This window comes from Telluria sp. ZB4P34 (assembly GCF_059686055.1).
Window position 1 is genome coordinate 55,028 of record NZ_JCASIF010000009.1, and the last position, 57,671, is coordinate 112,698.

At 61.2% G+C, this 57,671-nt stretch carries 45 protein-coding genes and 1 pseudogene (2 of these 46 running past the window's edge); 30 read left to right on the top strand and 16 right to left on the bottom strand.

The annotated features are described in order from the left end of the window. From AC56KL_RS15545 to AC56KL_RS15580, 8 genes are all read right to left on the bottom strand, one after another. Nucleotides 1–76, bottom strand: the 5' end (the start) of a protein-coding gene (locus tag AC56KL_RS15545; RefSeq protein ID WP_497181063.1) for an ExbD/TolR family protein. The gene continues 356 nt to the left of window position 1, outside the view; 76 of the gene's 432 nt are visible here — the first part of the coding sequence; its start codon is at nucleotides 74–76; the stop codon falls past the left edge of the window. 81 nt (nucleotides 77–157) lie between these two features. After that, nucleotides 158–589 (bottom strand): ExbD/TolR family protein, encoded by a 432-nt coding sequence (locus AC56KL_RS15550; RefSeq protein WP_497181064.1) that lies wholly within the window; start codon nucleotides 587–589, stop codon nucleotides 158–160. Between the two features lie 2 nt (nucleotides 590–591). Next, on the bottom strand, nucleotides 592–1,530 hold the full coding sequence (locus tag AC56KL_RS15555) for a MotA/TolQ/ExbB proton channel family protein (protein ID WP_497181065.1): 939 nt from the start codon (nucleotides 1,528–1,530) through the stop codon (nucleotides 592–594). Nucleotides 1,531–1,616: 86 nt separating this feature from the next. Beyond that, on the bottom strand, nucleotides 1,617–2,279 hold the full coding sequence (locus AC56KL_RS15560; RefSeq protein ID WP_497181189.1) for an energy transducer TonB: 663 nt from the start codon (nucleotides 2,277–2,279) through the stop codon (nucleotides 1,617–1,619). Nucleotides 2,280–2,454: 175 nt separating this feature from the next. Beyond that, entirely contained in the window at nucleotides 2,455–2,799 is a 345-nt protein-coding gene (locus AC56KL_RS15565; protein WP_497181066.1) for a hypothetical protein, read from the bottom strand. Between the two features lie 399 nt (nucleotides 2,800–3,198). Then, nucleotides 3,199–4,722: a SpoVR family protein gene (locus AC56KL_RS15570; RefSeq protein WP_497181067.1), complete on the bottom strand. Its 1,524-nt coding sequence runs from the start codon at nucleotides 4,720–4,722 to the stop codon at nucleotides 3,199–3,201. Nucleotides 4,723–4,752: 30 nt separating this feature from the next. Beyond that, nucleotides 4,753–6,024: a YeaH/YhbH family protein gene (locus AC56KL_RS15575; RefSeq protein ID WP_497181068.1), complete on the bottom strand. Its 1,272-nt coding sequence runs from the start codon at nucleotides 6,022–6,024 to the stop codon at nucleotides 4,753–4,755. Between the two features lie 318 nt (nucleotides 6,025–6,342). Continuing rightward, nucleotides 6,343–8,265, bottom strand: coding sequence for a PrkA family serine protein kinase (locus AC56KL_RS15580; protein WP_497181069.1), 1,923 nt, complete (start codon nucleotides 8,263–8,265; stop codon nucleotides 6,343–6,345). Nucleotides 8,266–8,886: 621 nt separating this feature from the next. Here AC56KL_RS15580 and AC56KL_RS15585 point away from each other — a divergent pair. The 4 genes from AC56KL_RS15585 to AC56KL_RS15600 all read left to right on the top strand — a co-directional run bounded on the left by AC56KL_RS15585 (nucleotide 8,887) and on the right by AC56KL_RS15600 (nucleotide 14,296). Then, a complete protein-coding gene (locus tag AC56KL_RS15585) occupies nucleotides 8,887–9,924 on the top strand; it encodes an adenosine deaminase (protein WP_497181070.1) in 1,038 nt (345 codons plus the stop codon). A 12-nt stretch (nucleotides 9,925–9,936) separates the two neighbouring features. Continuing rightward, nucleotides 9,937–12,480, top strand: a complete 2,544-nt coding sequence (locus tag AC56KL_RS15590; protein WP_497181071.1) for an ABC transporter permease — start codon at nucleotides 9,937–9,939, stop codon at nucleotides 12,478–12,480. An 88-nt stretch (nucleotides 12,481–12,568) separates the two neighbouring features. Then, nucleotides 12,569–12,973 carry a group II truncated hemoglobin gene (locus AC56KL_RS15595; RefSeq protein WP_497181072.1) on the top strand — a complete coding sequence of 135 codons (405 nt, stop codon included), beginning with the start codon at nucleotides 12,569–12,571 and terminating at the stop codon, nucleotides 12,971–12,973. A gap of 3 nt (nucleotides 12,974–12,976) precedes the next feature. Then, nucleotides 12,977–14,296: a DNA recombination protein RmuC gene (locus AC56KL_RS15600; protein ID WP_497181073.1), complete on the top strand. Its 1,320-nt coding sequence runs from the start codon at nucleotides 12,977–12,979 to the stop codon at nucleotides 14,294–14,296. Nucleotides 14,297–14,399: 103 nt separating this feature from the next. Here the strand turns inward: AC56KL_RS15600 and moeA are convergent, their stop codons facing one another. From moeA to AC56KL_RS15620, 4 genes and pseudogenes are all read right to left on the bottom strand, one after another. Continuing rightward, a complete protein-coding gene (gene moeA, locus AC56KL_RS15605) occupies nucleotides 14,400–16,271 on the bottom strand; it encodes a molybdopterin molybdotransferase MoeA (protein ID WP_497181074.1) in 1,872 nt (623 codons plus the stop codon). Nucleotides 16,272–16,286: 15 nt separating this feature from the next. Next, entirely contained in the window at nucleotides 16,287–17,396 is a 1,110-nt protein-coding gene (moaA, locus tag AC56KL_RS15610; protein ID WP_497181075.1) for a GTP 3',8-cyclase MoaA, read from the bottom strand. Next, nucleotides 17,389–18,706: pseudogene (chrA, locus tag AC56KL_RS15615) on the bottom strand (chromate efflux transporter). Before chrA ends, moaA begins: the two are co-directional and overlap by 8 nt. 307 nt (nucleotides 18,707–19,013) lie before the next feature. Continuing rightward, a complete protein-coding gene (locus AC56KL_RS15620) occupies nucleotides 19,014–22,130 on the bottom strand; it encodes an Rne/Rng family ribonuclease (protein ID WP_497181076.1) in 3,117 nt (1,038 codons plus the stop codon). A 798-nt stretch (nucleotides 22,131–22,928) separates the two neighbouring features. On the opposite strand from AC56KL_RS15620, the gene AC56KL_RS15625 reads away from it, so the two are divergent. The 4 genes from AC56KL_RS15625 (at nucleotide 22,929) to AC56KL_RS15640 (ending at nucleotide 26,131) form a co-directional block, all read left to right on the top strand. Continuing rightward, on the top strand, nucleotides 22,929–23,918 hold the full coding sequence (locus tag AC56KL_RS15625; RefSeq protein WP_497181077.1) for an RluA family pseudouridine synthase: 990 nt from the start codon (nucleotides 22,929–22,931) through the stop codon (nucleotides 23,916–23,918). Between the two features lie 126 nt (nucleotides 23,919–24,044). Further along, nucleotides 24,045–24,704: an HAD-IIIA family hydrolase gene (locus AC56KL_RS15630; protein ID WP_497181078.1), complete on the top strand. Its 660-nt coding sequence runs from the start codon at nucleotides 24,045–24,047 to the stop codon at nucleotides 24,702–24,704. Nucleotides 24,705–24,716: 12 nt separating this feature from the next. Further along, nucleotides 24,717–25,121, top strand: coding sequence for a Rieske (2Fe-2S) protein (locus tag AC56KL_RS15635; RefSeq protein ID WP_497181079.1), 405 nt, complete (start codon nucleotides 24,717–24,719; stop codon nucleotides 25,119–25,121). Continuing rightward, nucleotides 25,118–26,131 carry a S49 family peptidase gene (locus AC56KL_RS15640; protein ID WP_497181080.1) on the top strand — a complete coding sequence of 338 codons (1,014 nt, stop codon included), beginning with the start codon at nucleotides 25,118–25,120 and terminating at the stop codon, nucleotides 26,129–26,131. The genes AC56KL_RS15635 and AC56KL_RS15640 overlap by 4 nt, the downstream gene beginning before the upstream one ends. Before the next feature lie 195 nt (nucleotides 26,132–26,326). On the opposite strand, the gene AC56KL_RS15645 is transcribed toward AC56KL_RS15640, so the two are convergent. Further along, nucleotides 26,327–26,662: a hypothetical protein gene (locus tag AC56KL_RS15645; protein WP_497181081.1), complete on the bottom strand. Its 336-nt coding sequence runs from the start codon at nucleotides 26,660–26,662 to the stop codon at nucleotides 26,327–26,329. A gap of 261 nt (nucleotides 26,663–26,923) precedes the next feature. Between AC56KL_RS15645 and AC56KL_RS15650 the strand changes: the two genes are divergently transcribed. The 3 genes from AC56KL_RS15650 to AC56KL_RS15660 all read left to right on the top strand — a co-directional run bounded on the left by AC56KL_RS15650 (nucleotide 26,924) and on the right by AC56KL_RS15660 (nucleotide 29,930). Next, a complete protein-coding gene (locus AC56KL_RS15650; RefSeq protein ID WP_497181082.1) occupies nucleotides 26,924–27,637 on the top strand; it encodes a pseudouridine synthase in 714 nt (237 codons plus the stop codon). Between the two features lie 142 nt (nucleotides 27,638–27,779). Beyond that, a complete protein-coding gene (locus AC56KL_RS15655) occupies nucleotides 27,780–28,880 on the top strand; it encodes a phospholipase A (protein ID WP_497181083.1) in 1,101 nt (366 codons plus the stop codon). 54 nt (nucleotides 28,881–28,934) lie between these two features. Then, a complete protein-coding gene (locus tag AC56KL_RS15660; RefSeq protein WP_497181084.1) occupies nucleotides 28,935–29,930 on the top strand; it encodes a fumarylacetoacetate hydrolase family protein in 996 nt (331 codons plus the stop codon). Nucleotides 29,931–30,066: 136 nt separating this feature from the next. Here the strand turns inward: AC56KL_RS15660 and AC56KL_RS15665 are convergent, their stop codons facing one another. Further along, nucleotides 30,067–31,188: a cytochrome P450 family protein gene (locus AC56KL_RS15665; RefSeq protein WP_497181085.1), complete on the bottom strand. Its 1,122-nt coding sequence runs from the start codon at nucleotides 31,186–31,188 to the stop codon at nucleotides 30,067–30,069. 305 nt (nucleotides 31,189–31,493) lie between these two features. On the opposite strand from AC56KL_RS15665, the gene AC56KL_RS15670 reads away from it, so the two are divergent. The 17 genes from AC56KL_RS15670 (at nucleotide 31,494) to AC56KL_RS15750 (ending at nucleotide 51,837) form a co-directional block, all read left to right on the top strand. Further along, a complete protein-coding gene (locus tag AC56KL_RS15670; protein WP_497181086.1) occupies nucleotides 31,494–32,645 on the top strand; it encodes an MraY family glycosyltransferase in 1,152 nt (383 codons plus the stop codon). A gap of 77 nt (nucleotides 32,646–32,722) precedes the next feature. Then, the gene (gene rfbB, locus AC56KL_RS15675; protein ID WP_497181087.1) at nucleotides 32,723–33,799 is read left to right on the top strand and encodes a dTDP-glucose 4,6-dehydratase; all 1,077 of its coding nucleotides are present in this window, start codon (nucleotides 32,723–32,725) and stop codon (nucleotides 33,797–33,799) included. Next, on the top strand, nucleotides 33,796–34,713 hold the full coding sequence (gene rfbD, locus AC56KL_RS15680; RefSeq protein WP_497181088.1) for a dTDP-4-dehydrorhamnose reductase: 918 nt from the start codon (nucleotides 33,796–33,798) through the stop codon (nucleotides 34,711–34,713). Before rfbB ends, rfbD begins: the two co-directional genes overlap by 4 nt. A gap of 8 nt (nucleotides 34,714–34,721) precedes the next feature. Continuing rightward, the gene (rfbA, locus tag AC56KL_RS15685) at nucleotides 34,722–35,612 is read left to right on the top strand and encodes a glucose-1-phosphate thymidylyltransferase RfbA (RefSeq protein ID WP_497181089.1); all 891 of its coding nucleotides are present in this window, start codon (nucleotides 34,722–34,724) and stop codon (nucleotides 35,610–35,612) included. Continuing rightward, complete coding sequence (gene rfbC, locus AC56KL_RS15690; protein ID WP_497181090.1) at nucleotides 35,612–36,157, top strand: dTDP-4-dehydrorhamnose 3,5-epimerase; 546 nt, start codon at nucleotides 35,612–35,614, stop codon at nucleotides 36,155–36,157. Before rfbA ends, rfbC begins: the two co-directional genes overlap by 1 nt. Nucleotides 36,158–36,463: 306 nt before the next feature. Beyond that, entirely contained in the window at nucleotides 36,464–38,791 is a 2,328-nt protein-coding gene (locus AC56KL_RS15695; protein ID WP_497181091.1) for a polysaccharide biosynthesis/export family protein, read from the top strand. A gap of 47 nt (nucleotides 38,792–38,838) precedes the next feature. After that, the gene (locus AC56KL_RS15700) at nucleotides 38,839–40,026 is read left to right on the top strand and encodes a GumC family protein (RefSeq protein WP_497181092.1); all 1,188 of its coding nucleotides are present in this window, start codon (nucleotides 38,839–38,841) and stop codon (nucleotides 40,024–40,026) included. A gap of 91 nt (nucleotides 40,027–40,117) precedes the next feature. After that, nucleotides 40,118–41,482, top strand: coding sequence for a lipopolysaccharide biosynthesis protein (locus AC56KL_RS15705; protein WP_497181093.1), 1,365 nt, complete (start codon nucleotides 40,118–40,120; stop codon nucleotides 41,480–41,482). Between the two features lie 4 nt (nucleotides 41,483–41,486). After that, complete coding sequence (locus AC56KL_RS15710) at nucleotides 41,487–42,668, top strand: glycosyltransferase family 4 protein (RefSeq protein ID WP_497181094.1); 1,182 nt, start codon at nucleotides 41,487–41,489, stop codon at nucleotides 42,666–42,668. Beyond that, nucleotides 42,665–43,873 (top strand): hypothetical protein, encoded by a 1,209-nt coding sequence (locus tag AC56KL_RS15715; RefSeq protein ID WP_497181095.1) that lies wholly within the window; start codon nucleotides 42,665–42,667, stop codon nucleotides 43,871–43,873. Before AC56KL_RS15710 ends, AC56KL_RS15715 begins: the two co-directional genes overlap by 4 nt. A 5-nt stretch (nucleotides 43,874–43,878) precedes the next feature. Continuing rightward, nucleotides 43,879–45,096, top strand: a complete 1,218-nt coding sequence (locus tag AC56KL_RS15720; RefSeq protein WP_497181190.1) for a glycosyltransferase family 4 protein — start codon at nucleotides 43,879–43,881, stop codon at nucleotides 45,094–45,096. 1 nt (nucleotide 45,097) lies between these two features. Then, nucleotides 45,098–46,219, top strand: coding sequence for a glycosyltransferase (locus AC56KL_RS15725; protein WP_497181096.1), 1,122 nt, complete (start codon nucleotides 45,098–45,100; stop codon nucleotides 46,217–46,219). A gap of 56 nt (nucleotides 46,220–46,275) precedes the next feature. After that, the gene (locus AC56KL_RS15730) at nucleotides 46,276–47,319 is read left to right on the top strand and encodes a polysaccharide biosynthesis protein (RefSeq protein ID WP_497181097.1); all 1,044 of its coding nucleotides are present in this window, start codon (nucleotides 46,276–46,278) and stop codon (nucleotides 47,317–47,319) included. A gap of 2 nt (nucleotides 47,320–47,321) precedes the next feature. After that, complete coding sequence (gene wbjC / locus AC56KL_RS15735; protein WP_497181098.1) at nucleotides 47,322–48,449, top strand: UDP-2-acetamido-2,6-beta-L-arabino-hexul-4-ose reductase; 1,128 nt, start codon at nucleotides 47,322–47,324, stop codon at nucleotides 48,447–48,449. 62 nt (nucleotides 48,450–48,511) lie between these two features. Beyond that, a complete protein-coding gene (gene wecB / locus AC56KL_RS15740; RefSeq protein WP_497181099.1) occupies nucleotides 48,512–49,642 on the top strand; it encodes a non-hydrolyzing UDP-N-acetylglucosamine 2-epimerase in 1,131 nt (376 codons plus the stop codon). 9 nt (nucleotides 49,643–49,651) lie between these two features. Continuing rightward, complete coding sequence (locus tag AC56KL_RS15745; RefSeq protein WP_497181100.1) at nucleotides 49,652–50,908, top strand: glycosyltransferase family 4 protein; 1,257 nt, start codon at nucleotides 49,652–49,654, stop codon at nucleotides 50,906–50,908. Next, a complete protein-coding gene (locus AC56KL_RS15750) occupies nucleotides 50,905–51,837 on the top strand; it encodes a UDP-glucose 4-epimerase family protein (RefSeq protein WP_497181101.1) in 933 nt (310 codons plus the stop codon). Before AC56KL_RS15745 ends, AC56KL_RS15750 begins: the two co-directional genes overlap by 4 nt. Before the next feature lie 203 nt (nucleotides 51,838–52,040). On the opposite strand, the gene AC56KL_RS15755 is transcribed toward AC56KL_RS15750, so the two are convergent. Further along, nucleotides 52,041–52,601 carry a sugar transferase gene (locus AC56KL_RS15755; protein ID WP_497181102.1) on the bottom strand — a complete coding sequence of 187 codons (561 nt, stop codon included), beginning with the start codon at nucleotides 52,599–52,601 and terminating at the stop codon, nucleotides 52,041–52,043. A 29-nt stretch (nucleotides 52,602–52,630) separates the two neighbouring features. Next, nucleotides 52,631–54,637, bottom strand: a complete 2,007-nt coding sequence (locus tag AC56KL_RS15760; RefSeq protein WP_497181103.1) for a polysaccharide biosynthesis protein — start codon at nucleotides 54,635–54,637, stop codon at nucleotides 52,631–52,633. A 326-nt stretch (nucleotides 54,638–54,963) separates the two neighbouring features. On the opposite strand from AC56KL_RS15760, the gene AC56KL_RS15765 reads away from it, so the two are divergent. Together AC56KL_RS15765 and AC56KL_RS15770 are read left to right on the top strand one after the other, a co-directional pair. Then, nucleotides 54,964–55,146, top strand: a complete 183-nt coding sequence (locus AC56KL_RS15765) for a hypothetical protein (RefSeq protein ID WP_497181104.1) — start codon at nucleotides 54,964–54,966, stop codon at nucleotides 55,144–55,146. A gap of 31 nt (nucleotides 55,147–55,177) precedes the next feature. Further along, nucleotides 55,178–57,671, top strand: partial view of a YjbH domain-containing protein gene (locus tag AC56KL_RS15770; protein ID WP_497181105.1) — the 5' portion only. 353 nt of this gene lie beyond the right edge of the window; only the first 2,494 of its 2,847 coding nucleotides appear in the window; its start codon is at nucleotides 55,178–55,180; its stop codon lies beyond the right edge, outside the window.

A 57,671-nucleotide genomic window follows, 5' to 3' on the forward strand; every position in this document is an offset into this window, starting at 1 on the left:
GCGGCGTCATGTTCATTTCCATCATCGGTTCCGGATCTGCTCCTTTAGCGGAGCCCGAACCTACGTTCATGCCCATGGTGTTTCCTTTTCAAATGTTGGGGTCACGGACGCGATATCAAGGTCTTCCGCAGAAAACCCCGATATCGCGGACAGGGTATCAACCCCCCTTGTCAGGCGGTTCGATGATGAAACCGACCTTCTGAATCCCAGCACGCTGAGCCGTGTAGATCACCCGGCCAACCGCTTCGTAGCGCGACGATTGGTCGCCACGAACCTTCACTGCCGGCTGCGGCTGCTTCACCGACTGCTCCGCGAGGAACTTGAACAGCTCGTCCGTGTTCGCGAGACGCGTCTGGTTGTAGTACATCTCGCCATCTTTGTTGATGGTGATGTTGACGTCTTCCGGCTTGGACTTGGTGACCTGGTTCGTCTCTGTAGGCAGATTCACTTTCTGCAGATTCAGAACCACCGGACTGGTGATCAGGAAGATGATCAGGAGAACCAACATGATGTCCACGAGGGGCGTCGTGTTGATCTCCGACATCACGGTATCTTCATCTCCGGAATCGGAGCCGACACTCATCGACATGATTAGCCAGCCTTCTTAGCACCAGCGGAAGCGCTCGAGGTCGACATGGCACCCGAGATCAGGACCGAGTGCACGTCGGCCGAGAACGAACGGACATCTTCCATGACCGTCTTGTTACGACGAACCAGCCAGTTGTAACCCAGAACCGCCGGGACTGCAACGAACAGACCGAATGCGGTCATGATCAGTGCTTCACCCACCGGGCCTGCCACTTTGTCGATCGACGCGTTACCCGACATACCGATGGCGGTCAGCGCGTTGTAGATGCCCCAGACGGTACCGAACAGACCGATGAACGGCGAGGTCGAACCGACGGTTGCCAGGAACGACAGGCCATCCTGCAGGCGCGACTGGACGCGGTCCACGGCGCGCTGGATCTGCATGGTCACCCAGGTCGACAGGTCGATCTGCTCGAGCAGGGCGCCGTCGTGGTGCTGGGTTGCCTTGGTGCCGGTTTCAGCGATGAAACGGAACGGCGAGCCTTCTTTCAGCTGGGCCGAGCCGGCGGCGATCGACGGCGCTTTCCAGAACTTGGCCTGGGCGTCCTTCGACTGGCGCATGATCTTCTGCTGGTCGATCAGCTTGGTGATGATGATGTACCACGAACCGATCGACATGATGGCCAGGATGATGATGGTCGACTTGTTGACGAAGTCGCCTTCTTCCCACATGGCTTCCGGGCCGTACGGGTTGTGCACTTCTTCGGTCGCCTCGCCGCCAGCGGCCGGAGCGGCTGCGTCGCCAGCCGGGGCGGCTGCAGCGTCGGCAGCCGGTGCAGCAGCAGCGTCAGCTGCCGGTGCTGCAGCCGCGTCAGCCGCCGGAGCGGTAGCGCCTGCGGCAGGTGCGTCAGCGAAGGCCGGTGCGGAGACCAGGGCCGATGCCGCCGTTACCGAGAACAGGACAGCCGCCAGCATAGCGGACAAACGGGTATTCTTAAACATGCTTCCTCCAAAAATATAAAAATAGACAGTTCGCTGAACTATTGACAACGAAAATCATAGAGTTGAGACGGTGGTCTGTCTCGGTTTTATTCCAGCGTCCAGACGTACTGCACCGCTGTCCACGCCTGTTGCGGCTGACCATCAACAGTGGCCGGCTTGAATCGGCATTTGCTCAGGGCCGATTGCGCGGCCCGGTCCAGGTCGCGGAAGCCAGACGACTTCTGCAGTTTGGATTCCATCACTCGACCATCGACACCGATCAGGAACTGCAGGGTCGTGGTACCGGTTTCTTCGTTACGCTGCGACGAACGCGGATATTCCGGACGTGCGCAAGTGTTAAAGTCTGCCACCGCTTCGGTACGGCTCGGGCCGGCTGGGCCACGTGCCGGGGGCGCCGGAGGAGCCGGCGGTGCCGGCGGCGCCAGTTGCGTGGTCGGCGGCGGCGTATTCGTCGCCGCGGCGATCACGTTTTGCGGCGGCGGCGGCTGCTGCACCTGGACTTCGACCGGCGGGATGAACGGCGGCGGCGGTGCCTTCATTTCCGGCGGCGGCGGCGGCGGCGGCGTTTCCGGCGGTGGCGGCGGCTTCACCTCTTCGATCAGTTTTGTTTCCACAGCCTCGGTTACCTTGGTGACGATGCGGGTGCCCAGGCCATTGACGAATGCCCAAGCGACCACCACGTGCAACAGGATAACAATGGCGAGACCGGTGTAATTCTTTCCCGGGTTCTTATCATGCGTAAAATTCATGCCATCTTTCTCCAATACCAACTCTTTTTTGTTGCCACTAAACCCACTAAACACGACAAAAAGCTAGGGCCGCATCCGGGACATCAAAGAATTATACCTACGAATTCTTTTTTGAGGAGACATTTTTACACCCGTGAAAGGGGTCTTATTTGCCTCTAAAAGCCTGCAAACGAGCTCATCTATACAAGCGCGGTGCCCGGGTATTCGTGGTCCAGAAAGCAAGGATGATTTGTAATTTTATGTAGTCGTTCTCCTCCATGTGTGTTTCATCAGGCATGGATGCCGGTTTTGCCAAATTTTCATTGCCAAAAGGGCTCAACAGCAAATTTCGTATGATGCTTTGCTGATCTTTTTGCAAACTATAGCTAGTTTTGTCGAAGCGGCGCGTCCTGTTGAGCAGCCCGAAACGGGGCGGTTTTAGCTTGCTAACCCATAGCTGAAAGTCATGGGTAAGTAGCGTCTTGGCATGCTTCAGTTGTGCTTCTGGCAAGCTAACAGGCCATATCTGCTTCTCATGCATGGCAAAACTACATGGAAATCAGCGATTTGAACAGTGTGTTCGCGCACGGATGCGTAAAAAAATTACGTCGCGCTGGTGATTTGGTGGGGGAAGGGGTGGCAAAACGTGCGTCCAGGCATGGAATCGAAGCATGGGTAAGGTGGGTAAGCCGCGCTGCAGGGCCCACGCCACGGCGGAACGCGCAAGCAGGCGGGTTCGGCATGCCGGAAGGCGGGCAGCCGGCAGCCGGGAAAGGGCGGCGTCTCAAGCCGACAGAAACGAGGTCGGCGCGGGACGCGGTTTGGTACGGCAGATAGCCGTTGCCCAGGGGGGCAAGGCCGGCCGGTGACCGGCCTGACCAGCGCACCGTCGTCCCGGCGCCGCACTATCCGGAACCGCGTCAACGGCGCCAGCGTCCGGTCAGCGGCCGCGCTTCTCGCGGCGGCACTCGAGGAAGCTGACGACGTGTCCGCTCGGGTCCACCGTCTCGAGACGCACATCGAAGCCCCACAGGCGTGCGACGTGCTTGAGCACCTCCTGCGCCTGCTGGTTCAGCGGGCGGCGGTTGAACTGGGTATGGCGCAGGGTCAGGGCCCGGTCGTCGCGGGTATTCACCTGCCATACCTGGATGTTCGGCTCGCGGCTGCCGATGTTGTACTGCTCGGCCAGCTTGTGGCGAACGTAGCGGTAGCCCTGCTCGTCGTGGATCGCCGAGATGGTCAGCTTGTCGCTGCGATCGTCGTCGAGCACGGCGAAGAAATGGAAATCGCGGATCAGCTTGGGCGAGAGATATTGCGCGATGAAGCTTTCGTCCTTGAAATTGCGCATCGCGAAATCGAGGGTCTTGAGCCAGTCGCTGCCTGCGATGTCCGGGAACCAGGCCCGGTCTTCGTCGGTTGGATCCTCGCAAATGCGTCGGATGTCGGTCATCATCGCGAAACCGAGCGCATACGGGTTGATTCCGCTGTAATAAGGACTGGTGGCCGGCGGCTGGTACACGACGTTCGTATGGCTCTGCAGGAACTCGAGCATGAAGCCGTCGCCCACGATGCCTTCCTTGTACAGGTCTTGCAGGATCGTGTAGTGCCAGAACGTGGCCCAGCCCTCGTTCATCACCTGGGTCTGGCGCTGCGGATAGAAATACTGCGAGATCTTGCGCGTGATGCGCACCAGCTCGCGCTGCCAGGGTTCGAGCAGCGGCGCATACTTCTCGATGAAGTAGAGCAGGTTCTCCTCGGGCTCGGGCGGGAAACGCATCGGCGTGGCGGCCGTCACCTGCTCTTCGCGTAGCGGCAGGGTGCGCCAGATCTCGTTGACCTGGGACTGGGCGTATTCCTCACGCTCCTTCTGCCGCGCCGTTTCCTGCGCCACCGAGAGCTTGGCCGGCCGCTTGTAGCGGTCCACCCCGTAGTTCTGCAGGGCGTGGCAGGAGTCGAGCAGTTCCTCCACCGCATCAATACCGTAACGCTGTTCGCACTCGGCAATATAGTTCTTCGCAAAGACCATGTAGTCGACGATCGCGTCGGCATCGGTCCAGGTACGGAACAGATAGTTGCCTTTGAAGAAAGAATTGTGCCCATAGGCGGCGTGCGCGATCACCAGGGCCTGCATCGTCAGGCTGTTCTCCTCCATCAGGTAGGCGATGCAGGGATTCGAGTTGATGACGATCTCGTAGGCCAGGCCCATCTGGCCGCGCTTGTAGCTCTTTTCCGTCGACAGGAAATGCTTGCCGAACGACCAATGGTTGTACGACACCGGCATGCCGACGGAGGTGTAGGCGTCCATCATCTGCTCGGCAGTGATGATTTCGAGCTGGTTGGGATAGGTGTCCAGGCCGTAGCGCTTGGCCACCCGCTTGATCTCCTCGTGCGCCTGCTCGATCAGGTCGAAGGTCCACTCCGACTGTTCAGGCAGGGCGCGTGGGTTGTTGGGGTCTCTTGGCATGCTGGCCTCTGTCTTGTCTGAAACGCTCGACTACCTCGGCTGTTTCTTGAACAGCTCGCGGAAGACCGGATAGATGTCGGCGGGAGTGACGATCTTCTGCATGGCGAAATTCTTGTGATGATCGGCCACCTCGCAGTACTGTTCCCACAGGTTCTGCGGCGGGCCGTCAGTGATCTCGACATAGGTGTAGTACTGCACCCGCGGCATGATCGCCTGGGTCAGGATCTGCTTGCAGAGCACCGAGTCGTTGTCCCAGTTGTCGCCGTCCGAAGCCTGGGCCACGTAGGCGTTCCAGTCGGCGCTGCCGTAGCGCTCGGCCAGCACCTTCTGCAGCAGGTGCAGTGCCGAGGACACCACCGTGCCGCCCGACTCGCGCGAATGGAAGAACTCGTTCTCGTCGACTTCGGCCGCGGCCGTGTGGTGGCGGATGAAGACGACCTCGATCTTTTCGTATACGCGCTTGAGGAACAGGTAGAGCAGGATGAAGAAGCGCTTGGCCGTGTCCTTGCGGGTTTCGTCCATCGAGCCGGACACGTCCATGATGCAGAACATCACGGCCGAGGTGCTCGGTTTGGGCACCTTGATCCGGTTCGAATAGCGCAGGTCGAAAGGATCGATGAAGGGAATGGCGTTGAGGCGGATGTGCAGGTGGTGGATCCTGTCCTTCAGCGCCACCACTTCCTCGTCGTCGGACGGCGCGCCGCGGTCGAGCAGGGCCTGCAGCGCTTCCTCGGCTTCCCTGAGCTGGCGCTTGGCCGGTCCGCCGACGGCGATGCGCCGTCCCAGTGCGCCGCGCAGGGAGCGCAGCACATGGATATTGGACGGCGTGCCAGACACGTTGTAGCCGGCGCGCTGGTTCTTGAATTCGATGGTCTGGGAGAGCTGCGTCTTGATCATGTTCGGCAGCTCAAGATCCTCGAAGAAGTAATTCATGAATTCTTCGCGCGACAGCTCGAAGATGAAATCGTCTTCGACGGTCTGGTCGCTGTTGCCGGCGCGGCCGCGCCCGGCGCCGCCGCCACCGCTGCGCGGGCGGTTGAACTGGTCGCCTTTCTGGTATTCGGTATTGCCCGGGTTGACGGTTTCCCAGACGCCCCCGTGGGAGTGGCCGAAATGGGGTTCGTTCACGTCCTTGACGGGAATCGTGACTTTCTCGCCATTCTCGATGTCGGTGATCGAGCGGCCCTTGATCGCGCGGCCGACCGCATCCTTGATCTGCGACTTGTAGCGGCGCAGGAAGCGTTCGCGGTTGACCGCTGACTTGTTCTTGCCTTGCAAGCGACGGTCAATAAGGTAAGTCAAAACATACCTCCTGTGGTGGCGGCTTGAAGAACCTGCTGCGCGTTGCATTTGCGGTGGGGCGCCGAGCCTTGCCATGCTCACCGTACATTAGTACGGTTGCGCTTCTCAACCGCAACTGCTGCCGCTCGCGACGGTTCTTCGAGCACGCCGATACGTTGCGCGCGGCACGAAAAACCTGTTGCACCTTGCTTTGCGGTTCTTCGTGACGCCGATGCGATGCAGGCAGATTAGCGGCATCTCGTTAGGTCTATCTTAATACGCGCGGCAATCGCGCGTACGGCGCACGCCCATATTTCGCAGCGCGCGCCGGCGCCCTTGTCAGGAGGATTTCCTCACGCGGAGGTACCACTCGCACAGCAGGCGCACCTGCTTTGGCGTATAGCCTTTTTCGACCATGCGGGCGACGAAGTCGGCATGCTTGTTGGCATCCTCGGTGTTCGCTTTTGCATTGAACGAAATGACAGGCAGGAGTTCCTCGGTGTTCGAGAACATCTTTTTCTCGATCACGCTACGGAATTTCTCGTAGCTGGTCCAGGCCGGGTTCTTGCCGGCATTGGTGGCCCGCGCACGCAGGCTGAAGTTGACGATCTCGTTGCGGAAATCCTTCGGATTCGAGATGCCGGCCGGCTTCTCGATCTTCTCGAGCTCGGCGTTGAGCGATTCGCGGTCGAAGCTCTCGCCGGTGTCCGGATCGCGGAATTCCTGGTCCTGGATCCAGAAGTCGGCGAAGGTCACGTAGCGGTCGAAGATGTTCTGGCCGTATTCCGAGTAGCTTTCCAGGTAGGCGGTCTGGATTTCCTTGCCGATGAAATCGACGTAGCGCTGCGCCAGGTGCTCCTTGATGTAGGACATGTAGCGCTGTTCGGTCTCCGGCGGGAACTGCTCGCGTTCGATCTGTTGCTCGAGCACGTAGAGCAGGTGCACCGGGTTGGCCGCCACTTCGGTGTTATCGAAGTTGAAGACTTTGGACAGGATCTTGAAGGCGAAGCGGGTCGAGAGACCGTTCATGCCTTCGTCCACGCCGGCATAGTCGACGTACTCGTGCAGCGACTTGGCCTTCGGGTCGGTGTCCTTCAGGTTCTCGCCGTCGTACACCAGCATCTTGGAATAGACGCTCGAGTTTTCCGGGTCCTTCAGGCGCGACAGGATCGCGAACTGCGCCATCATGCGCAGCGTGCCGGGCGCGCAGGGCGCCTTGTCGAGCGAGGAGTTGTACAGGAGCTTGTCGTAGATCTTGATCTCGTCCGACACGCGCAGGCAGTAAGGTACCTTGACGATGTAGATACGGTCGAGGAATGCCTCGTTGTTGCGGTTGTTGCGGAAGGTCTTCCACTCGGATTCGTTCGAGTGCGCCAGCACGATGCCCTCGAAGGGAATCGCGCCGAAGCCCTCGGTGCCCTTGTAGTTGCCTTCCTGGGTGGCCGTCAGCAGCGGGTGCAGCACCTTGATCGGCGCCTTGAACATCTCGACGAATTCCATCAGGCCCTGGTTGGCCAGGCACAGGCCGCCGGAATAGCTGTAGGCGTCCGGATCGTCCTGTGGATAGTCTTCCAGCTTGCGGATATCGACCTTGCCGACCAGCGAGGAAATGTCCTGGTTATTCTCGTCGCCCGGTTCGGTCTTGGAGACGGCGATCTGCTTCAGGATCGAGGGATAGCGCTTGACCACGCGGAACTTGTTGATGTCGCCGCCGAACTCGTGCAGGCGCTTGACAGCCCACGGACTCGGGATGGTGCGCAGATAGCGGCGCGGGATGCCGTAGTCTTCTTCGAGGATGGTGCCGTCCTCGGCTTCGTTGAACAGGCCGAGCGGCGATTCGTTCACCGGCGAACCCTTGATCGCATAGAAGGGCACCTGCTCCATCAGGCTCTTGAGTTTCTCGGCGATCGAGGATTTGCCGCCGCCCACCGGGCCCAGCAGGTAGAGGATCTGCTTGCGTTCTTCCAGGCCCTGGGCCGCGTGGCGGAAGTAGGAGACGACCTGCTCGATCACTTCTTCCATGCCATAGAACTCGCGGAAGGCAGGGTAGACCTTGATCACCTTGTTCGCGAAAATGCGCGACAGGCGCGGGTCAAGGCGGGTATCGATCAGGGTAGGGTCGCCGATGGCCGCCAGCATGCGCTCGGGGGCGCTGGCATAGGTCAGTGGATCTTTCTTGCACAATTGAAGGAACTCCGACATGGAGTATTCCTCTTCCCGGGTACGCTCGTAGCGGGCTGTGTAGTTGTCAAAGATGCTCATTTCGAATGTCCTTTAGTGTGCGAACAACGATCACTGTCATGGCAGCCTGTGCTACGCAGCTGCCGTGGGGCCCCCGGGTCTTTTCTGGCGTACTCCTGATCTCGCGCCGCGCACGCGGAGCCGGGTTGGCCGGCGCCGGAAGTGCTGGCGATTTTCTTGTTGTCGTACCGGACGGTGTGCCGGTCTCCCGCAGGTCGGAGAGCGTCTTTTTTTGCGTTTGTGAAATTTATTATGTGCCTAATGGTTCCCGAAGTCAAAGCAGTGTCGTGCATGCTGGTGCCGGTGGTGCAAGTACCTGAATCGAATAAGAAATCGAACAAAAAAGCGCGTTTTTCAAGGCATCCTGGCGAGCGCCGGAACATGCCGTTTCGGCGCCTTCCGGCAGCCCCCGCAGCCGCCATTTTCTAGCGCCAGAGGCTGTTTAAAATTCAACAGTTGTGAACCGATATTGCACGATATGCTCAAGCTGTGGCGCACGCATACGGTCAATACAAGCCCCCCTGCGCCGGCCCGCGCGGGGCCGATTTCGCCTATGACGCAAGGGTCGGGTGCGCATGCGTTACACTTGTCGGTCACGCCCTGTCGAACCGATACTGAACTATTGAAGCGCCGGAGACCACCATGCTGAATGAACAGCTGCGCAGCATCCTGCTGAACATGCCCAAGGCAGAATTACACATCCATATCGAAGGTTCGCTGGAACCGGAGCTGATTTTTGCGCTGGCGCAAAGAAACGGGGTGTCCCTGCCGTATTCCTCGGTCGAGACCTTGCGCGAGGCCTATGCTTTCTCCGACCTGCAGTCTTTCCTCGATATCTATTACGCCGGCGCGAGCGTGCTGCTGACCGAGCAGGACTTCTACGACATGACGGCCGCCTATCTGGCGCGCGCCCATGCCGACCAGGTCCGGCATGCCGAGATCTTCTTCGACCCGCAGACCCATACGGCGCGCGGCGTGCCTTTCGGCACCGTCATCAACGGGATCTGGCGCGCCTGCCAGGAAGGCCCGATCAGCGCCGGCCTGATCATGTGCTTCCTGCGCCACCTGTCCGAGGAAGAAGCGCTCGCCACGCTGGACGAAGCGCTGCCCTACCGCGACAAGTTCATCGGCGTCGGCCTCGATTCGTCGGAACGGGGCCACCCGCCGGAAAAATTCGCGCGCGTGTTCGAGCGCGCCCGCCAGCTCGGCCTGCGCCTGGTGGCGCACGCGGGCGAGGAGGGCCCCCCGGCCTACATCGAAAGCGCGCTCGACGTGCTCAAGGTCGAGCGCATCGACCACGGCGTGCGCAGCATGGAAAGCCCGGAACTGGTGCAGCGCCTGGCGCGCGAGGGCATGGCGCTCACCGTCTGCCCGCTGTCGAACATCAAGCTGTGCGTCTTCGACGCGATGGGCAGCCATAACCTGCGCGAACTGCTCGACGCGGGCCTGGCGGCCACCGTCAATTCGGACGATCCCGCCTATTTCGGCGGCTACATGAACGACAATTTCATCGCGGCTTTCGAGGCGCTGCCGCTCGACGCCGGCCATGCGCGCCAGCTCGCGCGCAACAGCTTCGCCGCCTCCTTCCTCGACCCGGAACGCAAGCGCCTGTTTCTTTCCGAGGTGGATGCGTTCTTCGCCGCCCACGCCCCCAATTCCGTCACCCCCGCCACCGCCTGAGGAACTACCCAGATGCTCATCCAGTCCTTCCGCATGACCGCGCGCGATTGGCGCGCGGGCGAGTTACGCTTCCTGCTGGTGGCCCTGATCGTGGCCGTGTCGGCGCTGTCCTCGGTCGGCTTCTTCATCGACCGCATGCGCTCCGGCCTGAACCGCGACGCGCACCAGCTGCTGGGCGCCGACCTGCTGGTGAATGCCGACGACCCGATCCAGCAGTCCTGGCGCGACGAAGCCGCGCGCCGCGGCCTGTTGCTGGCCGAGACCGTCGCCTTCCAGAGCATGGCGCAGGCGGGCGAGGGCGAGGCCTCGACCGCCCAGCTGTCTGCGGTGAAGGCGGTCTCTCCCGGCTACCCGCTGCGCGGCCAGCTCAGCATCAGCACGAATCCGGACGACGCCAGCCGCGCGATGGGGCAGAAGACCAATGCCATCCCGGCGCCGGGCACGGTCTGGGTGGATGCCAACCTGCTGCCGGCCCTGCGCACCCAGGTGGGCGGCACCATCCAGCTGGGCGACAAGCAGTTCCGCATCGCGCAGCTGATCGCCACCGAACCGGACAAGGGCGCCTCGTTCTCCAACTTCGCGCCGCGCGTGATGCTGTCGCTGCAGGACCTGCCGGCCACGCGCCTGGTGGATGCGTTCTCGCGCGTCACCTACCGGCTGCAGGTGGCATCGACACAGCGCAACGAGCTGGCCGGCGTGGCCGCCTTCGAAAAGTGGCTGCGCGCCGACATCGCCGCGCGCAACGTACGCGGAGTGCGCATCGAGACGCTGGAAAACGGCCGCCCCGAGATGCGCGCCACGCTGGACCGCGCCGACAGCTTCCTGTCGCTGGTCGGCCTGCTGTCGGCGATGCTGGCCGCGGTGGCGGTCGCCATGGCCGCGCGCCGCTTCATGCAGCGCCACCTCGACGCCTGCGCCATGCTGCGCTGCCTGGGCATGACGCAGAACCAGGTCGGCGCCATGTACCTGATCGAATTCGCCATCGTGGGTCTGGCCGGGAGCGTGCTGGGCGTGGCGGTGGGCTTCGGCGCCCACTACCTCCTGATCCAGATGATCGGCAACCTGCTGCCGCCGGACCTGCCGCCGGTGTCCGTGCTGCCCGCGCTGCAGGGCATCGCCACCGGCATGCTGCTGCTGGTCGGCTTCGCCCTGCCGCCGGTCTTGCAATTGCGCAACGTGCCGCACAACCGGGTGATCCGGCGCGAAGCAGCAAGCCCGCAGCCGCTGGCGCTGGCAACCTACGGGCTGGGCATCGGCGTGTTCTTCGCGCTGCTGCTGTGGCAGGCCGGCGATACCAAGCTGGCCATGATGACGGCCGGCGGCTTCCTCGGCGGCCTGGCCCTGTTTGCGCTGATCGCCTGGCTCGGCCTGCGCCTGCTGCGCCGCCTGCGCGGCGCGTCCGCCAACCAGAGCTGGCGCTTCGCCATCACCTCGCTGCAGCGCCGTCCCGGCGCCACCGTGGTGCAGGTGGTGTCGCTGTCGCTGGGCCTGATGGCGCTGCTGCTGCTCACCGTCGTGCGCGGCGACCTGATGGCGGCCTGGCGCACGGCTACGCCGCCGGATGCGCCGAACCGTTTCATCATCAACATCCAGCAGGACCAGGCCAAAGGTGTCGAGCAACAGCTGGTCGGCGCGGGCGTGCAGAACGTGTTCCTGTATCCGATGATCCGCGGCCGCCTGACCCACGTCAACGGCAAGCAGCTCACCCGCAACACCTACCAGAATGGCGACGCGCGCCGCATGGCCGAGCGCGAGTTCAACCTGTCCACCGTGGCCGACCTGCCCGCGACCAATGAAGTCGTCGCCGGCAAGTGGTACACGGATGCCCCGGGCGTGGCCGAGGCCTCGGTGGAGCAGGGCATCGCCAAGACGCTGGGACTGAAGCTCGGCGACGTGATGCGTTTCGACATGGCCGGCCTGCCGGTGGAGGCCAGGGTGACCAGCCTGCGCAAGCTCGAATGGGGGTCGATGCGCGCCAACTTCTTCGTCATCATCAACCCGCAAGCGATGGCCAATGCGCCGAAGAGCTACATGACGGCCTTCCACCTGCCCGGGGACAAGGGCAGCGCAGCCGGCAATCTCACCAATAGCCTGACGCGGGCCTATCCCAACCTGAGCGTGATCGACGTCTCCGGCATCATCCGCCAGCTGCAGGAAGTGCTCGACCAGGTGGTGGTGGCGGTCGAGTTCCTGTTCATGTTCACGCTCGCCTCGGGCGTGCTGGTGCTGTACGCGGCCCTGATGGGATCGCAGTCGGAACGCACCCGCGAAGCGGGCCTGCTGCGCGCACTCGGCGCCACCCGCGGCCAGCTGGCGACGGCGCAGCGGATCGAGTTCATGCTGGTGGGCGGCCTGTCGGGCCTGCTGGCGGCGACCGGCGCCGCGGCCATGGGCTGGGTGCTGGCCGAGAACGTGTTCAAGTTCCCGTGGAAGTTCGAGCCGCAGGTGTGGCTTGCCGGGGTCGTGGTCGGCGCCGTCTGCGCGCTGATCGGCGGCTGGCTGGGCCTGCGCAGCGTGCTGCGCCAGCCGCCGCTGCAGACGCTGCGCGAAGCCTGATCCGAACTGTTGCGTTTGCGACTGCCGCATTTGCAACAAGGCATTGCCGGGGTGGCCAGTGGCTGTCCCGGCACGCTATCATGGCGCCATGTCCCAACCGAACAACCCCGAAGCACAAACCCTCTATGAGGTGATGGGCGGCGCCGATCGACTGCGCGAACTGGTCGACCGCTTCTACGACCTGATGCAACTGGAGCCGGAATTCGCCGGCATCCACGCGATGCACCCCAAGCCCAACGACAGCTCGCGCGAGAAGCTGTTCATGTTCCTGTCCGGCTGGACGGGTGGGCCCGACCTTTTCGTCGAACGCTACGGCCATCCGCGCCTGCGCGCGCGCCATCTCCCATTCGCCATCGGCACGAAGGAACGCGACCAGTGGCTGCGCGCGATGGCCTGGGCGATGGAAGACCTGGGCTACGACGAGGCCTTGCGCATGCGCCTGATGCAGTCCTTCTACCAGACCGCCGACTGGATGCGCAACAAGGCCGACTGAGACATGGACATCGTCGAACTCCTGATACTGCTTGCCGTGCTGGCCGTGCTTGGCCTCCAGCTGCTGTTGCTGATGAAGGCCCGCTCCAGCGGCGACGGCCGCCACATCGAACGCCTGGAGCGCGAGCTGCGGCTCGAGATGCAGTCCACCGCCCAGGCCACGCGCCAGGAAGTGGCGGGGCACATGGGCCAGTACCATGCCGCGACCGTGCAGCAGCTCGACGGCATGCGCCAGCAGATGCAGCTGCATTCCGCCAGCGGCCGCGAAGAACAGGCGCGCGCACTGAAGCGCTTCGCCGACACCTTGCAACTGACCCTGTCGAACCTGACCGAATCGAACGCCCAGCGCATGCTGGAAGTGCGCGGCACCCTGGAGACGAAAATCCGCGACCTGCAGACGGACAACGCGCGGCGCCTGGAAGAGATGCGCCAGACCGTCGACGAGAAGCTGCATGCGACATTGGAGACGCGCTTGACCGAGAGCTTCAGGCAGGTCAGCGAACGGCTGGAAAAGGTGCACCAGGGCCTGGGCGAGATGCAGGCCCTGGCCATCGGCGTGGGCGACCTCAAGCGCGTGCTCACCAACGTCAAGACGCGCGGCACCTGGGGCGAGGTGCAGCTCGAGATGCTGCTCGAGCAGGTGCTCACGGTCGAGCAGTACGCCAAGAACGTCGAGACCATCGCCGGCAGCGGCGCGCGGGTGGAGTTCGCGATCAAGCTGCCGGGCGTGGTCGATGGCGGGCCGCCCCTGTGGCTGCCGGTCGACGCCAAGTTCCCGAAGGAGCAGTACGAACGCCTGCTGGAGGCGGCGGAAATGGCCGATGCCGATGGCGTGGCGCGCGCCGGCGCCGAGCTGGAACGCGCGGTGCGGCTGGAGGCCAAGACGATTTGCGAGAAGTACGTGTCGCCGCCGCAGACCACGGATTTCGCGATTCTGTTCCTGCCGACCGAGGGCCTGTATGCGGAAGTGATGCGCCGTCCCGGCCTGGCCGACGACCTGCAGCGCTCGCTGCGGGTGAGCATTGCCGGACCGTCGACCCTGAGCGCGCTGCTCAACAGCCTGCAGATGGGCTTCCGCACGCTGGCGCTGGAAAAGCGCTCGTCCGAGGTGTGGCAGGTGCTGGGCGCGGTGAAGACCGAATTCACCAAGTTCGGCGACGTGCTGGCCACCACCAAGGCTACGCTGGAGAAGGCGGCCAAGAACATCGAAAGCGCCGAAGTGCGCAGCCGCCAGATGGCGCGCAAGCTGAAGTCGGTGGAAGCGCTGCCGAGCGAGGCGGCGCAGCTGATGCTCGGGCCCGATAGACTGGACTCCGATGAATAAGTAGGGTGGTCGGCTTCGCCGACCGCGCGTTCAACCGGCTTGCGATCAGCCGCTACATCTGCTCACAGGTGATTTGGACGCGCGGTCGGCAGAGCCGACCACCCTACATCAACCCCTCGAAGACCAATACATCGACCATGTCCCCGGCCGCGACATTGCCCTGTTCGTCGTGCAGCACCACCATGCAGTTCGCCTCCGACATCGAGCGCAGGATGCCGGAACCCTGCGAACCGGTGATGCGCACTTCCGGCTCGCCATCCTCGCCGCGCGCCAGGATGCCGCGCTGGTATTCGGTGCGGCCCGGCTTCTTGCGGATCGCGCCGGCCGAGCGTGCGCGCATCAGCGGCAGGGGAGCCTCGGCCCCCATCATGCGCAGCAGCGCTTCGCGTGCGAAGAAGTAGAACGAGACCATCACCGCCACCGGGTTGCCCGGCAGCCCGAACAGGAAGGCGCCGCGGCCGTTCGACCGGATGCGGCCGAAGGCCAGCGGGCGCCCCGGGCGCATGCCGATCTTCCAGAACGTCACGTCGCCGAGCTTCGCCATGATCCCCTTGGTATAGTCGGCCGCGCCCACCGACACGCCGCCCGAGGTGATGATGGCGTCGGCGTTCTCGCAGGCGCTGCGCAGCGCTTCTTCCAGCGCCTGTGGGTCGTCGCGCACGACGCCCATGTCGATGACATCGACGCCGAGCCGCTGCAGCATGCCGTAGATGGTGTAGCGGTTGCTGTCGTAGACGCAGCCTTCGTCAAGGGTTTCGCCGACCGAGCGCAGCTCGTCGCCGGTGGAGAAGAAGGCCACGCGCAGGCGCCGCTGCACCGCCACTTCGGCGATCCCGAGCGAGGCGATGAGGCCGAGGTCGGCCGGACGCAGCACGCGCCCCGCCTTCAAGGCCGGACTGCCGGCCTTCAGGTCTTCGCCGGCAAAGCGGCGGTTGTCGCCCGGACGGATCACGCCCGCGGGAAGGAGGATGGTGTCGCCTTCCTGCGTGACGAATTCCTGCGGGACCACGCTGTCGCAGCCTGCGGGCATGACGCCGCCCGTCATGATCCGCACGCATTCCCCGGCAGCCGGAACCAGTCCCGACGGCGCGCCGGCCAGCGCCGTGCCGATCACGCGCAGGGACACCGGGCCGTCGCCGCGCAGGTCCGCGCCGCGCAATGCATAGCCGTCCATCGCCGAGTTGTCGTGCGCCGGTACGTCGATCGGCGAGATCACGTCACGCGCCAGCACGCGCCCAAGCGCGGAGCGCAGCGCCACCTGCTCGACGGCGCGCACCGGCTGCACGAACTCGCGGATGATGCGCTGGGCGTCGCGCACGCCCAAGGCGTCGGGATCGTAGCCGGACAGGCAGCTGGTCACTTGCTCCAGGCTGCGCGGCGCGCTGTCGTCAAATCCCTGCAGCTCTTCCAGCGTGTTGATGTTGCGGAAGGCGTCGGCATCGTCGAACGGCACCTCGACCGCTTTCAGCTCCTTGTACCAGCCGTCCATGCGGCGGCCGCCTTCGAGCAGGTACTGCGACAGCACCGGCAGCCGGCTCGCCTTCACCAGGCAGAACACCGGATGCGCCTGCGGACGCATACCCGGCTCGCGGGTCACGGCAAAGGCCAGGTCGGCCTCGTGCTCCTCGACCGCGGCGGCGAGGCGCGCCGCCAGGTCGGGCGGGAGGAAGGGCGAATCGCAGGGCACCGCCAGCAGCCAGGGCGTGGCGCAGTGGCGCAGGCCGGCTTCCAGTCCGGCCAGCGGTCCCGCAAAACCCGGCGTCTCGTCCGGCCACACCGGGGCGGCCAGCGCCAGCCAGCGCTCGATGTTGCGGTTGGCGTTGACCATGACCGAGCCGACCTGGGGCAGCAGGCGCTCGATCGCGTGCTGCGCCATCGGTTTGCCGCGGAACGGCTGCAGGCCCTTGTCGACATTGCCCATGCGCGAGCCACGGCCGCCCGCCAGGATGAGTCCCGTGATGAGTTTCTTGTCCATGTTCAGTCAATAGCACTAGCCGCCGATGTACGACATTTCGACCTTCTTGCCGCCGCGCGCCAGCCTGGATGCGTCGATCGTGCGCGTTTCCGAATAGCGGTCGGCGCGGCCGCGCCACAGCTGGGCCACCGCGCCCGAGATCTCGGCGTCCGCCCGTCCGCCCCTGAGCAGGGCCCGCAGGTCATGGCCCTGGGTGGCGAACAGGCAGGTATACAGCTTGCCTTCGGTGGACAGGCGCAGGCGCGAGCAGTCGTGGCAGAAGGCTTGCGTGACGCTGGAAATGAAGCCGACTTCGCCGCTGCCGTCGAGGTAGCGCCAGCGGGCGGCGGTCTCGCCGCTGTAGTTGGCGGCGACGGGGGCCAGCGGCATCTCAAGGCCGATGCGCCTCGCCAGCTCGGCGGAAGGAATCACGTCCAGCATGTTCCAGCCGTTCGAGGCGCCCACGTCCATGTATTCGATGAAGCGCAGGATGAAGGGCGAGCCCTTGAAGTGGCGCGCCATCGGCAGTACCTGGTCCTCGTTGGTGCCGCGCTTGACCACCATGTTGACCTTGACCGGTCCCAGCCCGGCCGCGTGGGCGGCGTCCAGCCCGTGCAGCACGTCGGCAACCGCGAAGTCGACGTCGTTCATGCGCCGGAACACGGCGTCGTCGAGCGCGTCGAGCGAGACCGTCACGCGGTCCAGGCCGGCGTCCTTCAGGGCCGCGGCCTTGCGCGCCAGCAGCGAACCGTTGGTGGTCAGGGTCAGGTCGAGCGGCCGGCCGCTCGGGGTGTCCAGGGCGCGCAGCATGCCGACCAGGCGCTCGAGGTTCTTGCGCAGCAGCGGTTCGCCGCCGGTCAGGCGGATCTTCTCGACGCCGTGGGCGATGAACAGGCGCGCCACGCGCGTGATCTCTTCGAAGGAGAGCAGGTCGCCGTGCGGCAGGTAGGCATAGTCCTTGTCGAACACCTCTTTCGGCATGCAGTAGACGCAGCGGAAATTGCAGCGGTCGGTGACCGAGATGCGCAGGTCGTGCAGCGGCCTGCCCAGTGCATCGGACAGCAGGCCGGTAGGCGCCTCCGGCACGCTGGGGACCGGCATGGCGGGCGAGCGCAGGTCGTTCAGCAGGATGATTTTTTCAGGCATGCCAATACGATAGCACGAGCCCCGCCAGCGCACAGGCGGCGATCAGCTTGATCGGCCCGACCCGGTAGCGCAGCAGGGCCAGGCTGGCGGCCGCGCCGATCGCAATCGCGGCCGGCTGCAGCTGGCCTCCCGCAAAAAACACGTGCTGCCCGAAGAACACGGCCAGGCTGGCGACCACGCCGACGACGGCCGCCGAGATCGCCGTCAGGGGAGCGGTGAGCCGGACGTTGCCCCGCCCCGACTCGACCAGCGGCCCGCCCGCCAGGATGAATACGAACGAGGGCAGGAAGGTGAACAGGGCCGCCACCAGGGCGCCGGCAATACCGGCGAGCGGCAGCGTGCCCGGTCCGAACAGCGCCCCAGTCCAGCCCCCCACGAAACCCACGAAGGCCACGATCATGATCAATGGGCCGGGGGTCGTCTCGCCCAGCGCCAGCCCGTCGATCATCTGGGTGGCGCTGAGCCAGCCGTATTGTTCGACCGCGCCCTGCACCACGTAGGGCAGCACGGCGTAGGCGCCGCCGAAGCTCATCAGGGCCGCCTTGGTGAAGAACCAGCCCATCCGGGACAGCGTGCCGTCCACGCCGTAGGCGGCGGCAAGCAGGAGCCAGGCGCCCAGGGCCAGGCCGACGCCGGCCAGGGACGCCTTGGCCAGGCCGCGCAGCGTGAAGCGCGCATGCGCCGGGGTGGGCGTCGTCGTCGATCAGGGCGGGGCCGTCGTGCTTGCGGTCGGCCGGGTGACCGCCGCCGGGCTGGAAGCGCTGCGGCCAGGCTCGCCCGCCGACCGCGCCCGCGAGCGCCGCCCCCAGGACGATCAGCGGGAAGGGAATGTCAAACACGGCAATGGCGACGAAGGCCAGCAGGGCGACTGCCGCCAGCGCGCCGTTGCGCAGCGTGCGCGTGCCGATGCGCCAGGCCGCGGCGATGACGATCGCCACCACGGCCGGCTTGATGCCGGCCAGGAGGCCGGCGATGGCGGGCAGGTGTCCCCAGGCCAGGTAGATCCAGGACAGGCCGATGAGCAGCGCCAGCGAAGGCAGGATGAACAGCAGCCCGGCCAGGATCCCGCCCCAGGTGCGGTGCAGCAGCCAGCCGATGTAGACGGCCAGCTGGGTCGCTTCGGGGCCGGGCAGCAGCATGCAGTAGTTCAGGGCGTGCAGGAAGCGCTGCTCGGAAATCCAGCGGTGGCGCTCGACCAGTTCGGCGTGCATCAGGGCGATCTGGCCGGCAGGGCCGCCGAAGCTGATGAAGCCGAGTTTGAGCCAGAAGAGCAGGGCTGTGCGGAAGGGGATCGGGGGCGGGGATTGCATGTTGTTATGGTAACCCGGCAATATGACGGCGATGTTGGTCGGCGAGTACCAAGGTAGGGTGGGCGGCTGTACTCGAAGAGACGCTCTGCCGATACCTGGGATGCCGCCCACGCGGTGATCGTTGAGGGCTCCGTTCCCGTGCCGGATGATCTCGCTGCAAGCGATCACCGCGTGGGCGGCGCCGGTGCCGGGGCGAATCTAGCATTCCGGGAGGAGCCGCCCACCCTAGGTTCCGAGCAGCCATCACCGGCAAAAAAAAGGGAAGCCTGACGAGGCTTCCCTTTTCGCTACACCAGCGTGCTAGCGCTTACTGGCGCGTGTCCACCTGGATCAACGGCTCGTCCACCGGCGCCTGCACCGGCTTGCGGGCGCGGCCTACGCGCGGTGCGGAAGCGGCCTGGGCCGCGGCTTCCTGGGCGGCGCGCAGCTTTTCCGGATCGGTCGCGGCGAGCTGCAGGCCGGCCTTGGACAGCAGGTCGTTCATGTCGACCGGTGCGCTGTCCGTTACCGGAGCAGGAGCAGGAGCAACTGCGGGAGCGGCAGCCACCGGCGCAGGCGCTGCCTCGACAGGTGCAGGAGCAGCAGGAGCAGCAGGAGCAGCAGGAGCAGCAGGAGCAGCAGGAGCAGCAGGAGCAGCAGGAGCAGCAGGAGCAGCAGGAGCAGCAGGAGCAGCAGGCGCTGCCGGTGCTTCCGCCACCGGAGCAGGCGCTGCCGCCGCTTCGGCAGCCTGCGTCGCTTCAGCCTTGAGGGCAGCCATCGACGCCGCGGTCGGGAAGACCCACGGGCCGCGTTCGACTGCTGCAGCCGCGGCTGGAGCAGCCTCGGCAACCGCCGCAGGAGCGGCCGGAGCCGGCGCCGGAGCGGGAGCAGCTGCCGCCGCCGCGGCCTGCGCCTTGGCGGCCATCAGTGCCGCGGTAGGGAAGGGCCATGGACCCGGCTCGGCCGAAGCGGCGGCACGGCCCTTCGGCGCGCTCCTGGCTTCGGCCGCGACCTTGGCGGCTTCCTCGTCGGCGACCGGGTTGAAGGCCGGTGCACCCTCAAGACCTTCGGCCGACTCGATGCCGTCGACCTGGTCGCGGTCGCGGCGGTTGCGGTTGCGGCCACCGCGGCGGCGGCGGCGGCGCGGCTCGTCGCCATCCGCGTCCGCTTCCTCGCCGTTGGCGCCGAGCGTCGCCACCTTCACCGTGTTTTCCAGCACGTCGCCGTGCGGGGTGGTGGTCGACAGTTCGCTTTCGTCGGCCGGGGCCGGGATGGCCTGGATCTTCAGCTCTTCGGCCTTGGCCTCCACCTGCTGGGCGCTGCGTTCGCTGCGCTCGCGTGGCTGGCGTGGTGCGCGCTCCTTGCGCTCGCCGGGTTCGCGTTCCGCACGTGCGGCTGGCGCGGCCTGGGCGGCGTCGAGCTGCTCACGCGGCTCGCGCGGTGTACGCGGCTCGCGCTGTTCACGCGGCTGGCGCGGCGCACGCGCCGGCTTGCCCTCGGCTTCCACCGGCTTGGCGTTGTCCTCGGTCTTGGCGGTCAGGTCGCGCTCGTCACGGTCGCGGCCGCCCTTGGCGCCGCGGCCGTTGCGGGTGCGCTGGCCGTTACGGCCATTGCGCTCACCACGCTCGGCGGCGGCCAGGGTTGCCGGCTTCTCGGCTGTGACGGGAGCTGGCGCAGGGGCCGGGGCGACCGGGGCGCCCATGAAGAAGCCCTTGATGCGGGCGAAGAAGCCCAGTTCGCTCGGGACCGGCGCGGCTGCGACCGGGGCCGGAGCCGGAGCGACCGGGGCTGCGGACCTGGCCGGCTTGGCCGCTTCGCTGCGGTCCACCATCGGCGCCGGCTGGGCCGGGGTGATGGTCTTGACCACGGCTTCCTGGCGCGGCTTGGCTTCTTCCTTCTGGCGCTTGGCGAAGCCCATGTCGGTCTCGGCCGATTCCGCCATGGTGTAGCTGGCGGCGGCGTCTTCGAGGCGCGGGTCGTCGTGCTTGATGCGCTCGAGCTTGTAGTGCGGGGTATCCAGATGCTTGTTCGGGATCAGGATCACGGTGATGCGGTGGCGGTTCTCGATCTTGAGCACTTCGCCGCGCTTCTCGTTCAGCAGGAAGGCGGCGACGTCGACCGGCACCTGCACGTGGATCGCGGCCGAGTTCTCCTTCATCGCCTCTTCCTGGATGATGCGCAGGACTTGCAGGGCAGAGGATTCGGTATCGCGGATGTGGCCGGTGCCCGAGCAGCGCGGGCAGGTCACGTGCGAGCCTTCCGACAGCGACGGACGCAGGCGCTGGCGCGACAGTTCCATCAGGCCGAAGCGGGAAATCTTGCCCATCTGGACGCGTGCACGGTCATGGTGCAGGGCTTCCTTCAGGCGGCTTTCCACCTCGCGCTGGTTCTTGGCCACTTCCATGTCGATGAAGTCGATCACGATCAGGCCGCCCAGGTCGCGCAGGCGCAGCTGGCGGGCCACTTCGTCGGCCGCTTCGCAGTTGGTGTTGAAGGCGGTGGTCTCGATGTCCGAGCCGCGCGTGGCGCGCGCCGAGTTGACGTCGATGGAGACCAGGGCTTCGGTGTGGTCGATGACGATCGCGCCGCCCGAGGGCAGCGGTACGGTGCGCGCGTAGGCGGTCTCGATCTGGTGTTCGATCTGGAAGCGCGAGAACAGCGGCACGTCATCGCTGTAGCGCTTCACGCGGTGCGCCATGTCGGGCATCACGTGCGACATGAATTGCTGCGCCTGGTCGAAAATCTCGTCGGTGTCGATCAGGACTTCGCCGATGTCCGGCTGGAAGTAGTCGCGGATCGCGCGGATCACGAGCGAGCTTTCCTGGTAGATCAGGAAGGGGCCGGAGGCCGACTTGCCGGCGCCTTCGATCGCGCGCCACAGCTGCATCAGGTAGTTCAGGTCCCACTGCAGTTCTTCGACGTTGCGGCCGATGCCGGCGGTGCGGGCGATGACCGACATGCCTTGCGGCAGGTCGAGCTTGTCCATGGTCTCGCGCAGTTCCTGGCGCTCTTCACCTTCCACACGGCGCGACACGCCGCCGCCGCGCGGGTTGTTCGGCATCAGGACCAGGTAACGGCCGGCCAGCGAGATGAAGGAGGTGAGTGCGGCGCCTTTGTTGCCGCGCTCCTCTTTCTCGACCTGGACCATGATTTCCTGGCCTTCCTTGAGGGCCTCCTTGATGGTGCAGTTACGCACGTCGACGCCATCGCGGAAATAGGTACGGGCAACTTCTTTGAAGGGGAGGAAACCGTGGCGGTCTTCGCCGTAGCTGACGAAGCAGGCTTCGAGGGAGGGTTCGATGCGGGTGATGACACCCTTGTAGATATTGGACTTGCGTTGCTCGCGACCAGCGGTCTCGATATCGATGTCGATCAGTTTTTGACCGTCGACAATCGCTACGCGCAGCTCTTCTTGCTGCGTAGCGTTAAACAACATACGTTTCATTTTTCTTAACTCCGCGACCCGAAGGCCGTGTCATGCCGCGCTTGCCAGGCGCGGCGAAAGTACAAGGGATGTACGCGGAGAAGAATTGCTGGAGGGGGGAATACCCGGGACGGGGCAGGGCGATGCATGACATCGCTGCCGCACGGGGCGCGGTGGAGTCGAACGTCATTGTCTACGCACGCCGCATCCAGCGACTGGCCCGACTGCCACCACGTTGGGGTGGGCACGGCGGGTCCAGCGGGGCGGTGTGCAACAACGAGCCAAACCGTAGCCAGCGAACAACCAAGACTTCGATACCGAGGCGATCAATCAGCCTTCGGTAACGCTCAAGCCTTCAGGTGAGGCTACCATCGGGTCGGGCGAAAACGACAAGCGTTATCGACACCATCAACCGGCGAGCCGCCTACGGGCGGCTTTCCGGTACTTATCCATACAAATCCAGACAATCCAATCCGGCACTCAGCCACGCAACCCGATTGCAACTGCAGGTGCAACCCTGATCAGCGCACGGACACCTCCAAAAACCTGCTGCGCGTTGCATTTTCGGCCTGCGATGCTCGCTGTACTCAAGTACAGCTGCGCTTCTCAACCAAAACTGCTGCCGCTCGCGACGGTTTTTCGAGATGTCCTCCTGAATGTGCGTACACGTTTTTTCCACCGAATTTGCTCATGGCGGGGCCGGTGGAGCGCGCCCCTGTGTAAAATATCGTTTTAATTCTTACACCAGCAGAGGTTTGACCGCCGCCTGTCGATTATATATTCAAAATGAAGGACTTAGAGAGAATTTCTGGGAAGACAATGAGAACAGTGGACCAGAACAAGGTTGTTCCCCCTTCATCGCAGCCCACGATCCAGGCGCAGTTCGTCACAATCACCGAGGAAGAAGCCGGCCAGCGCATCGATAACTACCTGTTGCGCGTCTGCAAAGGCGTCCCCAAGAGTCATATTTACCGCATCTTGCGCTCCGGGGAGGTGCGGGTCAACAAGGGTCGTATCGACCAGCTCTACCGACTTGCGGTAGGCGACCTGGTGCGCATCCCCCCGATCCGCATTGCCGAGAAGGCCAGCCAGGAAGTGGCGCCGGGCCTCGAATTCCCGGTCGTGTTCGAAGACACGCACCTGCTCGTCATCGACAAGCCGGCCGGGGTGGCCGTCCACGGCGGCTCGGGCGTGTCGTATGGCGTGATCGAACAGTTGCGCGCGGCCCGGCCGCAGGCCAAGTTCCTGGAACTGGTGCACCGCCTCGACCGCGAAACCTCTGGCCTGCTGCTCATCGCCAAGAAGCGTTCGGCGCTGACGAACCTGCACGACCAGATGCGCGACGGCGTGACCGACAAGCGCTACCTCACCGCGGTGGTCGGAGACTGGACCAACAAGCGCCAACATGTAAAGCTCCGTTTACATAAATTTACGACGCCGGACGGCGAGCGCCGCGTGGTGGTGCAGGCCGGCGGCCAGGAAGCGCACACGGTGTTCAACCTGAAGCGCAAGTGGAAGGACTTCGCCCTGCTCGAGGCTGAGCTCAAGACGGGACGCACGCACCAGATCCGCGTGCACCTGGCATCAAGCGGCTTCCCGATCCTCGGTGACGAGAAATACGGCGATTTTGCATTGAACAAGCAGCTTCAGAAGGCAAATGACGAGCGCGGCGCGCTCAAGCGCATGTTCCTGCATGCTTACCAGATTACCTTCACGCATCCCGACACTGGCCAGCCGCTGACCTTGCGCGCGTCCCTGCCGGCCGAGTGCGACCGATTCTTGGTAAGCTTGGGGCAACCACTCACTTAATAGGTAGGGTGGTCGGCTTGCCGACCGCGCGTTCAAAACTGGCATGAATACCTGCACCGCCATTCATGCACGAGTTGGACGCGCGGTCGGCACAGCCGACCACCCTACGAAGAACAAGAATAGACAATGCCAAGAAAGCAATTTGACCTGATCGTCTTCGACTGGGACGGGACCCTGATGGACAGCACGGCGGCAATCGTCCGCTGCATCCAGTCGGCGGCGCGCGACCTCGGCCTGCCGGTGCCGAGCGATGCCTCGGCTTCGCACGTCATCGGCCTCGGCCTGTCCGAGGCCATGCAGGCCGTGCTGCCGGACATCGACCCGGTGCTGTATCCGCGCATGGTCGAGCGCTACCGCTACCACTTCCTGACGAAGGACCACGAACTCGTGCTGTTCAAGGGAGTTCGCGAGATGTTGACCGATCTTGCACAGCAAGGTTACTTCCTGGCGGTGGCTACGGGCAAGAGCCGGGTTGGCCTGAACCGCGCCATGAACGCGGCCGGGCTGCTGGCCACCTTCGACGCTACCCGTTGCGCCGACGAAACCTTCTCCAAGCCGCACCCGGCCATGCTGCAGGAACTGACGCGCGAACTGGGCCAGGACCTGCGCCGCACCGTCATGATCGGCGACACCACCCACGACCTGATGATGGCGAACAATGCCGGCGCGGCCGGCATTGCGGTCGAGTTCGGCGCCCACCCGGTGCACCAGCTGCAAGCCTGCAGGCCAATCTTCTCGGCCCGCACGATTCCCGAGCTGCATGCCTGGCTGATGGAGAACGCGTAGAGATGGCCAGGCATGGCTGACGATACCAGCCTGTTCGTCTGCGAAGCGGCCCAGCTGCTCGATGGCGGCAAGGGCCTGCGCTTCCCTGTCATTGCTTTCGGGCACCCTGCTACTGGCTTTGTGGTACGGTATGACGGTAAACCATTTGCTTACCTGAACCGTTGTGCGCACGTGCCGATCGAACTCGACTGGTCGCAGGGCGACTTTTTCGAATCGAGCGGCCTGTACCTGATGTGCGCCACGCACGGCGCCGTGTACGAGCCGGACACCGGCAAATGCGCCGGCGGACCGTGCCGCGGCGGCCGGCTGCGGCCGATCGTCGTGCTTGAACGCGACGGAGGCATCTGGTGGCAGCCCGACGACATGGTGCGAGCGCCAGCCGGCGTCGGGGATCCCGTTAAGAATCTGGAATTATGAGCGAGCAAACGAGTCACGATCATCGAGGCGAATATCCGGCCGAACAACGGCTCGCCGCCAACCCGACCGCGGGCAACTGGGAGCGCGAAACGCTCGAGAAACTGGTATTCGCCACCGTGCGCGAGCGCCGTGCGGCGCGCCGCTGGGGCATCTTCTTCAAGCTGAGCTTCCTGACGGTGGCCATCCTGGCCCTGTTGACCTATTACGATTCCAGCATCGGTTTCGGCGGCGACGAGAACCTGGGCCGCCACACGGCCCTCATCGAAATCAACGGTGAAATCGAAGCGGAAGGCAGTGGCGCGGCCGATACCGTGATCCCCTCGCTGAACAAGGCCTTTGCCGATGCCGGTTCGGCCGCGGTGGTGCTGCGCATCGACAGCCCCGGCGGCAGCCCGGTGCAGGCCGGCATCATCGTCGACGAGATCCAGCGCCTCAAGCGCGGCTACCCGGACAAGCCGCTCTACGTGGTGGTGGACGAAATCTGCGCCTCGGGCGGCTACTACATCGCCTCGGCGGCAGACCGCATCTATGTCAACAAGGCCTCGATCGTCGGCTCGGTCGGCGTGCTGATGGACAGCTTCGGCTTCACCGGCGCCATGGAAAAGCTGGGCGTCGAGCGGCGCCTCCTGACGGCCGGCGAGAACAAGGGCTTCCTCGATCCGTTCAGCCCGCAGTCCGACAAGCACAAGGCCCGTGCCCAGGCCATGCTCAACGAAATCCACCAGCAGTTCATCTCGGTGGTGCGCGCCGGCCGCGGCAAGCGCCTGAAGGAAACCGAGGAAACCTTCTCCGGCCTGTACTGGACCGGCGCGAAAGCGGTGGAGATGGGCCTGGCCGACGGTTTCGGCACGGTCGACACGGTGGCCCGCGACATCGTCAAGGCCGAGGACATCGTCGACTACACGGCCCACGAAGGCTTGCCGGAACGCGTCCTGAAGAAGTTCGGCGCGGCAGTCGGCAATGGGGCCGTGAGTGCGGTCTACAAAGGAGCTGTGCCGCAGCTTCGATGACATTTTGCTTGCATCCTGCGGAACATGTTCTATATTGGGTGTAGCATCACCCTCAGCCGCAAGATGCTCCCCCACTGCACCAGCGGTGCAGCTTCGAGAGAATTCAATTCCTCACAGTAGTGTTCCTTCCCAGGAAGTGGAAACGGCGGCTCCGGCCGTCGTTTTCATTTCCCGCCAATGGTTGCGCGGCTGCTTCTAGGTGCAGCTGTCGATTTGCCGGGCATCGCCGTCGCACGTCGGCTGGTAGCCGAGGGCAGGGGACGAGCGCAGTGCTGGCGGAGCATCGTCATGCTGGCTGAAACCACCACGGTCGAGCCATGCCTGGAAATCGCGCCGGGCCGTGGCGTACCAGGCGGCGCGCACGGCGGGAGCGCCCAGGTGCAGGTGGGGAATGTGTCCCCCGTGCTGCCAGCGCGCCAGCGCGAGCCGCGTGGGAAACAGGGCAGCATGATGTCGGGCGATCTGGCGACGTTCGTCGGCATCGGCTGCAAGCGGAAGCGGTCCATCGGTCGGTTGCGCGTTGGTGTGCACGGTGTTGTCCTTGTTTTTAGCGAGGGGTACTCTGCTTAAAGATGTCCTCATGGCGTTAGGCGGATTCCTAACGCGTTGAAGTCTATCAATCAGAATCTTCCTAAGCTTGACGCTCATCAAATGAACGGATGCATCTGAACCCTGTCGGAAAACATTACCCCTGGGATGGGGGCGCTCCTTACCCGTGCGGGTAGCGGAGGGCGCGAAAGCAAGGTTTGCGGTGCTTTGTCGGGGCTGTCGCTTCTGTTAAAGTGGCGCCCCATGAGCAAACTTTCCCTGGACCGCATCCTGCAATCGCAGGGATTCGGCACCCGCAAATACTGCCGCGCGCTGATCGAGGACGGCGACGTGTTGGTCAACGGCGCAGTCGAAGACAATTACAAGGCCACTTTCGACACGACCAACCTCGTCCTGAGCGTTTTCGACGAGGAATGGCGCTACCGCGAGCGCGTCTATATTGCGCTGTACAAGCCGGCCAACTACGAGTGCTCGCGCAAGCCGAGCCACCATCCGGGCGTGCTGACCCTGCTGCCCGAGCAGTTCGAATGGCGCGACGTCCAGCCGGTCGGCCGTCTCGACCACGACACCACCGGGCTGCTCCTGATGTCGGACGACGGTCCCTTCATCCACGCCCAGTCCTCGCCCAAGCGCCACGTGCCCAAGGTCTACCAGGCCACGACCGCAGAGCCCGTCACTGAAGCGCTGGTCGGGCAGATGCTGTCCGGCGTGCAGCTGCACGACGAACCGGCGCCCCTCAAGGCGCTCTCTTGCGTGCAGCGCGGCGAGCACCTGCTCGAGATCGTGCTGGAGCAGGGCAAGTACCACCAGGTCAAGCGCATGCTGGCTGCCGCAGGCAACCATTGCAGCGCGCTGCACCGCTCGCAGATCGGCGGCCTGACGCTGGAGTCGCTCGGGCTGAAGGAAGGGGAGTGGTGCTACCTGGAGAAGGAACAGTTGGATCTGCTGGTTCCGTAAAGCGTCATCGGTATTGCCGCACCGCGGCAAACGGTGCGACATCGTTCAGGCTTTTCCGCGACACTGTTGTTGACAATCCGCCATGTCATGCGAGCTCTTGCTTGTGACATGGTGGCCGCACAGCCGTTTCTGAAAAAAGCCCATGCATTTGAAGAAGATTTCCGCAGCCATCCTGCCCGCGCTGCTTGCCATTCCCGCCATTGCCCAACAATCGCCCCCCTCCCTCACGCAGCAGTTGGGAGATTGCACCAGGCTAAGCGACACTGCCGAACGCCTCGCTTGCTTCGACCGACTGGCCGCCGCCCATGGCGCCACGGCTGCCGCACCGGCAGTGGCGCCGGCCGCCGCGCCTGCCGTGGCAAGCATGACGCCCGGCCAGGCGCCGACCGCTTTCCCCGCCAAGCCGCAGCCGGACCCGTCCGCCTCGGTCGATCCGGTGGTCGAGGCCGCCGCCGAGTACACCATGGCCAGCCATTGGGAACTCGACGAGAAGCATCGCCGCGGCATCTTCGTGTTCCGCCCGCACAATCCGAACTACCTGATCGCGGCGCGCACCTACCGCCCGAACGAGGCGCCCTATTTGCCCTTCCGCGCGGCGGATTTCACCGGCAAGCTGTCCCACGCCGAACTGCAGTACCAGCTCGGCTTCAAGATGAAGGCGGTCGAGACCGCCTTCGAGCTGCCCGTGGATGTCTGGTTCGGCTACACCCAGAACAGCTTCTGGCAGGCGGGCAACCGCGAAGCGTCCAGCCCTTTCCGCGAAACGAATTACCAGCCTGAAGTCATGCTGGTGACGCCGCTGAACTTCAGCGTCTTCGGCACCAACTTGAAATTCCTGAACCTCGGCCTGAACCACCAGTCGAACGGCCAGTCCTCGACCCTGTCGCGCAGCTGGAACCGGATCTATGCCCAGGTGGGCCTGGAGCGCGGGCGCCTGGCCATGACGGCGCGCGTGTGGAAACGCCTGAACGAATCGATCGAGGACGACAACAACCCGGACATTGTCGACTACATGGGGCGCGCCGAGCTGGCCGGCACCTACCGCAAGGACGGCCACGAATTCTCGGCCCTGCTGCGCCATAACTTCCACACGAACAAAGGGGCGACCCAGCTCGGCTGGGCCTTCCCGCTGGCCGGACCGCTCAAGGGTTACCTGCACTGGTTTTCGGGCTATGGCCAGAGCCTGATCGACTACAACTACTTCCAGCGCACGATCGGGGCCGGGGTGGTGGTCCAGTACTGACGGGAAGCCCCGTGCGATCTACAATGGCGGGTTGCCAACATCGACCCACCAACCATGAAACTTGCCACGCTCAAGGACGGTAGCCGCGACGGGATGCTGGTCGTCGTTTCGCGCGACCTGAAAACGGCCCACGTGGCCGACGGCATCGCGCCCACGCTGCAGGCCGCGCTCGACGACTGGAGCTTCATCGCGCCGCAGCTGGCCGAGCTCTCGCTGCTGCTGAATGAAGGACGCGCGGAGGGCCGCGCCCGCCGTCCCTTCGACTTCGACCCGTCCGCCTGCATGGCGCCCCTGCCGCGCGCCTACCAGTGGGCCGACGGCTCGGCCTACGTCAACCACGTCGAGCTGGTGCGCAAGGCGCGCGGCGCCGAGATGCCGGCCTCGTTCTGGGAAGACCCATTGATGTACCAGGGCGGGAGCGACGATCTGCTGGGGCCGATGGACGACATCGTGCTCGCGCACGAGGAGTGGGGCATCGATTTCGAGGCCGAGGTGGCGGTGATCACCGACGACGTGCCGATGGGCGCGACGCCCGACGACGCCGGTTCCCGGATCCGGCTCTTGATGCTGGCCAACGACGTGTCGCTGCGCAACCTGATCCCTGACGAGCTGGCCAAGGGCTTCGGCTTCCTGCAATCGAAGCCGGCGACCAGTTTTTCTCCGGTGGCGGTCACCCCAGACGAACTGGGCGAGGCTTGGCGCGGCGGCAAGGTCCACCTGCCCCTGCGCTCGACCTGGAACGGCCACCTGGTGGGCCAGCCGCAGGCCGGCGTCGACATGGTGTTCAACTTCCCCCAGCTGATCGCGCACCTAGCCAAGAGCCGCAAGGTGCGGGCCGGCAGCATCGTCGGCTCGGGCACGGTCTCGAACAAGGACGCTGGCCGGGGCTACTCGTGCATCGCCGAGCAGCGCTGCCTGGAGATGATCGCCGACGGCGCCGCCAGCACGCCCTTCATGCGCTTCGGCGACACCATCCGCATCGAGATGCTGGACGAGAAGGGCAAGTCGATCTTCGGGGCGATCGACCAGACCGTGAAACGATGGGAGTAGGGTGGGCAAGTTCCTTGCCCACGCGGTGATTGTTATCGGCTCCGCTCTCGTGCCGGATAATCTTGCCGCTAACTATCACCGCGTGGGCGGCGCGCAAGCTGGGGAATAATCGAGCTGCGAGGTCAAGCCGCCCACCCTACGGCCCCGACCAGAACGCATCCGGTGCGCCTTCACCGCGCAGGTCGACCTCGACCGGCCGGCTGATCCGGCGCAGGGTCTCGGCCCGCAGCAGCCGGCCGTCCGGCTCGTGCAGGCGAAACCACAGAAAGGCCACCCCCGACAGGCGCAGGTGCTGCCCGCTGAACAGGTTTTCCTTCACGATGCTCATGCCTTCCAACCGCAGGTCGACGTCCAGCACCAGGCTGCCCGCCGTGCGTTCGGCGTAGCCGAGATAGCGCGCGGCGTTATACAGGGGACTTTTTTCGTTGGCTTCGCCGGCCTGGAGCGATTCGATGAAGCTGTCCACCAGCTTCAGCTGGGCCAGCGCGGCCTGGGCCACGGCGGCGAGTTCCTTCTTCTGTTCGCCCCTGGCATTCTCCACCAGTCCTTGCAGTTCGGCGATGCGCTGGGCGTAGCCGGCCCGGTGGACGGCGAGGGCTTTCACGCGCCCCAACAACTTCTCGTAGCGCGCCCAGTCGAGTTCTCCCAGGTAGCCGACGCCCAGTCCGCTGATGCGCTCGGGGCAGGACTGGGCGAGGGCGCTGGCGAACAGGCTGCGCGCGCCTTCGCCATAGCCGATGCCGGTAGCGCTCACGTCGCTACGCAGCAGGGCGGCGACGTCGGCGCCGGCGCGCACCGTGGCCGGCACTACGGTCAGGATGGCCAAGGGCAGCGCGGCCGCGCCCGAGCCGGGCGGGCGATGGGTGTCGAGGAAGCGCTGCAGGGCCTTGTTGCGCTCGGCCATGTCGCCCGACAGGCCGGCAAGGGCGCTGTCCACCGTGCGCGCCGCAACCATACCCTGGCTTGCTGCCGCATCGTAGAGGGCGGCGCTGCGGTCCGGCGGCAGGCGCGTGCATAGGTAGACCGCGAGTTCGCGCGCCAGGTCGAAGGCGCGCACCAGGCCGGCGGCGCCGAACTGGCGGGTATCGACCGTGCCGGCCAGCGGCTTGGACTGGGCCGGCGGCAGGCGCGCCAGCAGCTCGGCGCGTTCGGCCTCGGCCACGGCCTGGCGGGCTTCGGCTTCCAGCCGGCGGGCGCGCAGCTCGGCCAGCTCGACGGAGTCCTGGCCGTAGGCCGTGGCGGCCATCGCGAACAGCAAGACAAAACCTGGAAACAAAAAGAAGAAGCGGAGCAGGGAAGGTGCAGTGCGACACGATGTTGACAGCATGTGGCCTCCCGACTGCCAATAAGAAAAAATTCCTGAAATAAAGATGTAACGAATTGTCAGGAATATTAGGAGATGTTTCAGGAGGGTTGATTGCTAGATCTCAAAATCTCTAGAATCGCGCAATTGTTCTAGAACAATCAATCACTTGCATCTCCCAGCGCGTAGGCACTCCGAATACGATTGGACCTTGGTCAAACAGAAATGCGATAGAATTAACGAGTTAACAAAGTGGTTCTATGAGTATTACTTATCTTCCATTTGCCGGTCTCGAGCTTGGATTCGCCATCTCGCTCGTCTGTTCGCTGCTGCTCGTCCTGACGACGCGCTGGCACGGACGGTATTCGCTCGACGCAACGCGCGGTGTGCAGAAATTCCACATTGTTCCGACACCGCGCATCGGCGGTGCCGCCATCATGCTCGGCCTCTGGCTCTCCCTCGGCGTTCTGCCCCGCGACCAGCAGGAATTGCTGCTGCCGGTGCTGGTGTCGGCCATGCCGGCCTTCATGTTCGGTCTCGCCGAAGACCTTACTCGCTCCATTTCAGTGCGTGCGCGTTTGCTCGCCACGATTGCCAGCGGCGTCTGCTGCTGGGGTCTGACCGGCGTCAGCCTGTTGCACATCGGCGTCGCGCCCATCGACGTGCTGCTGGGCTGGCTGCCGGCCTCCGTCTTGTTCACCGCGTTTGCCGTGGGCGGCGTGGCCAATGCAGTCAACATTATCGACGGCTTCAATGGCCTGGCCAGCGGCACCGTACTGATCGGCATGTTGGCGCTCGGCTTCATTGCCCAGGACGCCGGTGATGGCACCCTGGCCCAGCTGTGCTTTATCGTGTGCGCCGTGACGGCCGGCTTCTTCGTTGTGAATTTCCCCTTCGGCAAGCTGTTTCTCGGCGATGGCGGTGCCTACCTGCTCGGATTCCTGCTCGCCTGGCTGTCGGTGATGCTGGTCCATCGCAACCCATTGGTATCGCCGTGGGCCCCGCTGCTGGCCTGCGCCTATCCGGTATTCGAGACCGTGTTCACCATCGTGCGGCGCTTGTGGTGCCGGCGCCATCCGGGCCACCCGGACAGCTGGCATCTGCACAGCCTGGTCAAGACGGCCATCGTGGCTCACTATTTCCGCGCGCTACCGGCGCGTCTGCGCAATGCCTGCGTATCGCCATTCTCCTGGGCGGTAGCATTGGTCCCGGCGATGATGGCAGTGCGCTTCGCCGCCGTACCGGAAGCCCTGCTGCAGGGCGTGCTCGCGAGCTTCCTGCTGTACCTGTCCGTGTATTCGTTCGTGGTCTCTGCCTGGTGGGCGCGCCGCCGCCGCATCAAGCAGGCCGCTCCACAAGCGTTCCGTATGATGACGGAGTCCGAGTCTTCCTTGATCCGGCGGGGACTATGAGCTCCCCGCTGCACTGCTAAACACGCCATAATTCAGGTCAGCGGGCGCGTGCCCAGATCAACCAACCCGGATAATGTATGAGCATCCTTGTGACCGGTGGCGCCGGCTTCATTGGTTCCAACTTCGTGCTCGACTGGATGGCGCAGTGCGACGAGCCCGTCATCAACCTCGACAAGCTGACCTATGCCGGCAACCTGAGCAATCTTGCAAGCCTCCACGGCGATCCGCGCCACCATTTCGTGGCGGGCGATATCGGCGACAGCGTGTTGGTGACGCGCCTGCTACGAGAACACCGGGTGCGGGCGGTGCTGAACTTCGCGGCGGAGAGCCACGTCGACCGCTCGATCGCCGGCCCGGCCGCCTTCATCGAGACCAATGTGGCCGGCACCTTCCGCCTGCTGGAAACGGTGCGCGCCTACTGGGGCGAGCTTGACGAACGCGGGCGCACGGACTTCCGCTTCCTGCATGTCTCGACAGACGAAGTGTATGGTTCGCTTCCTTCTGACGCGCCGGCGTTCGACGAGCAGCACCGCTACGAGCCGAACAGTCCTTATTCGGCCAGCAAGGCAGCCTCGGACCACCTGGTGCGGGCCTGGCACCACACCTATGGCTTACCGGTGCTGACCACCAACTGCTCCAACAACTACGGCCCCTTCCATTTCCCCGAAAAGCTGATTCCGCTGGTGATCCACAACGCACTCGCGGGCAAGCCGCTGCCTGTTTACGGCAATGGCCGCCAGGTGCGCGACTGGCTCTACGTGCTCGACCATTGCAGCGCGATCCGCCGCGTGCTGGACGCCGGGACGCCGGGCGAGACCTACAACGTCGGCGGCTGGAACGAGATGGCGAACATTGACGTCGTGCATACGTTGTGCGCCATCCTGGACGAGCTGCGCCCGCGCCCCGACGGCCTGCCGTATGCGGCGCAGATCAGCTTCGTAAAGGACCGCCCGGGCCATGACCGCCGCTACGCGGTCGACGCCGGCAAGCTCGAGCGCGAACTCGGCTGGCGCCCGGTGGAGACCTTCGAAACCGGCATCCGCAAGACCGTTGCATGGTACCTGGCGCACCAGGACTGGGTGCGCGACGTGACCAGCGGCGCCTACCGCGACTGGGTCGCGCAGCAGTACACCGGCGGACGTCTCGGTCCATGAAGATTTTGCTTTTCGGTAAGGATGGGCAGCTTGGCTGGGAGCTGAGGCGTGCACTCGCGCCCCTGGGAGAACTGCATGCGCTCGGCCGCACCGAGGCCGATTTCGCCGACCCCGGCGTCCTGCGCGCCTGCGTGCGGAAGCATCGGCCCGATGTCATCGTCAATGCGGCTGCCTATACCGCGGTCGACCGCGCCGAGGGTGACGAGGCTGCTGCGCAGCGCATCAACGCGCGCGCGCCGGGCGTGCTTGCCGACGAAGCCCGGGCCTGCGGCGCCTGGCTCGTGCACTATTCGACCGATTACGTGTTCGGCCGCGGCAAGGGCAGCGGAACGGACGGCGCCTGGGTCGAGAGCGATCCGGCCGAACCCTTGTCGGCCTATGGCCGCACCAAGTTCGACGGCGAAGAACGCATCCGCGCAAGCGGGGCGCGCCATCTGATCCTGCGCACGGGCTGGGTGTTCGGACGGCACGGCGCGAACTTCGCAAAGACCATCCTGCGCCTGGCGCAGGAGCTTCCGCGGCTCGAGGTCGTCGCCGACCAGCACGGCGCACCCACCGGCGCCGAGCTGCTGGCCGACCTGACCGCACTGGCCCTGTACCGCATCGCCCTGGAACGCGGCGCGGCGGAAACATTGTCGGGTACCTACCATGTGGCGGCATCCGGCCGCACCACCTGGCATGCGTATGCGCGCCACCTGGTCGGACAGGCGCTGGCGCGCGGCGCCCGGCTGGCGCTGACGCCCGACCGGATCTTGCCGGTCGCGGCCGCCGAGTGGGGCGCGCAAGCGGCACGCCCGGACAATTCGCTGCTCGATACCACCCGGTTCCGCACCGTATTCGGTCTGGCGCTGCCGGACTGGCATGACCACGTCGACCGCCTAGTCGCAGAACTCGCGGCAGGCGCCAATCCATGAGGAAAACGATGAACGAATCTCCAAGGCGCAAGGGCATCATCCTGGCGGGCGGCAGCGGTACACGCCTGTACCCGGCGACGCTGGCGGTGTCGAAGCAGCTGATGCCGGTATTCGACAAGCCGATGATTTACTACGCACTCAGCACGCTGATGTTGGCCGGGATTCAGGACATCCTCGTCATTTCCACGCCCCAGGATACCCCGCGCTTCGAGCAACTGCTCGGTGACGGCGGCCGCTTCGGCCTTAATGTCTCGTATGCGGTTCAGCCGACTCCCGGCGGTATCGCCCAGGCCTATTTGGTGGGCGCCGACTTCCTGGCGGGCAGTCCGTCGGCACTCGTTTTGGGCGACAATATCTTCTACGGCCACGACCTGCCGCTCATGTTGCGCCAGGCCTCTGCACGCAGTGACGCCAGCGTCTTTGCCTATCACGTGCAGGATCCAGAGCGCTATGGGGTCGTCGAGTTCGACGCTGCATGGCGCGCCATCGGCCTCGAAGAAAAGCCGCGCGTGCCGCGCTCGAACTACGCGGTAACCGGCCTGTATTTCTACGATGGCGACGCGGTTGGGATAGCGCGTTCCTTGAGGCCGTCGGCGCGCGGCGAGCTCGAAATCACGGACATGAACCGCATTTACATGGAACTCGGACGTCTGCAGGTAGAGATCCTGCGGCGCGGCTATGCATGGCTCGATACCGGCACCCACGAGTCCCTGCTCGACGCCAGCCAGTTCATCGCCACCATCGAGCGCCGGCAGGGCCTGAAAGTGGCCTGTCCGGAGGAAATTGCCTTCCGCATGGGCTGGATCAGCGCGGGGCAACTCGCCGAACTGGCCGCGCCGATGCAGAACAATGGCTATGGGCAGTACCTGCTGCGGGTTCTAAACGAAAAGGTTATCTGATGCGGATCACCCGCCTGTCCATTCCAGATGTCGTGCGAATCGAGCCGCGCGTGTTCGCCGATGAGCGCGGTTCGGTGTACGAGAGCTTCCACCTGCACCGCTTCGAGCAAGCCATCGGCCGCAAGGTGGACTTCGTGCAGGACAACCATGCGAGCTCGGTCCGGAACGTGTTGCGCGGCCTGCATTACCAAGTGCGCCAGACGCAGGGCAAGCTGGTACGGGTCGTAGCGGGGAGCGTGTTCGACGTGGCCGTGGACCTGCGGCGTTCGTCGCCGACCTTTGGGCAGTGGACTAGCGATGTCCTCAGTGCCGACAACAAGGCCCAGCTATGGGTGCCGGAAGGCTTCGCCCATGGTTTCCTGGTGCTGTCGGAGTCGGCCGAGGTGGTTTACAAGCTGACCGATTATTACGCTCCCGAACATGAGCGCTGTATTGCCTGGAACGACCCGATCCTGGCTATTGCATGGCCCGTGCATGGTTCGCCGCAGACCTCTCCCAAGGACGAGGAAGGTTTGCCTTTTCAAAAGGCCGAACACTTCGCATAGATGTATTCCCCCATGCATGGGGCTTTAATTGCTTTAACGAATGGTATATAGCTTAAGGTTATAGGGGAATCTGGGTTTGTCAGATTTTCACGCAATGTAACAAGGTAGTAAATTGCACAATGTCAATAATCCTAACGTTCTTGTTTGATCTATATCTTAGAACGTTAATCTATCCCCTCATTGGATAGGGAAGTGTTGTGCGGTGGAGATTTTCTGTGCTGACAGCAAATTCCTGCTGTGCATGATGCTGCTGGGGCGGATATAATTCTAGGTTATCCGACTGTTACCATCTCTCCCGAGTATCATATGTCCAAGTTTTTGCTTCGCGCCGTGGCGCTGGTCATCGGCGCCGCATCGACCATTGCTTCTGCTCAAGAATCGCCTGCACGCGCTGACGAGATGTTCGGTCAGGAATTGCCTGAAGCGGTAGCGCCTACGGCTACGCCAGCCGCGCCGCGCAGGATGGCGATTACCAATACCACTTCCAAGACCGCGTCCCAGGTCCGCCAGACAACCGATGCGGGTCTTCCCTCTGCGTTGCCCGTCGCGTCCAATGGCACGGGCCAGCCAAAGCTGCAGACCGAGTTCCAGAAGTTCATCCATGACAGCGTTGGACAGGACCTCCCCATTTTCGGCGCGAACTTCTTCGCGAATGCCCCATCGACCTTTGCCCCGGTCTCGAATACGCCTGTTCCTTCGGAATATGTGCTGGGTCCGGGCGACGAATTGCTGATCCGCGGATGGGGGACCATCGACATCGATTTTCGCGCCACGATCGACCGCAACGGCACCATCTCGATTCCGACGATCGGCTCGGTCGTGCTGGCCGGCGTGAAGGCCGGCGATGCCGATGACATCATCCGTAGCGCGGTCGCAAAGCTGTACAAGGGCGTGACCATCAGCGTGAACTTTGGCCAGCTGCGCGCGATCACCGTGTACGTGGTCGGCCAAGCAAACCGTCCGGGCACCTATACGGTATCGAGCCTGTCGACCCTGGTGACCGCGCTGTTCGCCAGCGGCGGTCCGAATGCCAACGGCAGCATGCGCCGCGTCCAGGTGAAGCGCGCCGGCCGCGTCGTCACCGAGCTCGACCTGTATGCCTTCATCGCGAAAGGCGACAAGTCTGCCGACGTCAAGCTGCAAGACGGCGACTCGATCTATATCCCTTCGGCCGCCGGCTATGTGGCGCTGGTGGGCAAGGTGAACAGCCCTGCGGTATATGAACTCAAGACCGGTAGCGACACCATCGAGTCGATGCTCGACTTTGCGGGCGGCATGCCGGTAGTTGCCGATCCGCGCCGGGCCTTCCTCGAGCGTATCGACCCCAGCAAGAGCCGCCCGCGCAGCGTCGAGCAGTTTGCCCTTGACGCCGCGAGCTTGAAACGCCCGCTGAAGGACGGCGACGTGCTGAACATTACGTCGATCACGCCGGAGTTCTCAAACGCAGTCATCCTGCGCGGCAACGTGGACCAGCCTGTGCGTGCACCGTTCAAGGCCGGCATGCGCGTTAGCGACCTGATCCCGAGCCGCGATTACCTGATCACTCGGGCATCGGTCAAGCGCCAGAACAATGTTGTTGCCACGGGCCAGGCCGAGCAGGTCACGAATGAAGAAGCGGATACGATAGCGGCACGCATCGGCGGGCTGGTGGACGAAGTGAACTGGGATTACGCAGTGGTGGAGCGTATCAACCGAAAAGATCTTTCAGTCAGCCTGATCCCTTTTAACTTGGGCAATATCTTCGCCAACCCTGCCAGCCCCGACAATATCGAGCTCCAACCGGGCGACACGGTCACGATCTTCTCGCAGGAGGACGTCGCTGTGCCGATGGACAAACGCCGGATCTTCGTGCGCGTCGAAGGCGAAGTCCGGGTCCCGGGCGTGTACCAGATGACTGCCGGCGAGACCGTGCAGTCGCTGCTGGCAAAGGCCGGAGGTCCGACTGCGAACGCCTATCTGTTCGGCACCGGCTTCTACCGCGAGGTAGTGCGCAAGGAGCAGGAAGTGAACCTAGAGAAGGCCGCTCAGCGCCTCGAGTCGCAATTGCAGAACGCGCAGTCGCGTGGCCTTGCTAACGTGCGCGCTGCCACACCTACCGAGGCACAGGCGGAGCTTGCTCAACGCGACACTGAAATGCGTGCGGCTAGGGAAGCGATTTCCCGTTTCCGCCGCCTGAAGCCGACGGGCCGCATCGCCTTCGGCTTGGCGCCAAACGAGCGCTCGTTTGCCCGACTGCCGCAGGTCAGGCTCGAAAACGGCGACCGTCTGGTCATCCCGGCGCGTCCGGCCTTCGTCAATGTTTTTGGCGCCGTGAACGTCGAAGCATCGTCGCTGTGGAAACCCAACAGCCGAGTCAAAGATTACTTGCAGTTGGCTGGCTTGACGGCTGACGCGGACGTGGACAACGCCTTCGTGATGCGTATGGATGGCACCGTGGTGGGCGCGAACTCGGGGACTTGGTTCTCGACTGGCATCGGTGGCCTGGAAATTATGCCTGGCGACAGCATCGTTATTCCTGAAAAGTTTGACAAGGAAACGCGCTGGACCAAGTTCATGAACGGCACTCGGGAATGGGCGCAGATCTTCGCTAACTTCGGTTTGGGCGCGGCGGCGATCAAGACGTTACGAGATTAAGTGACAGCCGCGTTTTAGGGCCGCACGGAAAAATAAATTTACTATCTATGACGAGAATCGAACAATCAAACAGAGAAGCCGTCGCCCTAGACAAAGGCGGCAGTTTCTTTAACGTTTTTGAAATCTTGTTGCTTCTTTCGAAACGTAAAAAACAGATTATCCTGTTACCACTTGCCGCAGCAGTCATCGCAGCAATAATTAGTCTGTTGGTTCCGAACATTTATCGGGCATCTACAAAATTGATGCCACCCCAACAGGCCCAATCCGGGGCGGCTGCATTGATGTCGCAATTTAGCGGCATTGCTGGAATCGCGTCCGGGGCTTCCGCATTGAAAAATCCGAATGACCTGTACTTGGGAATGCTGCGCAGTCGAACTATCGCTGAACGTGTAATTGATCAGTTCAACTTAATGCGAGTGTACGATATGACATCACGCGAGAAAGCTCGCGAGCAACTTGCAAAGAGCACGACCATCAGTACTGGCAAAGAAGGCTTGATCACGATCGAAGTTGAAGACGCTGACAAAAGCCGGGCTGCCAAAATGGCCGCTGCATATGTGGACGAGTTGACCAATTTGAGCAAGACACTCGCTGTTACGGATGCAGCTAAAAAGCGGGTGTTTTTCGAGCGCCAACTCGAAGCCGCAAAGGACAAGCTTGCTGCCTCAGAAATTTCACTGAAAAGAGCGATCCAGACGACGGGTGTAGTAAGCGTCGATATGGAAAGCCGGGCAAATATCGAAATATCAGGCCGTTTGCAAGCCCAAATTTCGGCTAAAGAAATCGAAATAGGCGCTATGGAAGCTTTCGTAACGCGCGATAATCCACGATATAAACAAGCTCAAGAAGAGCTTGCCAGTCTGCGTAATGAGCTGTCAAAAATCCAGAATGGCCGCGGCACTTCCATTTCTCGGGCGAGCGAAACGAGTGAATCCGGCCTTGCGAATGTGAAGATCCTTCGTGACGTGAAGTACTACCAGATGCTGTACGAACTGCTTGCAAAGCATTACGAAGTCGCACGCTTGGAGGAAGCAAAAGATCCATCGATTATCCAGGTGCTTGATCCCGCAATCGAACCGGAGCGAAAGTACAAACCAAAACGCGCCATTATCGTCCTGGTCACCGGCTTTGTTACCCTGTTATTAGTGATCTTCTGGATAGTAGGCAAGGAGGTGCTGCGCAGGATCATGAGCATGCCTCAATATGCCGAGAAAATTAAACAGCTTTCGGTTTGACCTAGCCCCGCTGGAGCTAGACTTCGACGTTATAGCAAACTGGCGAATATATCGTAGCGAATACAGAAATATCGATGTTCGGAAGCGAAAGATGAGTTCACAACAGCTTGCAAGTGTCAAGGAGCTAACCGGAAACCAGTCGCAACGCGATGCGCAGCTAAGACAGCAGGTAATTTATTCTTTCCTGGTCAAAATCATTAGCGTTGCAACAACCCTGTTGTTGATACCGCTGATGATGGGCTCCCTAGCTCCGGAAAAATATGCGGTCTGGTTGACTTTGTCATCATTGTTCGCATGGCTGAGCTTGTTCGATTTTGGTTTGGGTAACGGGCTGCGGAATAAACTTGCAAAAGCGCTCGCCAGAAATGACACGAGCCTGGGGCGCGAATATGTAAGCACTACTTATGCATGTGTAGCTGCTCTGGTCGCCATCTTGCTCCTGTTTTTCTTGTTACTGGTCCCGCACCTGAGCTGGCAAACGATATTGAATGCTCCCTCGGTGCCGGAAGATGAGTTGCGGACTGTCGCAATCCTCGTCGTCACTCTGTTTCTAGTTCGTTTTGTTTTTCAGCTGGTCGGGATTCTGTACACCGTCATCCATAGACCGGCTGTCAGCAATATTCTCGCTGCGATAGGAAATCTGTTAAGTTTTCTCGCTATCCTGGCGGCGCATCTCCTCTCAATCGGGAGCTTGGCTTTGTATGCCGGAATATTAGTAGGGGCGCCGCTGCTTGTTCTGATACTTGCGACGATCGTTGCGTTCACCACGACGCATCGCTCCTTAATTCCTTCTCTACATTGTTTTAGGAAGGAACAGGTACAAGAACTGGCCAGCTTGGGAGGAACGTTCCTGTTAATCCAAATAGGGGCGCTCGTCTTGTTTTCAAGCGCCCCGATGATCATCGCGCACACGCTAAACCCGCAGGAAGTGATTGCTTACAATGTGGCCCTAACCTACTTTCAACTACCAGTGATCGGCTACGCAATCGTCATGTCGCCTATATGGAGTGCGGTCACTGATTCGTATACGCGCAACGAGATCGATTGGCTTGAAACTACACTTAAAAGATTGAATCGTCTGTCAATTTTATTTTGCGTTGGAATTGTTGGAATGCTCCTAGCAAGTCCGCTGGTATACCAAATTTGGCTCGGAGAACAGGTAGAAATACCTTTTATCCTCTCATTCTCTATGGCTGTCTTTGCGGTGATCAATGTAGTTCTGTCGCCGTACACAAGTTTTATAAATGGGATTGGAAAGATATCGCTAACCGCAGTCATCGTAGCGATCACGATTTGCGTGTATTTCCCTCTTGCATTCTCTTTGACAAACGCTCTCGAGTCGAGCGCTGGCGTCATGTTTGCCACTTGTCTTGTGAATGCAGTCGGACTCTACTACCAGCCTCGTCAGGTAAAGCTCCTTTTGAAACACAAAGCCGCGGGCATATGGGCGAGGTAGTTCGATGAAAAACGTATTGATAATACATCACGGCCAAGGGCTGGGCGGCGGTCTGGTTGCCCTCGTCGGACTCATCGAGGAGCTGAGGCGCGATCACGATATTACCGTTTTTTGCATCTATCGTAGCGATGCAGTCGAATACCTGGAACAGCAAGGTATTCCTGTCTTTGTTTGCAGTAGCTCGTTCTACCAGAAGCATTATGATTTGTTCGTTCACTCGGCAGCGTCGTTTCCAACGCTCCTGAACTTGATTAGAAGCCTGCGCTCGATAGTTTTGTATTTCTTGAGTGCGTACATATTTGCGCCGCGAGCGATAAAGGAAAACGGTACGAATTTTGATCTGGTTTACCTCAACTCGCTGTTTATTTCCGATTGGGCTATCGCCGCTAAAAGTCTTGGGAAGAAGGTAATTCTTCACGTGAGGGAGCCACTCTCGCCCGGTCTGCTTGGATGGCGTGCCGGTTTGATACGAAAGTTTGTCAATAGAAACGCGGATTTGGTCGTTGCCGTGTCAGAAGATAACAGGACGCGTTTGGCGCCCACGTGTCTTTCGCACACCGTATATGATCCGATCGTAACCAATACACGCATGGAACAGGATCTCGAAGTAGACGAGAATTTGAAATATTTCGTTTATGTTGGGGGAAGTCAGCGAATAAAGGGTTTTGAGCAGCTGGTCAACGCGCTTGAGCATCTTAACGACAATGTCCGTATATTCTTCCTCGGTCATACGCACGAGATCGCCGCAACAGGTCGTCCAGCATTTCGCATCCGTAAGCTTCTGTCGACATACTCGCGCAAGTTGCCTCGGCTGGCAGCTAAATTGGCCAGTTCGAAACATGTCCTGATGGTAGGGTCTACGAACGACGTGTTCTCGTATTATCAGAGATCAATCGCATTGATTTCGCCATTTGCTGTTCCGCATGCTTCTCTGCCGATCCTGGAAGCGATGAGTATTGGCAAGCCGATTATCGCGTCGGACGTCGAGGGCACGCTGGAGCTGGCGGGAAGAGGAACTGGCCTGATTTTCGAAAACGGGAATGCAGCCGATCTGGCCCGCGCGATAAACCAGATGGCAGAGATGCCACAATCAACGCTGGAAACGTTCGGGCAACAAGGGGTGCGACAGTTCCAGAGTCTGTATTCAAAAAATGTTAGCATCTCGGACGCGATAACTGTCTTATGAATGTTCGTAACTATTTGCCGCTGCTGTTGGTGGTGCTTTACATTTCAGACGATACGGTAATCTTCGGAACGAATGCGAACCAGTTTTTCGTTATCGCCAAGTACGTGATTTATGTGTCGCTGATTGTGTGGCTGCTGATGGCGAATAATATCGATTCGGAACGCTTCAATAATAAAAACTTTCTGGCCTTATTTGCGTTGTTGGCGTCATTTTTAGCTACTATGGTGTTCAATGCCGACTTTCGAAACGGCTACGTCCTGGAGTTGATCGTCATCGTGTTGTCCGTGATGATTGCAAAACGAATTGTCCTTGCCGAATTCCTGCATGCATATTCGCGCGTCTTGTTTTGGATTACTTCGTTTTCCCTCTTTGCTTTCGTCGCTTCGATCGTTGCGCGGCCCCTTGTTGACATATTCCCAGTAATCACGAATTACGGCGGGGTGGAGTTTACCAATCTGGTTTTTGCGGTAGTTTTTCGCGATACCGAAGTGGTTCGTAATACAGGGGTCTTCCGAGAACCCGGGGTATTTGCCCTGTATTTGCTTGTAGGTATTCTTGTCGAGCTGTTCTATAATCCAGTCGTGAACAGATGGCGACTTTCGATTTTTCTCGCGGGATTGCTTACAACGGTCTCGACTACGGGGATCCTGATTTTAGGAGTGCTTGTCACCGCATTCTTCGTCCGTGCTCGAAGCACCAAGGCGCTGGCGGTTTTTTTCATCGCTATTGCTACGGCAATGGTGGCATTTATCTACGTGCCGGGCGTTACCGAGAAATTCTTGTCAAAATTTAATGCGGAATCGAGCGATTTCGTAAGCGCATTAGCGCGAATGTCATCGTTCACCGTCCCGTTTATGATTTTTATTAATAATCCCGTCGCAGGTGTCGGCCTGAGCCGGTTTGTTGATCTTTATTTAATTTATTCCGAGCAGCTTTTCGGTTTTCCCATCAATCCGGACTCGTTCTCGACAAATACGATCATCAATACCTTCGCTATTTTTGGCGTCGTCTTTGGGATGATGATGATGGCGGGTTTGTACAGGCTAGCGAACATGCTAGGCGGGGCGGGAATCGCAAGACTGATGATTTTTATTGGTCTGTTCATGATGTATAGCAGCCAGGAACTGCGTTTCTCGTTATTTTTCAATGTGCTGATTATGTGCGGTTTGTTTGGTTTGAACCAGAAACTTGGGAAGAGGGTGTGAACGAGATGGACTGCCTGTTCCTGACAAGTCTTTTTCCTGAAGAGCTGACCACGACCATTGCTGAGGAAAGCAAAGGGCCTGTCGCTAACGCCAATAATGCGTTTCAGTGGGCGCTCGTCGCTGGCCTGGTGCGGAATTTTGAAAACGTACGCATAGTGAACCTGCCAAATGTCGGCTCGTTTCCGAATCGGTACAAAAAATTGTTCTTTCCTGCCAGTCCAATTTCGCAGCGCAACGGTGCTTCGGGCGAGTCAGCTGGATTTTTGAACCTTGTCGGCTTGAAACATTTGAGCCGATACTTCGCCACGCGCAAGGCGCTGACGAGAGCTTTTCAGGCGTCAAGCAGGGCTCGAACCCTCCTGATCTACGACCTGCATGTCCCATTCCTCGCTGCAGCAGTGAAACTGAAAAAGGCAATTCGAGGTGTAAAGATAGTTGTAATCGTGCCTGACTTGCCTGGATTTACTGGTACAGAGAAAACGTTCCTCCATCGAATCTACGAGCGCGTAGAAGCTGGATTTCTTGCAGACTTGTACCGCGAAATTGATGGCTACATTCTGCTCAGTGAACACATGACAGAGCGCCTTCCCCTAGAATCGAGGCCGTATCGGGTTCTTGAAGGAATCTTTGACGAAGCTTCTTGCAAAACGGATGCTGGTGCCGAAGAGCCCTCGCTTGAAAAGACAGTGTTCTATTCTGGCTCCCTGGATGAAAGAAATGGAATTTTGACACTGGTCGAAGCCTTCAGGAAAATCGAACGGCCGAACTATCGCTTGGTCATTTGCGGTGCGGGGAACACCGTTGAGAAAATCAAATCGGCCTGTATTGATGACCCGCGGATAAGATATTACGGTCAAGTTTCCCGTCCTACGGCTCTCGGACTTCAGCGCAAGGCGAACCTACTTGTCAATCCGAGGCCGCCAGAAGGAATCTTTACCCGGTATTCGTTCCCGTCGAAGACGATGGAATATTTGGCATCGGGTGTGCCTGTTTTGATGTACAAGCTGGAGGGGATTCCGGACGAATATTATGAGCACTGTTTCGTTGTTAGTGAGACCGGCGCTTACGGGCTGAGCCGCGCAATCGAGGCGGCGTGTGAATCCGATCCTGGTTTCCTGGCTAAGAGAACATCGCGGGCGCGCAATTTTATATTGAAAGAGAAGAACGCGCAGAAGCAATGCGGGAAGATTCGCGCAATTGCTGATGAGGTTGTTAGGGATTGACGTGAACATTATTCTAAACGCTAGTACGTTAACGGTCGGCGGCGGGGTTCAAGTGGCCGCATCTGTCATCAGCGAGCTCCGAAGCAGACTGGATTGCCGGTTTCTCGTTTTCCTGTCACATCCGGTAGCCATGGCGATTGCTGGAATTGATTTCCCGGATAATTTCTCCTTCCACGTTCTGGATTCCCCGGCGCCACTACGGACTCGGCGCGCGATAGTCGAGCAAATGAGGCGATTGGAAGCCAGTTTTGCTCCGGACTTTGTGCTGACAATTTTTGGACCTTCGTATTGGCGACCGAGGGCATATCATATCTGTGGTTATGCACTTCCCTGGTTTATCATGCCGGAGAGTCCTGCGCATGCGCAACTCGATATTCGCCAGAAACTGAAGAACTGGCTATTGAAGAAATATAAATGGCATCATTTTTCTTCTGAATGTGATGCGCTGTGGTGTGAAACCGCCGATGTTCGAAAACGAATTAATTCGACTTTCAATTTCCCATTGGAAAATATATCCGTTGTCGGTAATACCTACAACGAACATTTCGCGAGATATCGTGACGAAGGTGTCCCGGATCGACAGGGGAAGGATGAAGTGTTCAGGTTGGTCACCGTGTCGGCATACTATCCTCACAAGAACCTCGAAATTATAAAACGTGTTATTCCATATTTGATCGGAAAGATCAGGTTTCAGTTTGTTCTGTCCATTCGTGTCGAGGATTTCGATAGAATTTTTTCCGACTCGGAGAAAGAGTATGTTGTAACGTTAGGACCCGTGGCGCCCAGAGACTGTCCCCGGCTCTATATCGATTCCGATGTCATGTTCTTGCCGACTTTGATGGAATGTTTTTCGGCGAGCTATCCGGAGGCATTCGTCATGCGGCGGCCGGTACTGACTTCCGATTTGTCTTTTGCAACATCGTTATTGGGCGACGCGGCTGTTTATTTCGATCCTGAAAATCCCGAGGACATCGCCGCCAAGATTTTGGCCGTGCAGGGGGACCGCGAACTTTACAACCGCCAAGTCGAGAAGGGGATGAGAAAACTGTCTGATTTTACCTCTGCGGCGAGCCGTGCCAGAGAATTGTTGTCGTTGGGCGTCAATGCTGTACGTCCCCATTAATCATAGCTGTTGAAAAATTCCTGCTCTGTCGAGCATAAACATACTAGGTGGATCTCGTGTTTGATAATAAAGTACTTTTAATTACCGGTGGGACTGGCTCTTTCGGTAACGCAGTTTTGAAACGTTTCCTCGACACGGGAATTGCAGAAATCCGCATTTTTAGCCGGGATGAGAAGAAGCAAGATGACATGCGCAAGAGGTATAACAACCCGAAGCTGAAGTTCTACATCGGCGACGTGCGCGATGCACGAAGTGTTGCCGGTGCGATGCGCGGTGTCGACTTTGTGTTCCATGCCGCGGCGCTGAAACAAGTCCCATCATGCGAATTTCACCCGATGCAGGCGGTCCGCACGAACGTGATGGGCACGGAGAACGTGCTGGACGCAGCCATCGCAGCTGGTGTCAAGCGTGTCATTTGCCTCAGCACTGACAAGGCCGTCTATCCGATCAACGCCATGGGCATCAGCAAGGCAATGATGGAAAAGGTAATGGTCGCCGCCAGCCGCAACCTCGAAGGAACCGGTACCGTGATCTGTGGCACGCGCTACGGTAATGTTATGGCATCGCGTGGTTCCGTCATTCCACTGTTTGTCGATCAGGTTTTCTCCGGCAAGCCGATCACGATTACCGACCCCACCATGACGCGCTTTATGATGACGCTTGCCGACGCAGTTGACCTCGTCCTCTATGCGTTCGAACACGGTAATAATGGCGACATTTTCGTGCAAAAGGCACCGGCCGCCACGGTCGAGGTATTGACGCGTGCGATCCTCGAAATCATGGGGAAGCCGGACCATCGTGTCGAGATCATGGGTACGCGCCATGGCGAAAAGCTCTATGAAGCCCTGATGGGTCGTGAGGAAATGGCTTGCGCCCAGGATATGGGTGATTATTTCCGCATTCCTCCAGATGGTCGCGATCTCAACTACTCTAAATTCGTGGACCAGGGTGAAGCGAGGCTGACGGAAACCACGCACGGGGAGGACTACAATTCTCACAACACAACCCGGTTGGAAGTCGAGGGGATGAAGCAGCTGTTGTTAAAGCTTGACTTCATGCGCCGGATTGCCGCCGGCGAACGCGCTGTCGCTGAGGAATAATTATGCGCATCCTGATTACCGGCGCTGGCGGGTTCATCGGCAAAAACCTGCAGCTGCACCTGGCTGAACGAAAAGATGTCGAAGTCGTGTGCTTCACTCGTGCCGACAACATGGAAACCCTAGCTTCACTGGTGCAGGATAGCGACTTCATCTTCCACCTTGCGGGCGTAAATCGTCCGCAGGACCCGGCAGAGTTTGTTACAGGTAACGCTGACCTGACCCAGGCAGTGTGCGCTGCAGTGCGGGCAACTGTACAAGCCACTGGTAAAACAATTCCAGTGGTTTATACCTCATCGACTCAGGCCGAACGCGACAACGACTATGGCTCGAGTAAGCGAGCCGCAGAGCAGACTCTGCTCGAATTGTCGCGGCAGCATGGGGTCCCGGTGCACGTTTTCCGTCTTCCAAATGTGTTCGGAAAGTGGTGCCGACCGAATTACAACTCGGCCGTTGCAACGTTCTGCCACAACATCGCCCGCGGGCTGCCGATTCAGGTGAACGATGCTGCAGCATCGGTGACCCTGGTATACGTTGACGACGTCATTGCGCGTTTCTTACAGCTGATGGATGGGGCCGATGCCACGTTCGACGCTAATGGCTTTGCGACCGTGTCGCCGCAGTACTCGACGACGGTCGGGGAGCTGGCCGAACAGATCGCAGGGTTCAAAGCGAGTCGAGAGACCTTGATGACCGCACGGGTCGGTACCGGGCTGCTGCGCGCCCTGTATTCGACCTACCTGAGTTATCTGCCGACAGAGTTGTTTGCTTACTCGATTAAGCAACACGGTGACCCGCGCGGGGTATTCGTCGAGATGTTAAAAACGCCAGACTGCGGCCAGTTTTCATATTTCACGGCGCATCCCGGCGTTACCCGCGGCGGACATTACCACCATACCAAGACCGAAAAATTCCTCGTCATCAAAGGGGTGGCACGCTTCAAGTTCCGTCACATGCAAACTGCGGAAACGCACGAATTGATTACGACCGGTGATAATCCAACCATCGTCGAGACCGTACCTGGATGGACGCACGACATTACCAATATGGGCAGCGTCGAGATGGTCGTCATGCTGTGGGCAAATGAAGTATTCGACCGGTCGCGGCCAGACACTTTCGCTTGCCTGCTGTGATGAGTAGCGCCATTGCCGCTTGCATCGCGTGACTACAGGACTACCCCTACTTTTCCCTTGATATGAAAAAATTAAAAGTGCTTACTGTGGTCGGTACCCGACCAGAAATCATTCGTCTTTCTCGCGTAATGGCTCGGCTTGATGAGCACTGCGATCATGTGCTGGCGCATACGGGTCAGAACTACGATTACGAGCTGAACCAGATCTTCTTCGAAGATCTCGGGGTTCGCAAGCCGGACCATTTCCTTAATGCTGCCGGAGGCAATGCAGCTGAAACAATTGGGAAGATTATCATTGCGGTCGATGCGGTCCTTGCAGACGTCCAGCCGGAGGCAGTACTGATCCTTGGTGATACCAATAGCTGTCTGGCCGCAATTCCAGCGAAACGCCGCAAGATTCCTATTTTCCATATGGAAGCAGGCAACCGTTGCTTCGACCAGCGCGTGCCGGAAGAAACCAACCGCAAGATCGTCGACCATGTCGCCGACGTCAACCTGACCTATAGCGACATCGCGCGCGAGTACCTGCTGCGCGAAGGCCTGCCGCCAGACCGCGTCATCAAGACCGGCAGCCCGATGTTCGAGGTGCTGACGCACTACCGCGTCGGCATCAACGCCTCTGACGTGGTGGCGCGCCTGGGCCTGCAGGAAGGGAGCTACTTCGTGGTCAGCGCGCACCGTGAAGAGAACATCGAATCGGATCAGAACTTCGGCCGCCTGGTCGAGGTGCTGAACGGCGTCGCCGAACAGTTCGGCCTACCGGTCATCGTCTCGACCCACCCGCGCACCCAGAAGCGCATCGACGCCTCCGGCGCCAACTTCCACCCGCTGGTCAGGCTGATGAAGCCGATGGGCTTCATGGACTACGTGAAGCTGCAACTGGACTCGAAAGCAGTCCTGTCGGACAGCGGCACCATTACCGAAGAGTCCTCGATCCTGAACTTCCCGGCCCTGAACATCCGCGAAGCGCACGAGCGCCCGGAAGGCATGGAAGAAGCCTCGGTCATGATGGTCGGCCTGAGCGTGGAGCGCGTGCTGCAGGCCTTGGCGGTGCTCGACAGCCAGCCGCGCGGCGCGGAGCGCCTGCTGCGCCAGGTGGCTGACTACAGCATGCCGAACGTATCCGACAAGGTGGTGCGCATCGTCCACAGCTACACCGACTACGTGAATCGCGTGGTGTGGAAAAAGGCGTAGGAGGCGGCGATGCGTTTGCTCGTGGTGACGCAGTATTTTTGGCCGGAGAATTTTCGGGTGAATGATCTGGTTGCGGAACTGGTGTCCCGGGGGCATGAGGTCACCGTCCTGACAGGTCATCCTAATTATCCAGCAGGCGAATTCTTTCCCGAATTCCTGGCGGATCCTGCGAAGTTCAATAGTTTCGCTGGCGCGACGGTCGTGCGTGTGCCTCACACCGCGCGCGGCAAGGGGGGAGCCCGACTGCTGCTGAACTATTTTACGTTCGCTGCGAGCGCGACGATCCTGGGCGCATGGAAGCTCCGTGGGCGTCACTTCGACGCCATTTTCTGCTATGAACCCTCGCCGATCACAGTGGGCCTGCCGGCGGCCGCCTTGCGCGCGCTGAAAAAAGCGCCAGTCGGTTTCTGGGTACTGGATTTGTGGCCTGAAACCTTGCACGCGATCGGTGTCCTCAAGTCACAGCGGCTGCTCAACATGGTAGGAAAGCTCGTATCGTTCATCTACCGGCGTTGCGACCTGATCCTGGCGCAGTCACGCAGTTTCATCCCCCAGATTAAGAAATACGCGGGTCAGGACAGCAGGGTGGAATATTTTCCCAGCTGGGCGGAGGCTGTGTTCGACATGAGCAGCGTGACCCCCGCAGCGGAACTCCGAGCAGAGCCGCACACCTTCACTGTCATGTTCGCGGGGAACGTGGGGGATGCACAGGATTTCCCCGCGATCCTTGCCGCCGCCGAAGAGTTGAAACACGATAGCCGGATTCGCTGGGTCATCGTCGGGGACGGGAGAATGAGCGGCTGGCTGGAGAAAGAAGTGGAAAAACGCGGTCTTTCGAATTGTTTCCTGTTGATGGGACGCTACCCGGTGGACCGCATGCCCAGCTTCTTCAAACATGCATCGGCGTTGCTGGTGTCGCTGAAGGACCAGCCGATATTTTCAATGACTATCCCGGGCAAGCTGCAGTCCTATTTGGCGGCTGGCATTCCCTTGCTCTGTATGTTGAACGGAGAAGGTGCCGACGTTGTCGATCGCGCTGGCGCAGGCCTGACTTGCAATGCTGGTGACTCGCACGGTCTTGCGCAGGCGGTATTGCGTCTCGCAGCCATGACCCCGCAGGAGCGGCAGTACATGGGCGACGAAGCCATTGCGGCAAGCAAGGCCCAGTTCGACCGCGATCGTCTGATCAGCCAATTGGAGTCGATGTTTGCCGACCTGATTAATTGCAAAAGTGGAACCACATCCAATATAAAGATGACTCAATGATCCTAGTCACTGGAAGCAACGGATTCGTCGGGCGGGAACTGTGCAGTGTTCTTGCAGCTCGCGGACTTCCATTTCGGGCAGCTGTGCGCAAAGCCGCGGGACCTGGACAAGCGGCGGTCGGAGACTTGAATCGGTCGACCGATTGGCGCGAAGCCTTGGCAGCTTGCACCACGGTGATTCATTTGGCGGCGCGCGTCCATGTGATGTCCGATACCTCCGAGGACCCCCTCACCGCTTACCGCGAGGTGAATGTCGAAGCTACCCTTCGCTTGGCGCGCCAGGCAGTAGAGGCTGGGGTCCGGCGATTCGTCTTCGTCAGCAGCGTCAAGGTTAACGGTGAAGCGACCCGAGGCAAGCCGTTCGCGGCAAGCGATCACCCGGCTCCTTGCGACCCCTATGGCCAGTCAAAGATGGAAGCTGAGGCCGCGCTATTGTCACTGGGCCGCGAGACCAGGCTCGAGGTGGTAATCGTGCGCCCGCCGCTAGTGTACGGTCCCGGCGTCAAAGCCAATTTCCTGAACTTGGTGAAGTTGGTGCGGAAGGGGATGCCTTTGCCCTTTGGACGCGCGGATGGATACCGCAGCATGGTTGCACTGGATAATCTGGTCGATCTACTTATCAGATGTGCGATGCATCCGAACGCGCCAGGGTCGATCTTCATGGTCTCTGATGGACAGGACGTGAATATCGGTGATCTGGTGCGGATGATCGGCAACGCGATGGACAAGAAGGTCTACCTTCTCCCTGTACCGCCGAACCTGCTGCGTTATGCAGCGGGATTGCTAGGAAAGTCGGCTGTCACCGACCGCCTATTCGGTTCCCTTCAGGTAGATATGCGGGCAACGATGGAGCGCCTGGAATGGAAGCCGGTGATATCACCCCAGCAGGCAATTGATAAGACGGTACACCATTTTTTGCAGACCCGATGAACCAGCACCCTGTCTGCCGAGATTTCGGCAGACAGGCTCTGGCAACATATTCTGCGCAGCTCAGTGTGACAGGCACACCTGTTTCAGGGACGTGAATGGCAGCGCTCTGTCGAGTGCACGATAGTCCTGCCAACCGGGCGGGAATCACAAGGTCGGCATGGCGTGCACTCGGCGCCGGCCGTGCCGGCGCTTACTAGTGCGTCTCAGTGCGTAATACCGTCGCGGCGTGCGACCTTGATAAAGGTGAGCAGCATGACTTTCGCATCGAAGCTCACTGATTGCTTGCGCAGGTAATCCGCGTCGAGGCGGACCTTGTCCTGCAGCGGCAGTTCGTCGCGCCCGTTGATCTGGGCCCAGCCGGTCAGGCCTGGTCGGATCGCGTGCACGCCGTGCTCAGTACGCATCTCGATCAGGTTCTGCTGGTTGTACAAGGCCGGGCGCGGGCCGACAATGCTCATGTCGCCGCGCAGGATGCACCACAGCTGCGGCAGTTCGTCCAGGCTGCTGCGGCGCAGGAAGGCACCGACCGGCGTCAGGTACTGGTCCGGGTTCGTCAGCAGGTGCGTGGCAACCACCGGGGTATCCACGCGCATGGTACGCAGCTTCGGCATCGAAAAGATCTGGTTGTCGCGTCCCACCCGGTCCGACCAGTACAGCACCGGACCCTTGGAGGTGAACTTCACGACCAGCGCGAGCACGAGGAACAGCGGGAGGAAGATGACGCAGGCGACCAGCGACAGGATAAAGTCAATTGCACGTTTCATTCAAGCTTACCTATTGATACCAAAAAAATTCAGGCGCGTGCCTCTTCCAGGTTCAGCAATTCTGCGCTGCCACCAGTGCGCATCTTGTTCTGTTTCCAGAGGTGGTCATTGATCTCGGAGGATGGCACGAACTCGGGCACGATCTTGCGCAGCTGGGCACGGATCGCATCCTGGTCGGCACGGCTGCAGGCCTCATCGAGATTCTTCAGCATGATTTCCAGGAAAGGCCAGGCGATCTCGGCTTCCTGCGCACGCATGATGAGGGGGTGCTCGGTGCCGGTGACGTTGTCGCCGATGAGCAGTTCCTCGTACAGCTTTTCGCCCGGGCGAAGGCCAACATACTGGAGTTCGATGCCGTTGGGCGCCGACAGGGAACGCACCTCATGCCCGCTGAGGTGGACCATCTTCTTGGCCAGGTCGGCGATCTTGACCGGATTGCCCATGTCGAGCACAAAGACGTCGCCGCCCTGGCCCATGGAACCGGCCTGGATGACCAGCTGAGCCGCTTCCGGGATCGTCATGAAATAACGCGTGATCTCCGGGTGGGTCAGGGTGATTGGACCACCGGCCGCGATCTGGCGGCGGAACAGCGGCACCACCGAACCCGAGGAGCCCAGGACGTTTCCGAAACGGACCATGCAGAAGCGGGTTTGTGGGTGCTGGCGAGCGAAAGCTTGGAGGATCAGCTCGGCAAGACGCTTGGTCGAGCCCATGACATTGGTCGGGCGCACGGCCTTGTCGGTGGACACCAGCACGAAGCATTTTACCTTTGCCGCCACTGCTGCGCGGGCGAAGCTGAGGGTGCCGAAAACGTTGTTGCGAATGCCTTCGACCGGATTCTGCTCGACCAGCGGGACGTGCTTGTAGGCGGCTGCATGGTAGACCGTATCGACGGCATAGGTTTCCAGGATGTCCTTCGATTTCTGGAAGTCGAGCACGGAGCCCATGAAGGGCACAATGTCGGTTGCCAGTTCATTGGCGGCCACATAGCCGCGCAACTCCTGGTCGATGCTGTACAGCGCGAATTCCGTCAGTTCGAGCAGGACCAGGCGCCGCGGCGCCAGCTTCACGATCTGGCGGCACAGTTCGGAGCCGATCGAGCCTCCGGCGCCGGTGACCAGCACCGTCTTCCCGGCAATGCATTGGGACAGCAGTTCGTTGTCTGGCGCCACCGGATCGCGGCTGAGCAGGTCTTCGATCTGAATCTCACGTACATCGTTGACCCGCGACATCCCCCGGATCACTTCCTTCATCGGAGGAATGACCTTGATCTTGACCGTCAGTGGGGTGAGCGACTCGATCAATCGGCGCTGTTCGGCACTGCTCAACGATGGCATGGCCAGCAGGATCGCGCCGATCGCTTCGCGTTCGACCAAGGTGGACAGGAAGCGGGGGGAGTGTACCTTGATGCCGGAAATGGTCACGCGCTGCAGCTGCGGATTGTCGTCGACGAACGCGACCGGCAGGTATTCCTGCCCCGGCAACAGCGCATTGGCCAGCTGCATGCCGGCATCGCCGGCGCCATAGATGACGACGCGCGTACGCGGGCTGGCGCGTCGGTCGCCAATAAAGAAGCCTCGGGCGCTGAAGCGGCTCGCCAACAGGTACACCACCAGGATCGCGCCGAAAATCACGATTGGAGCCAGCGAGAAGCGTTCGCCAAGGGACAGCCGGGCCAGCAGGCCAAGCGCCAGCACGGTGAAGGCCGAACCTGTCAGCGCAATGATGACGATCTTGTGGTCGATATAACGGATGATCGCGCGATACAAGCCGATGCGTGCATACACTGGGATCGACACCAGCGGCGCCGCCATGACCAGCCAGCCATAATCGCTCAACGCGGCCGGCGCCAGCGTGTCGAAATGCAGTATCAATGCGATGACAAAAGCCAGCGACACGAAAATGAAATCGGTTGCGGCGGCGATTGCCTGTTTCTGACGACGTGGTAGGTCGAGGAATGTATTCTTCATATAACAGCGAATTTTTCTGGCATAAAACCGCACTTGACTGCAGTTGGTGGCGCGGGCTCGCCGCATAGAACAAACATGCGATTTTCCCTTAATTGATTAAGGGAGATTGTCACCATTTGTCACGAAGCGGACGAAAGAAGGACAGAAAGGTCGAGATGATGTCGACTAGACCGCCATGATACTTTATTGCTGAAAAAAAAGTCACCTACTGTAAGAAAATTCCTGCCGGGAGCTGCGCAGAAAATAAGCGTTTGGAAGGAGCGAAAGTGACTGCCGCTATCGTTCCGTAGAGGGAGAGTCCAGGTCGAGCGCAAAGACGCGTGTGGTAAGGGACTGTAAGCATTTTCCTACAACTTGTTGTAAAACGGGTACACTGCGACAGGCGGCATGACATGGCCAATCCGCTTGCGCCTACTCTCTTGAATTCACCTGAGCAGCCTGTTTTTTTCGGTATCGGCGTGCCCCCACCTATCTTTGTTCAAGGTCGGACGTCCTCCCGGATGTTGGCTCATGATATTCAAACTGATAAACTCCCGGGTTTATCCGTTGATTTAGAAGACGGCTTTTCCGTTTAACAGATATCCCGCCTTTTTTGCGTTTCCAATCTTGAAAATCGTCTTCAAAAATTCGTTCAGATACTCGTTCTATGGTTGTCTCCTGCTGGGAGCGGGCAGTGCGTTTGCCGCCGCGCCGAACGTGCAGGGGCAGTCGGGTTACGTCAACATGCCGAGCGCATGGATCGAACTCGACGGCACGTTCAGCGCCGGCTACAGTTACGACCGTCCCTACGGCAGCTTCTGGGCAACCGCGACAGTGCTGCCGATGCTGCAGGTAACCGGACGCTATGTCTCGATCAACGGCATTGCCGGCTTTACGGATGCCGAAGGCGAATACGGCAGTGAGTATGGCCGTTTCAAGGACAAGGTATTCAGCGCCAAGCTCAACTTGGTGAAGGAATCGCCGTGGATGCCAGCTGTCTCCGTAGGTTTCGATGACCTGCTGGGCACCGGATTGTTCAAGGGGCGTTATGTCGTGGCGTCCAAGATCCTGGGGGAGGCGAGGGAAATCGAAGCCAGTATCGGCTACGGCAGGCAGCGTCGCAGCGGCGCCTTTGCTGGCATGCGCTGGGCACCACGGGCCGCGCCCGGCTGGGCGCTGGTGGCCGAATACGACGCGACCGACTACAAGAACGATTTTAGGGGGGAGGAGAGCGGCGCCGCCCGGCGCAGCAAGGGACCGGCCGTCGGCGTGGAGTACCGCTGGGGCTGGCTTGGCGCCCAGCTGGCGCGCCACCGTGACCATTTCAGCGCCAACGTCTTCATGAGTGTTCCGTTCTTCGAGCGGGAATTCATACCGAAGCTGTACGAGCCGGCTTATTTTCAGGCGAAGAACGCGCCCTCCCGCGTCGGCGCAGGCGAATGGTACAGCAGCGGCCGCGCGGCGGCGCTGGTACAGGCGCTAGTCCGGCAGGACTACAAGAACGTGCGTGTCGAGCTCGATGACGGCGTCCTCAGGCTGACCTTAACCAACAACCGTATTTCCAACCTGGGACGGGCGATCGGACGGGCCAGCCGTACCGCGCTGGCCTTCGCGCCCGAGGGAACACGGACCATCCATGTCACGTATACCAGGCTCGAGCAGCCGATTGCCACGTACGAATTCGTCGACATGCAACGCCTGTCGGATTACCTGGCCGGACTGGGCGATCGCGAATCCTTCCTGCAAACCGTAGTGGTGCGTTATTCGAGCCCGGCGGACAAGGTCGGCGATGATCAGCAGGGCCTGCTTGCCTCGATCCGCGACGAAGGGGCCGCCCTGGGCGTACGCGTCGGTCACGAGGGCACCATGGTGCAGGTCAGCTCCGAGGACCGCGAGGCAAACCGCTTCAAACTCCAGCCCAAGCTATCGTTCTTCTTCAACGATCCGAGCGGCGCGCTGCGTTACGAAACTGCGGTGACCGCGAACTATGACAAGCGCCTCGGCGAAGGTCTGTATTTCAACAGCGCCCTCAAGCTGAACCTGCTCGAGAACGTGTCGGGCGTGACCCAGCCGTCAAACAGCGTGCTGCCGCACGTGCGTACCGATATCGCCGAGTACAAGCGTGGCAGCCGCTTCAAGCTCAACCGTGCCTTGCTCAACAAGTACATGATCCTGGACGAGCACTGGTATGCACGCGCTTCCGTCGGCCTGTACGAAGAGATGTTCCGCGGCGCCGGCGGCCAGGTCCTGTACCTGCCGCAGGACAGGCGCTGGGCCGCCGACTTGAGCGTCGACGCGCTCCAGCAGCGCGACTACAAGGGATGGTTGGGCAAGCGCGACTACAATACGGTGACCGCCATTGGCGCGCTCCATTACCGTCTGCCCTACGACATCACCGTCACTGGCCGCGCCGGGCGCTTTCTGGCCAAGGACCAGGGCGTGCGTCTGGAATTCAAGCGCCGTTTCCGCTCCGGCATGGAGATAGGGGCCTGGTACACCAAGACCAATGGCAAGGACATCACGAGTCCTGGCACTCCGTCGGATCCGTACAACGACAAAGGCATCTTCCTGTCCATTCCCTTGAATATCATGCTGCCTTCCGACAGCCAGGCATTCGCGGGATTCGCACTGTCACCATGGACGCGCGACGTTGGCCAGATGGTGGGAAGCCCGGGCGACCTGTACGACCTGTTCGAGGATCCTCGCCGCGACCTGAGCGCCTACGACGGCCTTGGAAACTTTGCGGAGCGCAAGGACGAGCAGCAGCTCGACGTGATCACCCAGCCGGTACGGCCGCTGCCGAGCGCATGGCCGGCATTCCGCTGGCGCCTGGAGCAGGCCGTGTCGACCACGCCGACGCTGCCGGAGTGGGCGAAGGGTAGCATGCTGGCGGGCGGCGCGATCGTGGTTGGTGCCCTGCTCGACAAGCCGGTGGATCGTCTCGTGCGGCCGCGGCAGGACACACGCGTTCTTGATGCATGGGGCAAGCTCGGCAAGTCAATGCCCATCGTACTAGCCGGCGCTGCCGGTGGCGCCGTCGCCTTTGGCGACAGGCGCATGCAGAACATGGGCATCATTTCGCTGCAGTCGATCGCCGGCGCGGCGGGCGTGTCAATGGTGA

Coding starts and splice junctions, on each gene's coding strand:
- AC56KL_RS15550 (WP_497181064.1), bottom strand. CDS start 589: ATGTCGATGAGTGTCGGCTCCGATTCCGGAGATGAAGATACCGTGATG.
- AC56KL_RS15555 (WP_497181065.1), bottom strand. CDS start 1,530: ATGTTTAAGAATACCCGTTTGTCCGCTATGCTGGCGGCTGTCCTGTTC.
- AC56KL_RS15560 (WP_497181189.1), bottom strand. CDS start 2,279: ATGAATTTTACGCATGATAAGAACCCGGGAAAGAATTACACCGGTCTC.
- AC56KL_RS15565 (WP_497181066.1), bottom strand. CDS start 2,799: ATGCATGAGAAGCAGATATGGCCTGTTAGCTTGCCAGAAGCACAACTG.
- AC56KL_RS15570 (WP_497181067.1), bottom strand. CDS start 4,722: ATGCCAAGAGACCCCAACAACCCACGCGCCCTGCCTGAACAGTCGGAG.
- AC56KL_RS15580 (WP_497181069.1), bottom strand. CDS start 8,265: ATGAGCATCTTTGACAACTACACAGCCCGCTACGAGCGTACCCGGGAA.
- AC56KL_RS15585 (WP_497181070.1), top strand. CDS start 8,887: ATGCTGAATGAACAGCTGCGCAGCATCCTGCTGAACATGCCCAAGGCA.
- AC56KL_RS15590 (WP_497181071.1), top strand. CDS start 9,937: ATGCTCATCCAGTCCTTCCGCATGACCGCGCGCGATTGGCGCGCGGGC.
- AC56KL_RS15595 (WP_497181072.1), top strand. CDS start 12,569: ATGTCCCAACCGAACAACCCCGAAGCACAAACCCTCTATGAGGTGATG.
- AC56KL_RS15600 (WP_497181073.1), top strand. CDS start 12,977: ATGGACATCGTCGAACTCCTGATACTGCTTGCCGTGCTGGCCGTGCTT.
- moeA (WP_497181074.1), bottom strand. CDS start 16,271: ATGGACAAGAAACTCATCACGGGACTCATCCTGGCGGGCGGCCGTGGC.
- moaA (WP_497181075.1), bottom strand. CDS start 17,396: ATGCCTGAAAAAATCATCCTGCTGAACGACCTGCGCTCGCCCGCCATG.
- AC56KL_RS15620 (WP_497181076.1), bottom strand. CDS start 22,130: ATGAAACGTATGTTGTTTAACGCTACGCAGCAAGAAGAGCTGCGCGTA.
- AC56KL_RS15625 (WP_497181077.1), top strand. CDS start 22,929: ATGAGAACAGTGGACCAGAACAAGGTTGTTCCCCCTTCATCGCAGCCC.
- AC56KL_RS15630 (WP_497181078.1), top strand. CDS start 24,045: ATGCCAAGAAAGCAATTTGACCTGATCGTCTTCGACTGGGACGGGACC.
- AC56KL_RS15635 (WP_497181079.1), top strand. CDS start 24,717: ATGGCTGACGATACCAGCCTGTTCGTCTGCGAAGCGGCCCAGCTGCTC.
- AC56KL_RS15640 (WP_497181080.1), top strand. CDS start 25,118: ATGAGCGAGCAAACGAGTCACGATCATCGAGGCGAATATCCGGCCGAA.
- AC56KL_RS15650 (WP_497181082.1), top strand. CDS start 26,924: ATGAGCAAACTTTCCCTGGACCGCATCCTGCAATCGCAGGGATTCGGC.
- AC56KL_RS15655 (WP_497181083.1), top strand. CDS start 27,780: ATGCATTTGAAGAAGATTTCCGCAGCCATCCTGCCCGCGCTGCTTGCC.
- AC56KL_RS15660 (WP_497181084.1), top strand. CDS start 28,935: ATGAAACTTGCCACGCTCAAGGACGGTAGCCGCGACGGGATGCTGGTC.
- AC56KL_RS15670 (WP_497181086.1), top strand. CDS start 31,494: ATGAGTATTACTTATCTTCCATTTGCCGGTCTCGAGCTTGGATTCGCC.
- rfbB (WP_497181087.1), top strand. CDS start 32,723: ATGAGCATCCTTGTGACCGGTGGCGCCGGCTTCATTGGTTCCAACTTC.
- rfbD (WP_497181088.1), top strand. CDS start 33,796: ATGAAGATTTTGCTTTTCGGTAAGGATGGGCAGCTTGGCTGGGAGCTG.
- rfbA (WP_497181089.1), top strand. CDS start 34,722: ATGAACGAATCTCCAAGGCGCAAGGGCATCATCCTGGCGGGCGGCAGC.
- rfbC (WP_497181090.1), top strand. CDS start 35,612: ATGCGGATCACCCGCCTGTCCATTCCAGATGTCGTGCGAATCGAGCCG.
- AC56KL_RS15695 (WP_497181091.1), top strand. CDS start 36,464: ATGTCCAAGTTTTTGCTTCGCGCCGTGGCGCTGGTCATCGGCGCCGCA.
- AC56KL_RS15700 (WP_497181092.1), top strand. CDS start 38,839: ATGACGAGAATCGAACAATCAAACAGAGAAGCCGTCGCCCTAGACAAA.
- AC56KL_RS15705 (WP_497181093.1), top strand. CDS start 40,118: ATGAGTTCACAACAGCTTGCAAGTGTCAAGGAGCTAACCGGAAACCAG.
- AC56KL_RS15710 (WP_497181094.1), top strand. CDS start 41,487: ATGAAAAACGTATTGATAATACATCACGGCCAAGGGCTGGGCGGCGGT.
- AC56KL_RS15715 (WP_497181095.1), top strand. CDS start 42,665: ATGAATGTTCGTAACTATTTGCCGCTGCTGTTGGTGGTGCTTTACATT.
- AC56KL_RS15720 (WP_497181190.1), top strand. CDS start 43,879: ATGGACTGCCTGTTCCTGACAAGTCTTTTTCCTGAAGAGCTGACCACG.
- wbjC (WP_497181098.1), top strand. CDS start 47,322: ATGCGCATCCTGATTACCGGCGCTGGCGGGTTCATCGGCAAAAACCTG.
- wecB (WP_497181099.1), top strand. CDS start 48,512: ATGAAAAAATTAAAAGTGCTTACTGTGGTCGGTACCCGACCAGAAATC.
- AC56KL_RS15745 (WP_497181100.1), top strand. CDS start 49,652: ATGCGTTTGCTCGTGGTGACGCAGTATTTTTGGCCGGAGAATTTTCGG.
- AC56KL_RS15750 (WP_497181101.1), top strand. CDS start 50,905: ATGATCCTAGTCACTGGAAGCAACGGATTCGTCGGGCGGGAACTGTGC.
- AC56KL_RS15755 (WP_497181102.1), bottom strand. CDS start 52,601: ATGAAACGTGCAATTGACTTTATCCTGTCGCTGGTCGCCTGCGTCATC.
- AC56KL_RS15760 (WP_497181103.1), bottom strand. CDS start 54,637: ATGCGGCGAGCCCGCGCCACCAACTGCAGTCAAGTGCGGTTTTATGCC.
- AC56KL_RS15765 (WP_497181104.1), top strand. CDS start 54,964: ATGGCCAATCCGCTTGCGCCTACTCTCTTGAATTCACCTGAGCAGCCT.